Raw genomic sequence first — 55,423 nt, forward strand, 5'->3', positions numbered from 1 at the left:
CGACGCGGTGCTCGGAGGCCCAGCGCCGGTACACCTCGATCTCGGCGGCCGTGTCCTCGACGATCAGCAGTTGCAGCGAGATCGAGCGGGCGGACAGGCCCGATTGCAGACCGGAGAGCAGCTGCGCGAAGAACGGCTCGACGCCCAGCGTGCGGGCTGGCCGGGCGATCACGAGGCCGATCGAGTCCGCCTTGGAACCACCGAGCGCCCGCGCGGCACTGTGCGGCCGCCAGTGCATCTGGTCGGCGATCTCGAGGATCCGCGCACGCGTCGCCTCGCTCACGCCAGGCCGTCCGTTCAGCGCGAACGACACCGCGCCTTTGGACACTCCCGCGCGATCCGCGATGTCCGCGATCGTCGGTCTCGCCATGCTCCCGCCTCCATGTTTGCTCTTGACAGCGGATTCTACGGGGTGGATAGTCCGGGAACTAGACCGGTTTATCTGTTCAGGAGAATTCGATGTCAAAGCGTCTGACCGGAGTGGCCGCCTTGATGGCCGCCGCCCTCACCCTGTCCGGCTGTGGGCTTGGCGGCGGGGACACCGCCAACGAGAGCAAGCCGACCGTGACCGCCGGTGCCGAGGTGACGGGCGCGGTCAGCCTGCAGACCTGGGCGCTGAAGCCGAAGTTCACGCCGTACGTCGAAGGTGTGATCAAGGCCTTCGAAGCGAAGTACCCGGGCACCAAGGTGACCTGGCTGGACCAGCCGGGGGACGGGTACGACAAGAAGGTGCTGAGCCAGGCGTCCGCCGGGCAGCTGCCGGATGTCGTCAACCTGCCGCCGGACTTCGCTCTGCCGCTGGCAAAGCAGAACCTGCTGCTCGATGTCGCGTCGGCCGACGCGGACCTGACCAAGGACTACGTCGAGGGTGGCCTCGCCGCCTACCAGTACCAGGGCCAGGACGGCACGTTCGGCTACCCCTGGTACCTGAACACCGATATCGACTACTGGAACTCGGACAAGTTCGCCGCGGTCGGGCTCGACGTGAAGAACCCGCCGAAGACCTTCGACGAGTTGTTCGCCGCCGCCAAGGTGATGCACGACAAGTCGAACGGCCGCGAGTACCTGATGAGCCGCCTGCCGGGTATCGGTGACTTCACCAACGCCGGCGTCAAGATCATCGCGGACGACGGCAAGAGCTTCGTCTTCAACACCCCCGAGGCCGCCGCGCTGCTGGACAAGTACCGCGATGCCTACAAGGCGGGCTACCTGCCGAAGGACATCCTCACCCAGGAGTACCTCGGCAACTCCAAGCTCTTCACCCAGGGCAAGGTCGCCTGGACCACCGGAGGCGGTAACGCGCTCGCGGACTTCGTCAAGGACAACCCGTCGCTGAAGGGCAAGGTCGTCCCGTCGCCCGCGCTCGACACCCCGCCGCTGTACGTGCAGGGTCTTTCGGTCTCGGCCAAGACCAAGAACCAGGCCGCGGCGATCGCGCTCGCCCGGTTCGTCACCAACGCCGAGAACCAGGCCGCCTTCGCGAAGATCGTCAACATCTTCCCGTCGACCAAGGCGTCCGCGAGCGATCCGTACTTCTCCAAGAGCGACGGCACGCCGGAGAGTGACGCGAAGGTGCTCGCGTTCGAGTCCCTGGCGAAGGCGAAGGTGCTGCAACCCGCCATCATCAGTGGCGCCACCAACGACTTCATCGGCCAGCAGATCTCGCTCGCGATCTCCGGCAAGGTGACGTCGAAGCAGGCCCTCGACGCCGCTGTCGCGAAGGCGAACCAGCTGCTCAAGCAGTAGTCCGAGGGGGTGTGTCGCGCTGATAGCGAGACACACCCCTAGTCATCCGCTTCGTTTCTGGAAGTAGGCAATGCGATCCCACCGCTGGTTCTCGCCCTGGCTGCTGGTCGTCCCGGCGCTGCTCTGGTTGCTGGTGTTCAACCTGTGGCCGTCGATCAACACGGTCATCCTGTCGTTCACCAACGCCCGTCCACTCGGCGGCGGCACGTTCGTCGGCCTGGAGAACTTCCGTCTCCTGCTGCATGACGAACAACTCCGGTACGCCCTGATCAACAGCGTCGTCTACATGCTGGTTTGTCTGCCACTATTGACGATCCTGCCGCTGCTGATCGCCGTACTGGTGGAGAAGAAGCTGCCCGGCATCACGTTCTTCCGGACGGTCTTCTACACGCCGGTGGTGGCGTCAGCGGTGGTGGTCGCGTTGATCTGGACCTGGCTGCTCGACGAGCGAGGTCTGATCAACGGGCTGGCGGAGAAGCTCGGCTTCATCCAAGGGCCCTTGCCGTTCCTGAGCGACCAGTGGTTGCTGTTGTTCAGCGCGATCAGCCTGACGGTCTGGAAGGGCCTCGGGTACTACATGATCATCTACCTGGCCGCACTGGGGAACGTCGGCCGCGAGCTGCATGAGGCGGCCGCGGTCGACGGAGCCGGGGCGTTCCGGCGGTTCGTCAACATCACCATTCCGGGTGTGCGCGGAACGATGGTGCTGATCTCGATCTTGATCTCGGTATCGGCCCTGCGGGTCTTCTCCGAGTTGTTCATCCTCAGTGGCGGTAATGGCGGGCCCGGCGGCCGGGACAGCTCGGTGGTGATGCTGATCCAGCAGTACAGCCAGGGCTTCGAGGGCAACCTCGGCTATGCGTCGGCGTTGTCGATCGTGCTGTTCTTCGTCACGGTTGTCCCGATGCTGGTGCTGGCCCGACTCAACACGAAGGGGGCGGACGCATGAGCATCGTGACCGACCCGGCGCGGCCCATCGACGTACCCACTGTTGACCTCCCGCCCGAGCGCCGGCGACGTCGCTCAAAGGGCGGCTTCAACACGGTGTCGTGGCAGGAGATGGTGCTGCGGTATGTGCTGCTGGTGTTCGTGCTGATCATCACGATCGGGCCGTTCCTGTGGCAGTTGTCGACCTCGCTGAAGGGTTCCGGCGAGGACATCTATACGCGGATTCCGAGGCTGTTGCCGTCACAGCCGACGTTCGACCACTACAAGGCGGTGGCGGACACGATCCCGGTGTGGGACTACGCCCGTAACTCGCTGTTCGTCGCCGTACTCGTTGTCGGGGGCAACATCATCGGCGCGTCCCTGGCCGGCTTCGCGCTGGCCCGGCTGCAGTACCGCGGTCGCAAGCTGGTGCTCGGGTTGTTCCTCGCCACCCTGGTCCTGCCGGGGGAGGTCACGATCATCTCGCAGTACGTCACGGTGCGGGAGTTCGGTCTGGCGAACACGCTCTTCGGCGTGGCGCTGCCCGGCATGATCGGCACGCTGAACGTGCTGCTGATGTACAACGCGTTCCGGGTGGTGCCGTTGGAGATCGACCAGGCCGCCATCGTGGACGGCGCGAACGTGTGGCAACGCTTTGTCCATATCGGTCTGCCCAGTGTCCGCGGCACCCTCAGCGTGATCGCGATCTTCGCCTTCATCGGCGCCTGGGACGACTTCCTCTGGCCGCTGATCGTGCTCACCGATCCCGACAAGTACACCCTCACCGTCGGATTGCAGTACTTGAGTGGCACGTTCAGCAACAACCCCCGGCTGATCGCCGCGGGCACGATGATCGCGTTCATCCCGATCGTGATCGTCTTCGCCACTCTGCAGCGCTTCTTCTTCAAGGGCGTGGAGGAGGGCGCCGTCAAGGGATAGCTGCTGCTTGTTTCGACCATCCACCCGCCCGAATTTCGGTTGGTTCGAAGTCAAAGGAGTACCAATGTTCCGTGAGGCAATCACCGCGCTGGCCGTTACGGCCCTCGCCGGTGCCGCGTTGACCGCCCCCGCTGCCGCCGTTGGTGTTACTTCGGTTGCCGACAGCAAGCGTGTGGTCATGTACTACCAAACGCAGTACCTGAACAACGTTTACGTGTCGCCGAAGCCGATGACCGATAACAACACCGGCATCACCGACGTCCTGGTCGGCGCGATCCACTTGAACAGCGATGGCACCACGCACCTGAACGACCACCCGCCGGGCGACTCGCGCTACAACCAGATGTGGACCGACTTGGCCGCCATGCAGGCCAAGGGCGTGAACGTCTCGGCGATGGTCGGAGGCGCCGCGCAAGGAACGTTCCAGCGGCTGCAGAACGAGTTCGAGACGTATTACCCGCGGCTGAAGAACGTCATCACGACGTACGGCTTGGATGGTGTCGACCTCGACGTCGAGGAGACCATGTCGCAGGCCGCGATCAACCGGCTGATCGACCAGCTCACCACGGACTTCGGCACCGGCTTCATCATCACGCTGGCGCCGGTCGCGACGGCCCTGTCCGGCGGCGGCAACCTCTCGGGCTTCAACTACGAGACGCTCGAGCGTGAGCGTGGCTCGAAGATCGACTGGTACAACGCGCAGTTCTACTGCGGCTGGGGCTCGATGGCCAACACCACCGGCTACGACAACATCATCAACCGCGGCCTCTTCACGCCGAACAAGGTCGTCGCGGGTGTCATCACGAACTCCGCGAACTGCGGCGGCTACGTGCCCTTGGCAACCCTGAAGACCACCCTCGCGTCACTGGTCACGAAATACCCGAACTTCGGTGGCGTAGACGGCTGGGAGTACTTCAACTCAGACCCAGGCGGTACGGCGGCGCCGTGGCGCTGGGCCTCGGAAATGACCTCCGCGATGTCCGGCGGCGGCACCGGCCCGGTCAACCTGGCGTTGGGTAAGCCGGCCACCGGCTCCACTGCGTGCACCTCTTCGGAAGGCCCTGCCAAGGCCGTCAACGGAAGCGTCACCGGCGGCAACTCCGACAAATTCTGCTCCCTGGCCTCGTCGAAGTTCCTCCGGGTAGACCTGGGCTCCGCCACGGCCCTCCGCTCCATCGAGATCTCCCACGCGGGCGCCGGCGGCGAATCCACCACATACAACACCCGCGCCTTCACCATCCAAACGTCGAACGACGCCACCACCTGGACCACCGCGGCCACCATCACCACCAACACGTCCTCGGTAACCACCCACCCCGTCTCGCTCACCACTCGCTACCTCCGCCTAACCATCACCACCCCCACCCAAAACGGCGACCCAGCAACCCGCATCTACGAACTAAAAGCCTTCGCCTAAGGGTTCCCCCGACCAGGGGTGCCGCCCAATCCGGTGGGCGGCACCCCGCCTGGCGGCGAGTTCAGTCGAGGTCGTCGTCGGGCCAGAGAGTGGCCTGGCCAGGAGCCTGCTCAGGGGGAGGCGCCGTCGTCGGCTCCGGGAGGTCGATCAGCTCGAGACTGGTGACGGCGTACAGCCAGTAACGGTTACCTTCCTTCTCCTGTCGCCCAGAGATCCTTAGCCCGCGGCCGTTGGTGATAGCGCTCGCGGCGATCTCAAACTGCTCCGCTGTCAGACGCACTTTCAGCGTTGGCGCCACGCTGCCTCGCCTAACTTGCAGACTGATGAGGCCCGCCTCGCCGGGCTTCGGCTTCGCGAGTAATCCCGGCCAGCCGATGACCTGGACGAACTCTGCCGGTGTCGTTTGAGCCAGGTGGTCGCTGGCGCGCCGCAATACGTCGGCAACGCTCCCGTCGAATTCGAATTCCACCGATGAATCCATGGATCGTGTGTCGCGGAGGTCAGCGGGGGTGATGGACCATTCGACCTTGACTTCGGCGCCGTCACTGTTCTTGACCATTTGGCGCAGCGAGTCGGTCAGTTCACGAGAAATGCCGTGCCTGACTCCGTCCTCGAAAGCAGCCAGTGAGCTGGACGAGTTGTAGTGCTCGATCGCCTCACTAGTCGCCGCCAGCCCGGAGGTCATCGACTCGACGATTTCGCGACCGGTGTACCCGGTGAGGCTATTCGTGTTGTCCTTGCCGATCCGGTCTGGAAACTCCTGACTGTTAGGCGTGAAAGCGGTGACGACGTAACTGCCGATCTGGGTCTGGCCCATCAGTACGGCCCGAAGGAAACGGTTCGCGAAGAGGCCGTTGCTCTGGCCGAAATAGGCCTTCCTCGTCATCCGCGATTTCGCCCCGGCTACCAGGAGACCTCGGGCGGACGCGTAAAGCTCCTCCCCGGTGAGCCACGGGATAGCGCCGTTGATCGTTGCAACGTCCTTCTTGAAACGGACCTCGTCGCCGGGAGCGGCCGCGAGTCGATTGAGAACCGGCGTGACAGCTGCGGGCGATGAGACCTCCAGGTCAGACAGCTGTGTCAGCGCATCGTGCATCAACTCGGCGTAGTCGCTGTTCCGACGATTAAGTGGAATCAGTAGCCGCCGAGTTGAACCGTCGAGAATCTGTTCTGCCGCTGGTGCCGCATATCGGGTGTATTCGCCGAGGCGACCACCAACTTGCTGCCAGCCCGCACCTTCAAGGAGTGCTGCCAGCAGCTCGGGGTCCACATTCTCCGTGTTGTGCGGGCGGATGCCCGATGGCCGAGTCATCTGGGCACCTCGCCACGACCGACCGTCGCCATGATCGAGCAGAGCCCCGCCACGTCGAAGACGTTGGCCGTCGGGATGCGCACATTTGATCTGCCTTGTCCGCTGGGCGTGGTGCCGGCGAGGTTCGCCCAATAGGCGCAGTGCCGAAGGGTCATGAAATCGGAACTCACTCCGACCCAATCGTCGATCTCTCGCGGCAGGATCATCGCCACCAGGATTCGCGGCAAAGTCACCGGTTGCTGGGCGAGCTTGGCGATGTGCTCGTTCTCGAGGGTGATGCTCCAGAAGTCTCCGGATGGCGATGGTGCGACCTGATGTGTGCTTTTCAGCTGAACCTTGATGGTCGATTCGGTATCGGCGGTGTGTTCTTCAGAGATGTGCCCGACGGTCCAGTCGGCGATGCCGCGGTCGGGCGCCACGGAGCCGAGTGTGCAGCCGGCGGCGGCCGCGACGGCGTGGAGGTATGCCACTTGCAGCACCTCCATCGACTGGGTCTTCGGCACGTCACCCCGCAGCGGCCTCGCCACAGCGCTCTGTCCACCACTGGTTGTCATAGCTGCCCCCTGACGGCCGGTAGTCATAAGCTACCGGCGCGTCACGGAGCGTGCTCGCCCTCTCGGCATGCCGAGGCTATGCCACGCCGCCGACCTTTTCCGATGCTGACCCAGCCACTGATCGGGCGAGTGTTCTCCGAAACTCCGCGGACCAACTCTTACCCGCCAGGCGCAGCTCGCTGCTCGGCCCGAGTACGCCCGCTCAGGCCGTGGGGACGGGAATCGTGATGTGATTCCGGGATGGAACTGCGGGGACTCCGAGACCAGGTTGCCGGGAGCCAGATCGAGCGGGTAGCCCGTCGTCCGCATGAGGTCCGGGTTCATTTGTTGCGCGCGACCGAACCTTCGGTGTGGCTGCGGTTCGCGCCGGCCGAAGCCGTCTCCGTCGAGCGGCCGGTGCCGGAGGCGACCATCACCGACGTCACCGCCGACGAGGTCGATGGCCGAGTGCGGGTTCGCCTCTGGGCAGCGGACCAGGTCGCTCTCGAAGCGATGGTTGACAAGTGGAGCTGGCATCCCTACGACGCCGACGACGGGATCTGGCAGCTCGCCGAGGACGAGAAGGCCGCGGTGCGCCGGGCCGTCGAGGTCGTAGTGGCCCGTGACGTGGACGCGCTGGCCGCATTGCTACCGCCGGACCGGTCCGAGCACGCGGAGGACTTCTGGATGTGGGTGGACGATTACGGCGACGGCGTCCCGGCTCGCCTCCTCATGCCACCGCCGCCGTTCGACGATTGGGAGGCGTGGGTCATCCGGACGCCGACGCACACCTGGGTCGCCGTCGAGTTCCTGAACGCCGACGATCCCACCGAAACCACCGACCTGACCCTGGAACTGAACCTCACCCGCAAACCCAGCGGCGCCGTACACGTAGAGGCCCACGACCTACACGTCATGTGAGGAATCAGGCGACCGCGGCAGCTATGCAACCGGGCGTCACTACGCTGACACGGTGATGATGCGATTCGGCCCACCAGACGAAGCCTCAGAGGCCCGGTGGGAGCGGCTGGCCGAGTGGCCGTTGACCATCCTGGCGGTGCTGTTCCTCGTTGCCTATGCCTGGCCGATCCTGGTCCCGGATCTCTCACCTGGGCTCGTCGCACTTTGCCAAACGGTCACTTGGGTCGCGTGGTCCTTGTTCGCGTTCGACTACATCGCTCGGCTTCTGCTGTCAGCGTCGAGGCTCAGGTTCGTAGCCACGAACCTGGTTGACCTGGCGGTGATCGCGCTGCCGGTGCTTAGACCGCTCCGGCTGCTTCGGCTGCTGACACTGCTTAACGTGATGAACAGGTACGCCGGAAGCAGTCTGCGTGGACGAGTCGCCGTGTACGTGGCCGGCTCGTCGGTCTTGCTGGTCTTCATTGCGGCATTGGCCGTGCTCGATGCGGAGCGGGGAAGAGACGGCGCGACGATCCAGAACTTCGGGGATGCGCTCTGGTGGGCCTTAACGACGGTGACCACGGTGGGATATGGCGACCGCTATCCGGTGACCGCTGCTGGGAGAGTGATCGCGGCTGGGCTGATGCTGGCCGGGATCGCCCTCCTCGGTGTGGTGACCGCCTCCCTCGCATCCTGGCTGGTACAGCGGGTCGCCGAGGTCGAGGAAGAGGGCCACGCCATCACTAGGGCAGACCTGGCGGCACTCAGCGCCGAGGTTGCGTCCCTTCGTGCGGAGTTGATCGCCGCACGGCAGGCCCAATCGGCCGCTCAGAGCGCCGAGCGGCCGGAGGACGTCGAAAGGGGTTAGCGCTTGGGGGAGGGGAGGACGGGGCCGGTGTATTTTTCGCCGGGGCCCGCGCCAGGCTCGTCGGGGATGGACGAGGCTTCGCGGAAGGCTAGTTGGAGGGATTTGAGGCCGTCGCGGAGGGGGGCGGCGTGGTGGTGGCCTAGGGATTGGACCGAGGCGTCTAGGAGGCCGGCGAGGGCGTGGATAAGGGAGCGGGCCTCGTCGAGGTCCTTGTGGTCGGGAAGGTCTTCGGCCAGGCCCAGGTTGACGGCGGCGGCGCTCATCAGGTGGAGGGCGGCGGTGGAGATGATCTCCACGCTCGGCACCTCGGCGATATCCCGCGAGATCGTCGACAGCGGATCCGCCCCACTCGCCTGTGACGCGTCGGCGACGACGTCCGCCGGAGCTTCGGTGGTCGGCTCGGTTTCGGGGTGGGCGGCTGTTGGTTCCATGGGCGTCAGCGTAGCTTTAGCGGGTGCGGCTGCCGCCGATGTGGTGATCGCGGCGACCCCCTGTTACTCTTGGCGGGCGACCGACCAGGTCGAGCGGCGACTCCTGTGTATGGAACAAAGGGAGCCTGCCGGTTGTTCTGGTCACAAGCGGAGGGCCACCTCCCACCCGCATCGACAGACCGATCGTGAGATCAACCAGTCGTCGGGTCCCGGTCACACCGGCTCCCCAGCCTGGCTGGAGGGGGCGGCGATAGACGTTCACGCTCACAGGGTGTGATGTCGTCGATCTGGGAACTTGGGCCTTCGTGTGGTTGCACGGAGGCCTTTTTGTATGTCCTCCGCCGGGATCTTCCCGGTGGAGTTACCGGCCGCCTGTGCGGCCTAGAGGTGGCTAGAACACACGGACAACCCAGGAGGACCCATCACCACTGAACTGCGCGTCAATGAGCGCATTCGCGTTCCCGAGGTGCGGCTGGTCGGACCGAACGGTGAGCAGGTAGGCATCGTTCGGATCGAGGACGCCCTTCGGCTGGCACAGGAAGCCGATCTCGATCTGGTCGAGGTCGCGGCTACGGCCCGTCCGCCGGTCTGCAAGCTGATGGATTTCGGCAAGTACAAGTACGAGACCGCGCAGAAGGCTCGTGAGTCCCGCCGGAACCAGACCAACACGGTCATCAAAGAGATGAAGCTTCGGCCGAAGATCGACCCGCACGACTACGAGACCAAAAAGGGTCACGTCGTTCGGTTCCTGCGTGCCGGTGACAAGGTCAAGATCACCATCATGTTCCGCGGTCGCGAGCAGTCCAGGCCCGAGCTCGGGTTCCGGTTGCTGCAGCGTCTCGCCGAAGACGTGAGCGAGCTCGGTTTCGTCGAGTCCTCGCCGCGCCAGGACGGCCGGAACATGATCATGGTTCTCGGCCCGCACAAGAAGAAGTCGGAAGCACGCGTCGACGTCGAGGCCGAGAAGGCCAAGAAGCTCGCCGAGCGTGAGGCCGAGCTGGAAGCCGAGCGGCTGGAGCGTGCCGAGCAGGTCCAGCAGCACGAGGCCGAGGTGGCCGCAGGCCACACCAAGAAGCCCAAGGGCCCGGCCGACAACCTCGATCCGGAGTGACCGGCTCCGGCCGCGAGGCCGGAGCATCACCCGCAACGAGTTCAACGAGAAAACGGAGAAACGGCCACCATGCCGAAGATGAAGACCCACTCGGGGATGAAGAAGCGCGTCAAGGTCACGGGGAAGGGCAAGCTTCGCCGGGAGCAGACCAACCGTCGCCACCTGCTCGAGCACAAGTCGAGCCGCCGCACCCGTCGTCTTGACGGTGAGGTCGACGTGGCGAAGTCCCACATCAAGAAGGTCAAGAAGCTCCTCGGCATCTGACCGAGCCTTCCTCCCACGCACATCCCCGCCGGTGGGCCACCTTCCTCCGGCGCAGAAATACAAGGAGTAACACCTCATGGCACGCGTGAAGCGGGCAGTCAACGCCCACAAGAAGCGCCGCGTCGTACTCGAGCAGGCCAGCGGTTACCGCGGCCAGCGCTCGCGCCTGTACCGCAAGGCCAAGGAGCAGGTCACCCACTCGCTGGTCTACGCGTACCGTGACCGCCGGGCGCGCAAGGGCGACTTCCGTCGGCTCTGGATCCAGCGCATCAACGCCGCGTCGCGTGCGCAGGGTCTGACCTACAACCGCCTCATCCAGGGTCTCCGCCTGGCCGAGGTCGAGGTCGACCGCAAGATCCTCGCCGACCTGGCCGTCAACGACGCGCCGGCGTTCGCGAAGCTTGTCGAGCTGGCCAAGGCGGCCCTGCCCAAGGCCGACGACGTCAAGACCGACGCTGCCTGAGCAACGCTCCGGCATCAGTAGCAGTTCAACGCAAGTGGCGAGCCCGGTCCTGCTGACCGCACAATCCGCGCGGATCAAGCAGGCCCGGAGGCTCGCCACTCGTGCGTTCCGGCGCAAGAGCGGCCGCTTCCTGGTCGAAGGCCCACAGGCCGTCCGGGAGGCGCTCGAGCAGGCCGACCTCGTCATCGAGGTGTACGCCGAACCCGGCGTGGCTGAGCGCCATCGCGACCTGCGCGACCTCGCCCGCAACCGGGGTGTCAGCTGGTACGACGTCGACCGGGCCGGCGCCGAAGCCCTCAGCGAGACCGTTACCTCTCAGGGCGTCGTCGCCATCTGCGGCCTCATCGACGTACCGCTGGACCAAGCGGTGACCGCCGAGGCGAAGTTGATCTCCGTCGGCGTGCAAGTCCGTGACCCGGGCAACGCCGGCACCTTGATCCGTTGTTCCGACGCGGCCGGTGCCGACGCGGTCGTGTTGTCGGCGGAGTCGGTCGATCCGCACAACCCGAAGGCCGTTCGCGCCAGCGTGGGCAGCATCTTCCACCTGCCGATCAGCGTCGAGGTGGATATCGAGGCGGCCGCGCGGGCCTGGCGGGCGCAGGGCATCCAGGTGCTCGCCGCCGACGGGTATGGCGATACCGATCTCGACGACTGCATCAACGACGGCACGCTGGCCAAACCGACGGCCTGGCTGTTCGGCAACGAGGCGCACGGCCTGCCCGACGGCATCAACGCGATCGCGGATCACTCGGTCAAGGTGCCGATCTACGGCCGTGCCGAGAGCCTCAACCTGGCCACAGCGGCCGCGGTCTGCCTCTACGCGTCGGCCCGCGCGCAGCGTCGTACGGCAACTTCTTAGACTTGCCCCAGTTCCAGCCAAATTTTGATGGAAGGCCTGTGCATGTCCGGTCCCAACACGAACTATGACCCGGTCGAGGTCACGCCGCTGCATGCGGGCGAGATCGAGCGGACTACGGACGAGGCGCTGCAGGCGTTTACCGCGGCGGCGGATCTCGCCGCCTTGCAGGAGGCGAAGCTCGCGCACATGAGCGACCGGTCGCCGATCGCGCTGGCCAATCGCGAGATCGGTTCACTGCCGCCGCAGGCCCGCAAGGAGGCCGGCCAGCGGATCGGTACCGCCCGCAAGGCGATCAACGAGGCCTTCGCGGCCCGCCAGCTGGTGCTCGAGGCCGAGCACGAGGAGCGGATGCTCGCCACCGAGCGGGTCGACGTCACCCTGCCCTGGCACACCCCGCAGCTCGGCGCGCGGCACCCGTTGTCGCTGATCTCCGAGCAGGTCGCGGACGTCTTCACCGCACTCGGCTGGGATGTCGCCGAGGGACCCGAGGTCGAGGCCGAGTGGCTGAACTTCGACGCCCTCAACTTCCAGCCGGACCACCCGGCGCGGCAGATGCAGGACACGTTCTTCGTCGAGCCGGCCGGTTCCGGCACGCTGCTGCGGACGCACACGTCGCCCGTGCAGGCGCGGTCGATGCTGACCCGCAAGCCGCCGATCTACGTGATCTGCCCGGGCCGGGTCTTCCGGACCGACGAGCTGGACGCGACCCACACGCCCGTCTTCCACCAGGTCGAGGGCCTGGTCGTGGACGAGGGCATCACGCTCGCGCACCTCAAGGGCACGCTGGACCACTTCGTCACCGCGATGTTCGGCGAGGGGCTCGAGGCGCGCATCCGGCCGAACTACTTCCCCTTCACCGAGCCGTCGGCCGAGGTCGACCTGAAGTGCTTCGTCTGCCGTGGCGAGTCTGTCGGCAACCCGGACCGCCCATGTCGTACGTGTGGCAGCGAGGGATGGATCGAGTGGGGCGGCTGCGGTGTGGTCAACCCGCGCGTCCTGCAGGCCTGCGGGATCGACACCGAGCGCTACTCCGGTTTCGCGTTCGGGATGGGTCTGGAGCGGACGTTGATGTTCCGCAACGGCGTGGAGGACATGCGGGACATGGTCGAGGGTGACGTGCGGTTCAGCCGCCAGTTCGGGATGGAGATCTGATGCGGGTCCCACTGTCATGGCTTCGCGAGTACGTCGAGTTGCCGGCGGGCGTCAGCGGCCGGGAGGTCGGCGAGAAGCTGGTTCGGGCCGGCCTTGAGGTCGAGACCGTCGATGAGGGCGGCGCGGGTCTGACCGGTCCGCTCGTCGTCGGCCGGGTGCTCACGTTCGAGCCCGAGCCGCAGAAGAACGGCAAGACCATCCGCTGGTGCTCCCTGGACATCGGCGCGGATGAGCCGCAATGGGTCGTTTGCGGCGCGAGCAACTTCGAGGTCGATGACCTGGTCGTCGTCGTACTCCCGGGCGCGGTGCTGCCTGGCGGCTTCGCCATCTCGGCACGCAAGACGTACGGATACGTTTCGAACGGGATGATCTGCTCGACCGCCGAACTCGGTCTCGGCGATGACGGCAAGGGCGGCATCCTCGTCCTCGGCGCCGACGAGGCGAAGCCGGGCGACGACGCGATCGAGCTGCTCCAGCTCCGCGAGGACGTGCTCGACATCGCCGTCACGCCCGACCGCGGGTACTGCCTGTCCATCCGTGGCGTCGCCCGCGAGGCGGCCACGGCGTACGGCGTGCCGCTCAAAGACCCGGCCGCGCTCGAGCTGACCGGTGCCGGCAAGGGCGGTTACCCGGTCAAGGTCGAGGACGCTGCCGCCAACCCGGTTTTCGTCACTCGCACGGTGACCGGGATCGACCCGAGCGCGCCGTCGCCGCGTTGGCTGCAGCAGCGGCTCGCGCTGTCCGGTATGCGCTCGATCTCGATCGGCGTGGACATCACCAACTACGTGATGCTCGAGCTGGGGCAGCCCATCCACGGGTACGACAAGGCGCGCCTGGCCGGCGACATCGTCGTACGGCGGGCGACCGCAGGCGAGAAGCTGGTCACGCTGGACGACCAGACGCGCGAGCTCGACCCCGAGGACCTGCTGATCACCGACGACTCCGGCCCGATCGGTATCGCCGGCGTGATGGGTGGCGCGACCACCGAGATCTCCGCGTCGACCACCGACGTCGTGATCGAGGCGGCGCACTTCGACGCGATCACGATCGCCCGCTCAAGCCGCCGTCACAAGCTGTCGTCCGAGGCGTCGCGCCGGTTCGAGCGTGGCGTTGACCCGGCCCTTCCGCGGTACGCCGCACAGCGCGTCGCGGATCTGCTGGCCGAGCTTGCGGGTGGCACGATCACGCCGGACGAGACGGTCGTGGGCGAGCCCGCGACCGCCGAGCCGGTGACGATCCCAGTCGCGCACGCGGCCACCGTGGCGGGCGCTCCGATCTCCGACGCGGATACGGTCGCCTGGCTCGAGGCCGTCGGCTGCAAGGTCGAGACCGCTGGTTCGGACCTGACGATCACCGCGCCGAGCTGGCGGCCGGATCTGCGGGACCCCAACGACTTCGCCGAAGAGGTCATCCGGCTCTACGGGTACGACAACGTGCCGTCGGTCCTGCCGCCCGCTCCGGGTGGCCAGGGTCTGACCGGGTCCCAGCGCCGGCGCCGCCGGATCGCGACGGCCCTCGTCGGCGCGGGTTTGACCGAGGTCGTGGCCTACCCGTTCGTGGGCGAGGCTGATTTCGACGCACTCGGCCTGCCCGGCGACGACGAGCGCCGTACGACGGTCCGCCTGGCCAACCCGTTGTCCGACGAAGAGCCGTCCATGCAGACGACCCTGCTGCCGGGGCTGCTCCGTACGGCGGAGCGCAACGTCGGCCGCGGTACGACGGACCTCGCGCTGTTCCAGACCAGCCTGGTCTTCCTGCCGAAGGCCTCCGAGGGCGGCGTGAGCGTGGCGCCGTTGCCTTCGGTGGCGCAGCGGCCGACCGACGAGGAGCTGCTCGCGCTCGACGCGGCGCTCCCGCACCAGCCGTTGCACCTCGGCGCCGTACTGACCGGTGCCCGCGTGGCCGCCGGCTGGTGGGGCAAGGCCCAGCCGGTCAGCTGGACCGACGCCGTGCAGGTCGCTCGTACGGTCGCACTGGCCGTCGGAGTCGAGCCGGTGCTGCGGAACGTCGAGCGCGCGCCGTGGCACCCGGGCCGGTGTGCCGAGGTGTCCGTTGGCGACACGATCGTCGGTTATGCCGGTGAGTTGCACCCGACGGTCTGCAAGGCGTTCGGCCTGCCCGCGCGATCGGCAGCCGTAGAGCTGAACCTGGACGCCCTGATCGAGGCCGCGCCGGTCTCGGTGACGGCAGAGCCCTTCTCGTCGTACCCGGTGGCCAAGGAGGACGTGGCGCTGATCGTGCCCGCCGAGGTGGCATCGGCCGACGTCGAGGCGGCGCTGGTCGAAGGCGCGGGCGATCTACTCGAGTCGATTCGGCTCTTCGACGTCTATACGGGTGAGCAGATCAGCGAGGGCAAGAAGTCGCTGGCCTTCGCGTTGCGCTTCCGGGCGCCCGATCGGACTCTCACCGAGACCGAGGTGGCCGAGGCCAGGCAAGCGGCGGTGCAGGTCACGGTCAGCCGGTTCGGTGCCGTTCAGCGCGTCGGCTGATCCGGCCCGATCGTGACGAGTCCCAGGGTCGCGGTCGCCGCGCCGAACGTGGCGGCGGCCGAGGCCGGGGTCCGGCTCGCGTCCGAGGGCGGTAACGCGGTCGACGCTGCCCTCGCGGCGACGCTGGTCATGATGGTCAACGAGATCGGCGTGGTCTCACCGGCCGCGGGCGGATTCGTCACGGTGCAACCACCCGGCGGCGATCCCGTCACCATCGACGGCTGGGTCGAGATGCCCGGCCGAGGTCTGCCGCCGGAGCGGTTCGGCCGGGGCGTCTGGGATATCGAGACCGAGTACGGCGGTGGTACCACGACCACGGTCGGCCACGGGTCCGTCGCGACGCCGGGCGCTCTCAAGGCGCTCGACCTCGCCCACCAGCGGTACGGGCGTGCGCCTTGGCACGAGGTCGTCCGGCCTGCCGTCGAGATCGCCCACTCCGGCTTCCCGTTGGGCCCGACCTCGGCGTACTACCTGGGCTATACGCACGACATCATCTTCGGCTGGCACGAGCCGAGCCACGCCGTCGTACATGACAAGACGGGCGCCGTCCTCACCACCGGGTCCACGGTGGTCATCCCGCACCTCGCCGAGTCGTTGCAGCTCATCGCGGACATCGGCGCATCCGCGTTGTACACGGGCGAGCTGGCCGAGCTCATCGCCGACGACATGGCCGAGCGGGAGGGCATCCTCACCCGCGAGGACCTCGCGGCGTACCAGGCGGTGGTCCGGCCGGCGTTGACCGTCGAGCAGAACGGCTGGCGCCTCGCGACGAACCCGCCCCCGGCCGTTGGTGGTGTGGCCGTCGCGGCGATGCTGGCCCTGCTGGACGGCGTACCGGCGGCGGGTGGTTGGACGGCCGCCGAGTTGCGCCGCCTGGTCGACGTACAGCATGCGGTGCTCGGGCAGCGCCTGGCCGAACTCGATGCCGAGGACGAGCGTCTGCTGGCTGGGCGCAACGTTCTCGAGTTGGCCCGGGCGGGCGATCTGCGCGCGCTTGGATCACCCAGTACGGCGACGGTCTCGGTGGTCGACGATTCGGGTGACGCGTGCGCGGTGACGGTGTCGTCCGGGTATGGGTCGGGCGCGATGACGCCAGGTACGGGCATTTGGCTGAACAACGCGCTCGGGGAGCAGGAGTTGCTCGCGGGTGGCGTCCACAGTCTGCCGCCGGGGACGCGGCTGACCTCGAACATGGCGCCGACCGTGGCCCGCCGCTCTCACGATGGCGCGGTGCTGGCCATTGGTTCGCCTGGTTCGGACCGGATCCCGACGGCGTTGGCGCAGACGTACGCGCTTTTCGCGCATGGCAGGATGCCGCTGCGCGAGGCGGTCGAATACCCGCGCCTGCACGTCCGCGTCCGCTCCGACATCACCGTCGACCACGAGGAAGACCTGACCCTCCCGGCGCTCGACCTCCCCACCCGCGCAATGCCCCCACACTCGATGTACTTCGGCGGAGTAGCCGCCGCCCTCTGGGAACCAACCACCGGCCTAACCGTCGCCGGCGACCCCCGCCGCACCGGCGCCACCGCCATCTCCTCCGGCTAGTGATCCCATCGGGCTCGTACGTCGCCCTCGCACTCGTCGCCGCGACCGTTCTCGCCTGGCTCCTCGCCCGGATCCTGCTGCTGACACGGCAGGGCCGGACCGAGCAGGCGACTCGACTCGCCCGGACAGGCACGGTCGTCTGGGCCATCGGTCTCTTGATCGCGACGCTGCGTGGCAGCCCGCCCATGGGCCTGGACGAGCGGCCCGTCTTCGTGTTCGTGCCGTTCTCCAGCCACAACACGGTCCTCGACTACGAGATCGCGCTGAACTGCCTCTTGTTCACGCCCTCGCTCTGCTGCTGCCGTGGGCGGCGAGGTGGACTGCCGCGCGCACGATCACCGCATCGACCGCCCTGGCCTTCGGCGCTTCGGTCTTCATCGAGCTGATCCAGGCATTCACCCCACTAGGCATCGCCGCCGACATCACCGACGTCCTCCTCAACACAGCAGGCTGCCTAGCCGCGAGCCTCCCCGCCGCCCTCCTGCACCGGTTCACGCTGCCGCGTCGACCGGTGGCCGAAGCCGAAATCTCACCGGGCGGGAGTCCACTTGACGCAGGTGGCGGTCCCGTCGGCTCGGTAACGGTCCCCGTCGTCGAGCCGCCATTCGGCGGCGACGGAATTGATCGACAATTCCTTTGACGACTTCAACGAGATCATGATTTTCCATTATTTTAGCGGCCGGCCGCGCGACGATGTCGATGCTCGCTGTGCGCCAACATCGCCTTCGCCCCGGGTTCAATGGCTTCGCCTTTTCGCCATTGCTGTGGCCGCGTGCCCCTGTTGGAAAACACTGCTGTTGTCAGCCGAACTGCTCAACCGTGCTTTGAAACGGCATCGGTCTCAAGCTGCCACATTTCATAGTTCCCGCATTCTGCCGTGATCTCAGCCGTCGCCTGAGCCGCGGTGAAAAAGTCGTCGGCGATCGGCGAGGTGCGCGATGCCGCCATCGCGAGGTATACCTGGTCGGGCGCCAAATCCGGGATGGGCACGTAGCTGATGTCCGGACGTGAGTAGAACACGGTCTCCGAACGCCCCACGAACGAGATACCACGGCCGGCCGCGACGTGCTCGAGCTTCTCCTCAACCCCGCGCACCCGGAGCCCGGAGTCGGGGAGCGGACGCCTGGTGGGTTGCGTGCTCGCGTCGGCATGCCAGACCAGCGGCTCACCGGCCAGGTCGGCCTCGGTGACCTCCTCCTTGCCGGCCAACCGGTGACCGGCGGGCAGCACCACCATGAGCGGCTCGGTGTAGAGCGGAGTCAGGCGCAGGCCGGTCTCGTCGATGGGCAGCCGCACATAGCCGACGTCGACGCGGCCGTCGAGCAGCATCAGGGCCTGGTCGTCCCATTCCATCCGCTGCACGTCCACGACCACGTCCGGATGCCGGGCCTCGAACGCCCGCGTCGCCGGGATGACCGGGATGCCGGCCCGAAAGCCGACCACCAGCCGCCGGCTGCCGCGGGCGGCCACGGACACCCGGCGCCGGACCGCGTGCGCGGAGGCGAGCAGCGGTCCGGCGTCGTTCAGCAGTTGTCGGCCCGCGTCGGTCAGCGCTACGCCGTGGCTATCCCTGGTGAACAGCGAGGCGCCGAGATCCTGTTCCAGCGCGCGGATCTGCCGACTGAGCACCGGCTGCGCGATGTGCAGCTCATCGGCGGCGCGGCCGAAGTGCAGCCTTTCGGCGACGGCGACGAAGTAGCGCAACTTGCGCAGGTCCAGATCCATGGAGCCTCCCGGTCCGGCGATACCCCCAAGGTATCACCACGGCTGAAAAGGGTCTTGGACATTCACTCAAGCCAATGGCATCGTTCATGGGGCCGAGTGAATTCGATATAAGAATTCGGCATCGGTATTTGATGGCAGGGCCCAGAACCAGAATGAGCACGTCAGTAATTGAGCCCGTCCATCGCGTCATTCGACGGCGTTGACGACGAGTCTGGTCTAGATAAGAACCAACTGTTTCGGATACCCATCAATTCAACGGAGTGATCGTGGGAAAGCTCGATGGCAAGGTAGCGGTCATCACCGGCGGATCCACCGGCATGGCACTGGCCGGCGCCAAACTGTTCGTCGAGGAAGGAGCGCACGTCTTCATCCAGGCCCGGCGGCAGGAAGCACTGGACGACGCCGTCAAGCTGATCGGCCGCAACGTCACCGCCGTCCAGGGTGATGCGGCCGAACTGGACGACCTGGACCGCTTGTACGACACCGTCAAGCGGGAAAAGGGCTCGATCGACGTGCTGTGGGCCAGCGCCGGGATGGGCGAACCCGCCGTCCTCGGCGAGATCACCGAGGAACAGTTCGACCGCGCCTTCTCGCTCAACGCGCGCGGCACCCTGTTCACCGTGCAGAAGGCACTGCCGCTGATCAACGACAACGGCTCGATCTTCATGACCGGATCCAACGCCTCCCTCGGTGCCTTCCCCGGCTGGAGCCTCTACGCGGGAAGCAAAGCCGTCCAGCAGGCCTGGGCCCGCGTCTGGCTCAACGAACTGCGCGACCGCAAGATCCGGGTCAACGTCCTGACCCCCGGCCAGGTCGCCACCGCCAAACAGGAAGAACTGTTCGACGAGGCAACCAAGGCCGCATTCGAGTCCCTCATCCCCCGCGGAAAGATGGGCCGCCCCGAAGAAATCGCCACCGTCGCCCTGTTCCTCGCGTCCGACGACTCCAGCTACGTCAACGGCCTGGAACTGGTCACCGACGGCGGCACCACCGCCATCTGAACCACACACCAGGAATGCCGCTGGCCCAGAAACGTCGCGGCCGACGCCCTGCGCCTGACCCGGCACGAACAAGACAGAGCGATACCTCGAGAACAGGAAGAGAGCACACCCCATGAGCAGCATCACCCTCATCGGTACGGGGAATATGGCCCGTACCATCGGCACGCTCGCGGTGGCGGGCGGCAACACCGTCGAGGTCATGGGACGCGATCAGTCCAAGGCCGATGACCTGGCCAAGGCTCTGGGCGGCGGCGCGACGACGGGCAAGTGGGGCGCCGTCCCGGCCGGGGACATCGTCATCACGGCCCTGTTGTACGACGGTGTCGTTCCGGTCGTCGCCGAGTACGGAGACGCCCTTGCGGGCAAGGTCATCGTCGACATCAGCAACCCCTTCAACGCCACGTTCGACGGATTGGCCCACAGCGAGGAGACCTCGATCTCGCAGGAAGTCGCCAAGGTGGCCCCGGCCAGCGCCAGCGTGGTGAAGGCATTCAACACCATCTTCCGCAATGTCCTGGAGAAGGGCCGGCCCAACGTCTTCATCGCTGGCGACAATGCGCAGGCCAAGGCGGGCGTGGCGGCATTCATCGAGAGCCTCGGGCTGCGCCCGCTGGACGTCGGCGGCCTGAAAATGGCGCACTGGCTGGAAGGAGTGGGCGTGGTCACCGTGGGCCTCGCCGGCAACGGGGTTGGCCACTGGGACTTCGCCCTCGGCGTCAACGAATTCAGACTAGAGAAAGAGAGTGCTCACCCATGAGCAGCATCAGTTTCATCGGCCTGGGGGCCATGGCCCGCGCCATAGCCACTCGCGCGGTCGCGGGCGGCAACTCCGTCGAGATCATCGGCCGCGACGCAGCCAAGGCCAAGGACCTGGCTGCCGCGCTCGGCGGCGGGGCCACGGCTGGCACATTCGGCACCGTCCCTGCTGGCGACGTCGTCGTCCTCGCCCTGCCCTACGCCAGCGCCGTGCCGGTCGTCGCCCAGTACGGGGATGCACTGGCCGGCAAGGTCATCATCGACATCACCAACACCTTCAACGCCGACGCCACCGGGCTTGTCATCCCTGACGGCACTTCCGGTGCGCAGGAGATCGCCAAGGCCGCCCCAGCGAGCGCCCAGGTCGTGAAGGCGTTCAACACCGTCTTCGGCCACGTCCTGGCCCAGGGGCGTCCGTTGGACGTGTTCTTCGCCGGAGATGACGCGCGGGCCAAGTCCAGCGTGTCGGCGTTCATCGAGAGCCTCGGACTGCGTCCCCTCAATGTCGGCGGCCTGGAGATGGCCCGCTGGCTGGAAGGGGTCGGGCCGCTGCTGATGGGCCTGGCCCGCCACGGCGCGGGGAGCTTCGACATCGCCCTCAGCGTCGACCTCCCCGACTGAGTGCACTCGCACCGCCACTTCTTCCGCGACATCACTCGCAAGGAGCAGTAACTTGCACGTTTTCGTCACTGGCGGGACCGGCCATTCCGGTTCGTACATCGTCCCCGAGCTCGTCGCCGCCGGGCACGAGGTCACCGGCCTGGCCCGGTCGGACACGGCCGCGGCGGCGCTGTCCGCGCTCGGCGCGAAGGTGCGCCGCGGCGACCTCCAGGACCTCGACGGCCTCAAGGAGGCGGCCGCGGACTCCGACGGCGTCATCCACGTCGCGCACAGGCAAGACCTGCTTCCGTCCGGCGGGATCGACGCCGTGACCGCCGCAGAAATCCCGGTCATGCTCGCGTACGGCGAGGCACTCGCGGGAACCGGAAAGCCGCTGGTCGCGGCGGGGAGCATAGGCTCGCCCGGGAAAGGGGGGATCCTGGGCCGGCCGGCCACCGAGGAAGACCCGGCCCTTCCCGTCGGCGATGAGCACACGGGCACCCTGCGGGTTCGCAATGTCGTGGAAACCGCCGTCATCGGCCTCGCCGAGCGGGGAGTGCGGTCTTCGGTCGTGCGGATCGCCAACATCGCGCACAGCATGACCGATCGTGCTGGCTTCCTCCCCACGCTGATCGCACTCGCGAAGGAGAAGGGCTTCGCCGGCTACCCCGGAGACGGCGCGAACCTGTGGAACGCCGTGCACGCCCGCGATGTCGCTTCCTTGTTCCGCCTGGCGCTGGAGAAGGGCCCGGCTGGCAAGTATTGGCACGCGGTTGGGGACGGTGGCATCCCGCTCCGCGAGATCGCCGAGGCCATTGGCAGCCGCCTGGGCTTGCCCGCCGTGAGCGTACCCCTGGACGAACTGATGCTGCCGGGACACTTCGGGTTCCTCGCGAACATAGTCACGCAGAACTACCCGGCGTCCAACCTCATCACCCGCCGGACCCTCGGCTGGGAACCCGCTCAGCCCAGCCTGCTCGCCGATCTGGACAACGGCCATTACTTCCCCGCCAGCTGACGGCAGGTCCCGGCACGGGGCGCCAGTGCGCAGCTTCCACAGGATCCCGTTGATCACCTGCCGGTGATCCCGCCAGCGCCTCCCGTCGCTGCGGCGACCGGTGGTCCTCGCTGTTTGGCTGGTCAGCTTTTGAGGACTTCGCGGGCGGAGAGTTCGTCTACGGGCCAGACGTAGATGGTCCAGCCGTCGTGGGTTCGGGCGGCGGTGGCGCGGATTTGCTGGGCGGTGAGGCGTTCGACGAGTTTGCGCGCATCGGCGTACGACGTGGTGGTGTGGACATCGATGAGCAGTCCGAAGGTGTCGCGCGGTGCGGGGGTCTGGTCGACGCGGCGGACCAGGGAACTGGTGCCGGGGGAGAAGGCCCAGCGCAGCACGAGGACCAGACCGGCGATGATCACCAGCGCGAAGATGGGGAAGAGGAAGTAGCCGCTCGCGGACACCACCTCATTGTCGCTGAGAAGTTATCGGTAAAAAAAGTTTGTCCTGAGCTCTTGGCAACCTTCCGGGGGGCAATGGAGTCTTTACGGACACAAGGACGCTGCAGTGCGATCTACTCGGGGGTCGCAGGAAGAGCGGAGGGCAATGGCATGAACTTCATCGACCACAAGCCCAATCAGGAAGAGAACGAAGAAAACGTTGTGCGGCTGGCCGGCCTGCTGGATGTCCGGTCCGTCGGAGATGTCAGACAAGAGTTGAACGAGCTGATCGATTCCTCCGATGGTGACGTGATCGTCGACCTGGCCGCGCTGGACGCACTCGATGCGACCGGTCTCGGACTGCTCGTCGCCACCCATCGCCGGACCGAACGCATGGGCCGACATCTGGTCCTGCGCCATCCACTGCCACCCGTGGTGCGGATCCTGGCGGTGACCAGGCTCTCCCGCATCCTGCACGTCGAGCGAACGGTGCTGCCGCTCAGCGCGTGAGCGGCTTGCCAGTGACATAAGCCGCTTGTGACCTAAGCCGCTGGTGACACCGGTCACGAGCAGCGGACTCACGAGCGCACACGGTCCTACTCTCGGGTACATGAGCGAGTCGCCGAAGAGGGACCGGCCGTGGGTGATGCGGACGTATGCGGGGCATTCGTCCGCCGCCGAGTCGAACACGCTGTTCCGCCGCAACCTGGCCAAGGGCCAGACCGGGCTCTCGGTCGCGTTCGACCTGCCCACCCAGACCGGGTACGACGCGGACCACCCGTTGGCCAAGGGTGAGGTCGGCAAGGTCGGTGTGCCGGTCGCCCACCTGGGTGACGTGCGCGCGCTGTTCGACCAGATCCCGCTGGCGCAGATGAACACGTCGATGACGATCAACGCCACCGCGATGTGGCTGCTCGCGCTCTACCAGGTCGCCGCCCAGGAGCAGGGCGCGCTGCCGGACGAGCTGACGGGTACGACGCAGAACGACATCGTCAAGGAGTACCTGTCCCGCGGCACGTACGCCTTCCCGCCCGACGCGTCCCTCCGGCTGAGCACGGACCTCATCGCGTACACCGTCTCGAACGTGCCCAAGTGGAACCCGATCAACATCTGCAGCTACCACCTGCAGGAGGCCGGCGCCACGCCCGTCCAGGAACTCGCCTTCGCGATGTCGACGGCTATTGCCGTACTCGACCGCGTGCGGGATGGCCGCCAGGTCCCGCCGGAGCGGTTCGGGGATGTGGTTCAGCGGATTTCGTTCTTCGTGAACGCGGGGGTGCGGTTCATCGAGGAGACGTGCAAGATGCGGGCGTTCGTCCGGTTGTGGGATGACGTCTGTCTTAACCGGTACGGCGTGACTGACGCGAAGGCTCGGCGTTTGCGGTACGGCGTACAGGTGAACTCGCTGGGGCTTACCGAGGCGCAGCCTGAGAACAACGTGCAGCGGATCGTGTTGGAGATGCTTGGCGTCACGTTGTCGAAGAATGCGCGGGCGCGTGCGGTGCAGTTGCCGGCGTGGAATGAGGCGCTCGGGCTGCCGCGGCCGTGGGATCAGCAGTGGTCGTTGCGGATGCAGCAGGTGCTGGCGTTTGAGTCGGATTTGCTGGAGTACGAGGATATTTTCGACGGGTCGCATGTGATTGAGGCGAAGGTCGATGAGTTGGTCGCGGGGGCGCAGGAGGAGATCGATCGGGTGCAGGCGATGGGTGGTGCTGTCGCTGCGGTCGAGTCGGGGTATTTGAAGCATGCCTTGGTCGCGTCGCATGCGGATCGGCGTCGGCGGATCGAGTCTGGTGAGCAGGTTGTTGTGGGTGTTAATGCCTACGAGAACACTGAGCCGTCGCCGTTGACCGAGGATCTGGATGCGGCGATTCAGACGGTTGATCCGGCTGCTGAGAGCGCTGCGTTGGCGTCGTTGGAGACGTGGCGGTCGACTCGTGATGTTGAGGCGGTTGAGGGTGCGCTGCGCGGGCTACGGGAAGTTGCTAAGGGCAACGATAATCTGATGCCTGCGACGTTGGCTTGTGTTCGTGCGGGGGTGACTACGGGGGAGTGGTCTGGGGTTTTGCGGGAGGTGTTCGGGGAGTATCGGGCGCCTACTGGAGTGTCTGGTTCGGTTGGTGTGACGGGTGGTGGCGAGGCTATTGCTGCAGTACGGGCGAAGGTGGCGGCGACTTCCGATGAGCTTGGTGGGCGTCTTCGGTTCTTGGTCGGTAAGCCTGGTCTTGACGGTCACTCGAATGGTGCCGAGCAGGTCGCTGTCCGTGCTCGGGATGTCGGTTTTGAGGTCATCTACCAGGGCATCCGGCTGACACCGGAGCAGATCGTCTCTGCTGCCGTGGCTGAGGACGTCCACTGCGTCGGCTTGTCTATCTTGTCGGGCTCGCACATGGAGCTGGTGCCGCAGGTCGTCGACGGCCTCCGCAAGGCGGGCCTCGAGGACATCCCGGTAGTCGTAGGCGGCATCGTCCCCGACGCCGACGCCCGCACGCTCCTCGGCGCGGGCGTAGCCGCCGTCTACACCCCCAAGGACTACGACATGACCAGCATGATGTCCAACATGGTCGACGTAATCCGCAAAGCCAACCACCTCCCCTAACCACGCCGCCGACCCTCCACCGCTGCGGCGACCAACCCTCCACCGCGGCGACCAGCCGTCCACGGCTACGGCGAGCAACCGCCCACCACTGCGGCGAGCAACCCTCCACCTGACCAATCGTCGCCATCGCCTGCCCGGTATGACCGAAGCCGAGATGTCCCGTACGGCGCTTCGCGGGACCGGGTGATGCGGGGCGGACGTAGGCGACGATTGGTCAGGATTTGCCCGCGGACCGCAGGCGATCGACCTGACCCGCCGCTCGAAGCGGTCAAATCCAGACCAATCGACGCAGCGGTGGACGGTTGCTCGCCGCGGTGGTGGGCGGCTGGCCGACGCGACGTGGACGGTGGTCGCCGCAGTGGTGGGTGGGGTGGCGGGCGTGGGCGGTGGTTGGGTGGGTGAGGATGGGGGGATGACGACGTATCGGGCTCGGTTTGATGGTGGGGTGGGGTTCACTAATGGGGGTGGGCTTCAGGTTCAGGGGTTTTTTGTGGATGTGCCTTCGGCGGAGGTGACGAGCCAAGAGGTGGGGGAGTTGTTTCTGGCGTCCCTTGGGTTGTTGATGGCGGGGGAGGTGACCATCGAGAATCTGGAGATCGTTGAGGCGCCGCATAAGGGGACACGCGGCGGGCCCAGAGCAACGGAAAACCAAGGGACCTATGTCGAGTTGAGTCATGTGATTCGGGAAGGCATGATCACGCTGCCGAATTTGCCGGCGCCGAAGTTCGGGAAGCACCTGACGCGGGAGGACTCGCGCGGGATCTACGCTCCGGGGACGGAGTTCGAGATCGGGAAGTTCGAGATGGTGACGAATACCGGCACCTATATGGACAGCCCGTATCACCGCTTTCCCGACGGCCATGACCTCACCGGATTCCAGCTCGACCGGACGGTGGATCTACCCGCCGTCGTGGTACGGCTCGACGACAGCGCGAAGCTCGGAATCGACGCCGCAGCCCTCGCGCCGTACGACGTCAACGGCAAGGCGGTATTGCTGCAGACTGGCGATGATCAGCGATTCGACACACCCGCCTATATCGAGGACGCGCACTTCCTCACCCGCGACGGCGCCGACTGGCTGATCCGGAACGGCGCGGTCCTTGTCGGTATCGACGCGGCCAACATCGACGACATGACCGACGGTACGAGGCCGGCCCATACCCTCTTGCTCGGTGCGGGCATCGCCATCGTCGAGCACCTCACCAACCTCGGCGCGGTACCGGTGAACGGTGCCACCTTCACCGCAGCGGCACCGCTCGTCGCCGGCCTCGGCACCTTCCCAGTCCGCGCCTACGCGAAGACCTAACCGACGCCCGTACGCAAGGACCCAACCGACGCCCGTACGCAAGGACCCAACCGGCGGCCATACACGAGGACGTAAGGCCGCCGGTCCGCTAAAGGGAACCCCGCTAAAGGGATGCGAGCAACGCTCGGAAGGCCTTTGTCATTTCCGTGTGTAGCGAAGCGCCGAAGGAAATTCGCTGCGCGCCCAAGGCAACCAACTCGCTCACCCCGGGGCCGCCCGGCGATGCGTGCGCGTTTAGCGGGCCGCCGATTCCCTTTGCCAGCAAGGGGATGACGTCCAGCGGTGCCATGATCGGGTAGACGCAGTCGGCACCGGCGCGCCGGTAAAGGCGTCCGCGCGCGATCGCGTCCTCGACATCGTTGCTTCCGGCAATGAATATGTCGACACGTGCATTGATCACCAGATCGGCACCGGCCGCCGCGCGGACGTCGGCGAGGTACGACGCCTGCTCTTCGGGCTCCACCAGCAAACCCGTCGCCGGACGCGAGTCCTCCAAATTGCACCCGACCACCCCGGCCTCCAGCAGCCGCTCAGTCAGCTCACTGGCCGATAAGCCATAGCCGCGCTCAACATCCGCCGTCACCGGCAGGTCAGCAACCCGCGCAACGGAAGCAATAGCCGCAATAGCTGCGAACATCTCCGCAACAGGCGCCTGCTCACCATCGTCGTACCCGATCACCCGCGCGACCGCCGCACTACTAGTGGCGATCGCCGGATAACCAGCCTCAGCGACAACCCGCGCGCTGACCGGATCCCAGACGTTCGGCAGCACAAGCGGCCCGGGCTCGTGATGCAACGCCCGGAACCGCTCGGCAGAGTTACTCATCAGCTGGGGTTGTAGTGGCCAGGCGCGAGCCGGTTCGAGACGCCGATCCGGTTCCACGCGTTGATCATCGTGATCAGTGCGATCAGCTGCGCGAGCTCCTCTTCGTCAAAGGCCTTCGCCGCCACGTCGTACACCTCGTCCGAAACATGCCCGACGCTGAGCACGGTCATCGCCTCGGTCAGTTCCAGCGCGGCCTGCTCCTGCTCGCTGTAGTACGACCGGGCCTCGCGCCAGACCGGCAGCAGGTTCACCTTCTGCGGCTGCTCGCCCGCGTGGGCCGCGTCGAGCGTATGCATGTCCACGCAATACGCGCAGCCGTTGATCTGCGACGCGCGGATCCGGACGAGATCCGCGAGGCGCTCGTCGAGGCCGGTGGCGGATACCGCGTCGAGCGCGATCAGTGCTTGGTAGAACTCGGGGGTTAGTTTGGCGGTCTTGACTCTGCGATTCGTCGATGTGGTCACGACAACAACGTTAGGCGCCAAGTAGCCCAGGTGTATGGTCCACTTTCATGGAAAGTACGCGGGCCAATTCGGTCGGAGCCGACCTCCATCTGGACCTCACCGGCAGTCGCGGCCGCAGCGACCTGGTCGAGGCCTTGCACGACTCGATCCGCTCCGGCCGCCTGCTACCGGGCACGCGTCTGCCGTCGTCGCGCTCGCTCGCGAAGGACCTCGGCGTGGCCCGCAACACCGTCGCCGACGCGTACGGCCAACTCGTCGCCGAGGGCTGGCTGGTCGCGCGACAGGGCTCGGGCACCGAAGTGGCCCGCCGCGAGGCGCCGATTACCCGCACGCAGCAGATAAAGCCGGCGCCACCCACATACCGGTACGACCTGACGCCTGGCAGTCCCGACGTCTCGACTTTCCCGAGGTCCGAGTGGCTCGCGGCCGCCCGGAAGGCGTTGACCGCGGCACCGCACGAGGCCTTCGGCTACGGCGATCCGCGCGGGCGGATCGAGTTGCGCCGCGCGCTCGCCGACTACCTGGCCCGCGCCCGCGGCGTACGGGCTGATCCCGAGCGCATCGTCATCGTCTCCGGCTACGTGCAGGCGCTTTCGCTCTTGAGCGAGGTGCTGTACGCCGAAGGCGCGCGGACGCTGTCGGTCGAGGAGTTCGGGTACGACCTCCACTGGGACATCGCCCGTTCCCGCGGCCTCGACGTCGTACCCCTCGCGGTGGACGACCAAGGCGCGCGGACGGACCAACTCCAAGGCCAGGCGGCGTTGTTGACCCCGGCACACCAGATGCCCATCGGCGTACCACTCGCGCCTGATCGTCGTACGCAGGCGATCGAGTGGGCCCGCACGTACAACGGCTTGCTGATCGAGGACGACTACGACGGCGAGTTCCGGTACGACCGCCAGCCGGTCGGCGCATTGCAGGCCCTCGACCCCGAACGCGTGGCCTACACCGGTACGGCGAGCAAGAGCCTCGCGCCGGGTCTGCGCCTCGCGTGGATGGTCGTACCGCAAGCCCTGCTCGAGCCCTTGCTCGCGGCCAAACGCACGGCAGACCTCCAGACCGCGACGCTGGACCAGTTGACGTTGGCCGAGTTCATCACGTCGGGCCACTACGACCGGCATGTACGCCGATGCCGCCTGCATTACCGGCGCCGGCGCGATCGCCTGGTCGAGCTCCTCGCGGTCCGCGCGCCGGGTGTCACCGTGGCGGGTATTTCGGCCGGACTGCACGTCCTCCTCGACGTACCGGGTGATGCCCAGGACATGGTCGACCGGGCCGCCCGCCAAGGCCTGGGCATCGCCACCCTCGACCGCTACAGGTTCCACCCCGGCAAGGGCGAGAGGCAGGCGTTGATCGTGGGCTACGGCACGCCACCCGACCACTCCTACAGCGGCGCGCTAGACCTGCTGTGCCAAGTGTTAGCGGTCTAACCACCGAGCCACTGGACCGAGCGTCAACAACCCAGTGCCAGCGACCAGTTCGTTAGCCGCAGGCGCCAGTTGCGCACGGGCCCGCGCCAGCATCGACTCGTTGCCCAGAGCAACAGATGCCTCCGCGACCAGGCCCCACATCGCCTCGAACAGCAGGTCGTGCCGCGGATCCGGCACGCCCTCCAGCGCCACGGCAGCCTCACCGCGACGGCCCTCGGCCAGCAAGACCAACGGCCTGACCCACGGCTCGTACGGCCCGTAGTCATCCCCTGTCACAAAGGGCAACCCGCGCCAAACCCGCAGGCACAACACCGCGAGCGGCAACAACCCACCCTCCAACCCGGGCATACCGGCGCCGTCGAGCCCCTTCGCCGCCTCGCGATAAGCCTTCTCGCACTCATCAACAGTAGCGCCACCAGCCGCAAGCCGAAGGGCTCGATACCACCGAGTGAACACGCCCACCAACGGCAACTCGTGCCGCCCAGCCAGGTCGTCCGCAGCAGCTGCGGCAGCGTCGGCGGTAGCGAAATCCCCAAGCGCGCAACAAGCCTGAATCCGGATGAGATGCCCGAGCACCTCGGACGTGACCAACCCGTGCTTACGCGACAGCGCGACCAACTCCACGCCCAGCTCGTCCCGGCGAGGCGCCAACCCCGCCCGGTCGAAGCTCTGCATGAAGAGCCCGTTCAGCGCGAACGCCAGCAACCCCGGATCATCCAGCCCACGCGCAATTTCCACCGCCTGCTGCCCGGCCGGCGTCGACGTACCCCGGATTTCAACGGCAATCGTGGCCAGCAACCGAGCCCGAGCCGCCTCGTGACCCTCGACCGGGAGCAGCGTCAACGTACGCTCGCACGCCGCGACTATCCGAGCAGCGTGGTCCTCATCATCCGAGCGGGTCCAGATCGCCGGTACGTCGTACGCGCCGATCACCCGGGCCGTCAGCTCCGGATCACCGAGCTCCTCCGCCGCCGCGATGGCCGCGATCCGATGCTCCCGCGCCGCCTGCAAACCACCGCCACCCGTCACCGCCAGATTGCGCAACAAGCCGACCGTCGACTCCAGCCGGGCCCGCGCACCAGCCGCCACAGTCCGGTCGTACGCCGCGGCCGCGTCCGCCCACACCTGATCCGCCGACCCGCGCCGTACATCGAGATGCGAAGCCTGGTTGAGGATGTCGCCCTCCAACGCACGCAACGCCGGACCCGGATCCACGCCAAGCTGCTCGACCAACAGCCTCCGCGCCCGACGCAGTACGGCAAGCGCATCGCCTTGGCGCCCGCCCTGATACAGCGCGAGCGCGAGCAATCGCCAGGCGTCCTCGCGCCACGGGTGCTCCGTCACGTGCGCGTCCAAATCGGCCACCACCGCGGCGGCAGAACCCACCGACAACCGGGCCTCGGCGTACCGCTCGACCGCCTGCAACCGCAGCTCCGCCAACCGCGACCGCTCCGCGTGCGCCCACGGCTCATCCACGAACTCCGCATAAGCAGGCCCACGCCACAACCCCAGCGCCTCCCTCAACCCGGCCTCCGTCGGACGAGCTAGCGCCTGCTCGAACCGCCAGGCATCAACCGCGTCCGGCTCGACCCGCAACGCATACCCCGGCCCCTCGGTCACCAGCAGTCGCGGCGGCGTACGGGCAGCCCGATCGGGCTCGAGAGCCCGCCGCAGCGAGGCCACGAACGTCCGCACCGCGCTCACCGCGCCAGCGGGAGGATCCAGCCAGAGGTCATCAATGAGCAACCCGACCGGTACGACGCGACCGCGGGCCACGATCAGGCGAGCCAGTACGGCGCGGTGGCGCGGGCCTTTCAGCGCAAGCGCGCTCCCCGCGTCGTCCCAGGCCATCACCGGCCCGAGCACTCCGAAACGAACCCGCACCCTCGAACCGTATCGCTCATCGAATGCTCATCCGCACACGGCAGGCTCCAGAGATACCGAATCAAAAGGAAGGACCAGATGAACATCCCCGGTTTCGAGTACCGCCGTGTTGCCGTCGCGGACGGTGTCGAGCTCAATGTCGCGATCGGCGGCTCGGGCAGCCCGATCGTGCTGCTGCACGGGTTTCCGCAGACGCACTTGATGTGGCGCGACGTCGCCGCGGCGCTCGCGACCGACCAGCACACCGTGATCGTCCCCGATCTACGCGGGTACGGCGACAGCGACAAGCCGGTCGAGACCGACGGCAGCGTCTACTCCAAGCGCACCATGGCCGCCGACATCGTCACGCTCGCTAAGGCCTTGGGCCACGAGCAGTTCGCGCTGGCTGGACACGATCGTGGCGCGCTCGTCGCGTTCCGCGCGGGCCTTGACCACCCCGACGTGATCACCCGGCTCACCATTCTCGACGTACTGCCGACGCTGGACATGTGGGACGTTTTGCACGGGACAACCGCCGCGGTCGGGTTCCACCTGTACCTGATGGCCCAGCCGCCGGGCCTTCCCGAGCAGCTGATCGGCGCTGCGCCGGACGCGTTCTTCGGACACTTCCTGGACAGCTGGACGAGCGAGCCGCTGCCGGCCGAGATCCGTGCCGCCTACCTCGAGGCCAGCCGGAACGCCGTACCCTCGATCGTCGCGGACTGCCGCGCGTCGGCGGGGATCGACGTGGAGCACGACAAACTGGATCTTGCCGCGGGCAACAAACTGCGCATGCCGGTGACGGTGTTGCAGCAGGATTGGGGCGCGGCGCTCGGGTTCGACGCCGCCGGGTTATGGGGTGCGTGGGCTCCCGACCTGTGTCACCACACTGTTGCCTACGGCCACTTCATGGCCGAAGAAGCGCCCGCGGAGATCGCGAAATACCTTAGTTGACTAGGGCAAGCACTTCGTCGGCACAACCCCAGGAGAGCGTGACGCCCGCGCCGCCGTGGCCGTAACAATGGATGATCTGCTGGTCGTCGGTTCGCACGCTTTCGCAGCGGACCGACGGCCGCGCCGGGCGGAGGCCGACCCGATGGCGCAGCACCTTGGCCTTACGCAAGGCCGGGACCAGCTCGCACGCCCGTTCCAGCATGGCCTTCGCGCTGGTCTCGTCCGGGGCCATGGTCCAGTCGCCCGGCTCCGACGTACCGCCGATGACGACATCCTGCGACCGCGGTACGACGTAGCAGAGCTCCGACGCCGAACGGTCCGCGATCAGCCATTCGCTCAACCCGGGCTGCGTCACCGTGAGGACCTGCCCGCGCACCGGCGTCACGGTTTGATCGTTCGCGGTGAGTCGCGCGCCGAGGCCCGCGCAGTTCACCACGATCTCGGCGTGTGTCGGCAGACCCGGCAGCGCGGCCCGGGTGATCGTGCCGCCGGCGGCCGCGAGGCGCTTGCTCAGGTAGGCCAGGTAGAGCGGCATCTCGACCACCGGCGTGGTGAACGACCAGCCGTCTTGGAAGCCCTCGGGCAAACTCCCGACGCGCTGCAGGTCAGGCAGGTCGGCCGCCCACTCGGGATCAGGCCGCGACTCGACCAGCAGCTCGCGCCCGTGCCGGAGTCGCACCGACGGCTCGGTCTCGGCCAGCTGCACGAACTGCTCATACGACGCGCGGCCCCACTTGGCCACCTGGTCCGCCGGGGCGGCCAGGTACGGGTACCAGACGGCGGCAGCGACGGCCGACGTGGTCTCGAGCGGCAGATCGCGGGCCAGCACCGCCACGTCGCGCCCGCCCTCGGCCAGCCGCACAGCCACCGTCAACCCGATGACGCCCGCGCCCACCACGATGATCCGCATGGCGTCATTCTCACTCGTGAGTGCCCTGCGCCGGAAGTTCTTCGGCGCTTGCGGCGCCCAGGCACGCACCTCGCGGCACTGGAGAATCATCCACGATGCTCCGCATCGAGGACGCTTCTCCAGCACCGCGATGCACGCACCTGAACACCGCAACCACTCGAACAACTTCCGGCGCAGGGCACTGACGTCGAACGCGCACTCTCAGGCGATAGAAACGCGTACTCGCAGGCGATATACGCGAGTGATCTGAGTGGCGCTGCCGTTGTCGTCGGAGATCAGCGTCAGCTCGCGCCAGCCGAACAGCTCACGCTTGCCGAGGGCAAGGCCTTCCACGTTGTCGAGCAGGGGATTCGGCTGCGGCTGCTTCGCGGTCGCGCCCATCGGCGGGCAATCCGCGAGGTCGAACAGCAACTCCTTGCGCAAGAACACCCGCTCCGGCGCCTGCGCCAGCGACGCGATCCCGGACACGTCCGGCGCCTGCCGAGTCGAAACCGCGAACACGCGAACTGTATTACCCACGCCCGCGACGAACCCACGCTCCATCGCGATCAACCGCCCAGGCCCCGCGACGGCCAGTTCGACCAGACCAAGAGCCGGATCCGGCCGATAGGCGTACTGCCCGCTCACCCGCTCCCCGTCGTACCGCACGATCCGTTGCAGACCACGATCCGCCGCATCCCGCCCGTCAACGCTGAGCGGCCCCTCCATCCCGGCGTACAAGGTGCGCCCGTCGGACGCGAGCGCCTCGAACGTCTGATTCCGCGCCGCCTCACCCGCGGGCGCCACCCGGAACCGCGAGGGCACCGGCAACGACCCGATCTCGCGCCCATCGGAAAGCCGGAACCGCCGAATCGACGGCTCGGTCTCGGACGACGCCAAGATGGTCCGGCCGCCGCGCTCCGCGACCAGGCCCTCGCCATCGAAATCGGTCCGTTGTACGGCGTACCGTCCGGGCGGCGAAGGATCGTCACTCCGTCAACGCCATCCGGCCCGAGGTGGAAGACCCGCGCGGGCGTCGTACCGATGTTGTCGACGAGTACGAGCGACCGGTCCTGCCCGGTCCGGGCGATCGCGGACAGACCCGACACCGGCAGTCCGTCGTACGTCGTCTTGTCGAGGTCATCCGAGAACCCGAGCAATCGGGCACTTCCCGAACACCGGCCGCCTAGAGCCGGCGATGCCTCGGCGGGCACGGTCAAACCCGCCGAGGCGATCGCGAAACTCACCACACCAATCACCAGTCTGCGCATGATCGCCATCAAAGGCGGTCTGCCCAAACGGGAGGTGAACGGCTACTCGACGGTGACGGACTTCGCCAGGTTGCGGGGCTTGTCGACGTCGTGCCCGAGGGCGACCGAGGCGTGGTAGGCCAGCAGCTGCAGGGGAATCGTCAGCAGGATCGGGTCGAGCTCGACCTCGTTCTTCGGCACCCGGATGATCGCGGCAGCACCGTCCGGCACCTCGACACCCGGGTGGGTGACGACGTACAGCGGGCCAGAGCGGGCGGCGATCTCGTGCAGGGCACCGATATTGCGGTCGAGCAGCTCGTCATCGGGCACGATCGCCACGGTCGGCACGTCCGGCGAGATCAGCGCGAGCGGGCCGTGCTTCAGCTCGGACGCCTGGTACGCCTCGGCGTGCCGGTACGAGATCTCCTTCAGCTTCTGCGCGCCCTCGCGAGCGACTGGGTAACCCCGGGTCCGCCCGATGAAGAACAGGCTCTCCGCCTTCGACAACCGGCCCGCGATCTCGGCGAGCTCGGCCTCCTGCGCGACGATGGACTCGATCTGCGCGGGCAGCTTCTTCAGGCCGTCGATCAGGCGGCGGCCGTCGGCGGGCGAGACATCCCGGATCCGGCCGAGGTGGATGCCCAGCATCGCGAAGGCGACGGCCATATTGGTGAGCGCCTTGGTCGACGCGACCGAGACCTCGGGACCGGCGTGCAGGTAGACCCCACCGTCGACCTCGCGGGCGATGCTCGAACCGACGGCGTTGACCAGGCCGATCACCCGGCCGCCCTTGCGCTTGAGCTCCTGGACCGCCACCAGGGTGTCCAGGGTCTCGCCCGACTGGCTGACCGCGACGTACAGCGTGTCCCGCTCGACGACGGGATTGCGGTAGCGGAACTCCGAGGCGGGCTCGGCGTCCGCGGGGATGCGGGCGACCTCTTCGATGAACTGGGCGCCGAGCTGACCCGCGTAGTACGCCGAACCGCAGCCGAGGATCTTGACCCGGCGGATCTCGCGCGCCTCGCGGGCGTCCATGTTCAGACCGCCGAGGTGCACGGTGTGGAAACGCTCGTCCAGCCGGCCGCGCAGCACCCGCTGCACCGACTCGGGCTGTTCGTGAATCTCCTTCACCATGAAGTGCTCGTGCTCACCACGCTGGTAGTCCTCGTCCGACCACTCGACCGTCTCGGCGGACTTCGTGGTGGCGCGGGAGTCGCTGGTGAAGGTGCGGTAGCCGTCGGCGCGAACGGTGGCCAGTTCGCCATCGTCCAGGTGCACGACCTGGCGGGTGTAGCGGACCAGCGCGGAGGCGTCGCTGGCGACGTGCATCTCGCCATCGCCGATACCGAGGATGATCGGGCTGCCGTTACGGGCGACGACGATCCGGTCCGGGTGGGCCAGGTCGATCACCGCGATGCCGTACGTGCCGTCGATCCGGGTCAGCGCCTTCAGCACCTTCTCCTCGAGCGTGTCGCCCTCGGCCTGCTCGATCAGGTGGGACAGCACCTCGGTATCGGTGTCGGACCGCAGCTTCACGCCCGCGTCTTCCAGCGAGGCGCGCAGGAAGGCCGCGTTGTCGATGATGCCGTTGTGCACGACCGCGATCGTCTCGTCGGCGCTGGCGTGCGGATGCGCGTTGTCCTTGGTCGGACCGCCGTGCGTGGCCCAGCGGGTGTGACCGATGCCGATCTTGCCGCCGAAGCGCTTGGGCAGTGACGCCTCCAGCTCACGGACCCGGCCGGCGTCCTTGTGGATCTTGATCTCACTGGTCCCCACCACCGCGATCCCCGCCGAGTCGTATCCCCGGTACTCCAGCCGGGCGAGCCCGTCGACCAGGATCGGCGCTGCCGGCTTCGTGCCGACGTACCCCACGATTCCGCACACAGTGAATTCCCTTCGGTTGGCTGGTTCTCAGCCGTAGACGATGCGCCGCAACTGCCGGGCGGACAGTTCGGGGGAGCGGACCGGCCAGTGCCGGAGTTCCGCGGCGACCCGGTCGAAGATCTCGTCGTTCCGCATGCCGTACACCTGTAACTCGGCGTGGCGGCGGCGAACGTAGTCCTCGGTGGTCTCGGTGAAGTAGGCCAGCACGTCGGCGACCACTCTGCGCGCGTCGTCCGGTGTCAGTCCCGTCGTACGGCTGACCTGCTCGACAAGTTCGTCGGCGGGAACCAATACGTCTTCACTCACAGGCCCACCTTGCAGTGATTTGAGATCAAATGGCAACAACTTGCCCGATATCGGGCAGGGTTTGCTATCGGTCTTGACTCTTGATATGGCGCTCAGCCGGGCGTACGACTGTCAGTACGGGTAGACCCTCGGGGATGTGTCAGCCGGCCGGCCTGGCTTCTGGCGTGCCGTCAACCGAGGAGGTCCCTGCCGTGAAGCGTCCTGTCGTCGTAGCTGCGCTCGCCGTCACCACACTGCTCGCAGCCACCGGATTCAGTGCCAACGCCCAACCGTCCCAGAGCAAGGGCCAGAGCCCCGCCGGCTCGTTCGCCCTGGCCGGTGCCGAGGCCCGCGCCTTCGCCGTACCAAAGGATGTCGTGAAGGTCTGGTCGGCCAAGCTGGCCAATGGCACCACGCAGACCCGCTACCAGCAGATCGCCGCCGGGGCGAAGGTGCTGGGCGGTCAGCTGACCGTGCTGTCCGACCGGGCCGGACGGAACACCGCCGTGATCGGCGCGTACTTCCCGGGCCTGAAGGCGAAGAACAGCCTGGCCGTCTCGGCCGCCACCGCCCGCGGCACCGCGGCGAAGCGGATCGGCGGCGCCGGCAAGTGGTCGACCGCGCTGCGCATCGACCCGCGCGACGGACGCCTGTTCCACGAGGTCCGCAACCAGCGGTTCGACCAGCGGTGGGTGCACTGGGTCGACGCGGGCTCGGGCGCGGTGAAGAAGCAGTACGACGCCGTGGCGCATGGCGACGGTACGGGCGTCAAGGGCGACACCAAGAGCCTGGATACCCGCCGGATCGGCGGCACGTTCTTCCTCCGGTCGCGCGACCTGCGCCAGGAGACGTACGACGCCCAGAACAAGTCGTCGCTGCCCGGCACGATCATGACCGACGCGGACGACCACTGGAACTTCAACCTGCCCACCCTCAGGACGCCGAGCCAGGCGCCCGGTGTCGACGCGCACTACTACGCGAACGTCGTGGACGACTTCTACGCCAACGTGTTCGGACGCGACAGCCTGGACGACAACGGCATGCAGATGATCTCGACGGTGCACGTCCTGAACCGGTACTGCAACGCTTTCTGGAACGGCGAGCAGATGGCCTACGGTGACGGCGACGGTAAGACCTGCCTCCCGTTGTCCGGTGGCCTCGACGTGGTCGGGCACGAGCTCACCCACGGTGTCACGGAGTTCACCTCGAACCTGATCTACCAGGACGAGTCGGGAGCGCTGAACGAGGCGTTCAGCGACATGATGGGCAACACGATCGAGTTCTACGCCGAAACCCGCGGGCTCGACCCGACGGTGGAACCGGACTGGCTGATCGGTGAGGACGTCATCCTCACGCCTGACGCCGCGCCGGGGTTCCGGAACATGGGCGACCCGCAGGAGGACGCCGATCCGGACCACTACAGCGAGTTCATCGTCACGACCGCGGACAACGGCGGCGTGCACTCCAACAGCGGCATCCCGAACCACGCCTACTACCTGGCCGTCAACGGCGGCAAGAACGCCGGCTGCGACGCGGTGGGGTCGAGCGGGCATCAGCACACCGCGGACTGTGGTGTCACCGTGCCCGGCCTCGGCGTGGATCGTGCGGCGCAGGTCTTCTACGCCGGCTTCACCAGCCTGACCGAGTTCGCGAACATGTGCGACGCACGCAACGGCACGGTCGCGGTCGCCGGGGCGGACGCCGCGAGCATCAGCGCCGCCTGGGAAGCGGTCGGCGTCAAGACCGGTTGTACGCCGGGTGTGCCGCCGCCACCGCCGTGCATCAGTGACCCGGACGCACAGATTCCGTTCGAGTCGCCGCACCCGTACGGCAACAACGGCGACTGCACCTGGACGTACAACAACGGCACGGCGGGCTTCGCGTTCCACTTCAGCCTGCTCGACACGGAGAAGGACTTCGACTACGTGATCGTGTCCGACGGGAACGGCAACGAGCTGGCCCGCTATACCGGGTTGTTCCGGCGAGGCGCGACCTCACCGTGCATCCCGACCAGCACGGGCTCCGTCCGCCTGCTGACCGACTCGTCGGTGGTGGCACAAGGCTTCATCGTGGATGCGGTGACGCCCTGCTGACCGGCCTTGCTGAGGGTCAGAACAACCGGAGTACGTCGGATTCCATGCCGCGCAGTACGTCGTAGTCGACCGTGACGCATTCGAGCCCACGGTCGACTGCGAGGAACTGGGCCTGCGGCTTGATGAGCTGCGCCGCGAAGATCCCGCGCACGGGTGCGAGCAGGGGATCGCGGTTCAGCAACTCGACGTACCGCGTGAGCTGCTCGACGCCGTCGATCTCCCCGCGCCGCTTGATCTCGACGGCTACGTGCTTGCCGTCGGCGTCGCGGCAGAGGAGGTCGACCGGCCCGATCGCCGTCGGGTACTCCCGGCGGACCAGCGTGAACCCCTCGCCGAACGTGGTGACGTGCTCCGCGAGCAACTCCTGCAGGTGCGCCTCGACGCCGTCCTTGATCAGGCCCGGGTCCAGCCCCAGCTCGTACGACGAGTCGCTCAGCACCTCCTCGAAGGTGATGCGCAACTCCTCGCCGGCCTTGTTCACCACCTTCCACTGGCCCTCCTCCTCGGAGAGCGTGCAAGGCGGCGACATCCAGTTCAGCGGCTTGTACGAACCGCCGTCGGCGTGGATCAGGACAGACCCGTCCGCCTTCACCATCAGCAGCCGCGGCGCCATCGGAAGATGGGCGGTCAGCCGGCCGGAGTAATCCACAGAACAACGAGCTATCACCAAGCGCACGACGAAGACCGTAGTGCACTCCCTCCCCACAACCGATAGCGCCGTGCCGTACTACGCGCTCGCGTCCGTCGTACGGCGGGCCTGGCCGTCGCCGTAGGGCGACCCTGGCGTCAGTCGTACGACGGGCCTGGCGTCGGGTCGTACGGCGGTGAGAGGGTTCCGGGATGAGCCTGCACTGCCCTACGACGCTGCTCCTGCTCAGGCCGGGTACAACTCCTCCAGCCGGGCGCAAGATCGCTCGCGTCTACTCGGCCGACATCGACGCTGAACTGGTTGCGGACCTCCACCGCGGCGAGACCGTCGTACTGCTCGCCGAATCCTTCCTGGACATCGCGGCTCCTGCAGAGTTCGAGCACGACGGCACCGGCTGGCAACGCGTCAACCGGCCTGAGCCAGTTCAACCGACTCAACCCGCTGAACCCGCTGAACCCGTTCCGCACCGGGCAGGCGTCCTCTTGCTCTCAGACCAGGGTGTCGCCGCCATAGAGCGAATCCGCGACGGCCAGCACTACCACGTACTCCCAGGCGGCCGTGTCGACCCAGGCGAGACCTCCGCCGAGGCCGCCGTACGGGAAGCCCGTGAGGAACTAGGCCTAGAGGTACGACTAGTAGGCCGTATCGCCGACGTAGTCGCCAGAGACGGCCTGCAGCACTACTACGCCGCCGAGGTCGTCTCAGGCGTCTTCGGCACCGGCACCGGCGAAGAGATGAACCACCCACCAGACTCCGCCGAAGGCACCTACCGAGCCGTCTGGCTCCCTACAGACGCCCTAGTAGCCGCCAACCTCAAACCCCCAGCCATGGCCGAAGCCCTCCAAGCCGCCGGCAACCTCCACGCCGCTGTAGTGACCACCTGGCTGACCAGCCCACTCCACGTAGACGAGACGATCTAGCGGTGGCCAGCACCCCGCTGCTCTTCCTCGACGTGGATGGCCCGTTGATTCCCTTCGGGGCGGCGTACCCGGTGGCAGCTGATGGAGACTCGAATCCGTTGTTGGCGAGACTGAATTCAGGCCATGGACCGCGCTTGGTAGCGCTGCACTGCGAGCTGGTGTGGGCGACCACCTGGATGGACGAGGCCAACGACTCAGTCGCTCCGCGCCTGGGGCTGCCGAAGTTGCCGGTCGCGACCTGGCTGGAACCCAGCAAAGAGGACGAGTGGCTCGGGTTGCACTGGAAGACCCGCGGGCTGGTGGCCTGGGCGGCAGGGCGACCGTTTGCCTGGGTTGACGACGAGATCACCAGCGGCGACCGCGAATGGGTGGCGGCGAACCATGGTGGCGAGGCGCTGCTGCATCGGGTCGACGCACGTATCGGCCTCACCGACGGCGACTTCGACGTACTCGACGAATGGTTGCGAACGCGTTAGGGCGGGCTCCGTTGCCCTGCCGGGCAGGTGTTGCCATGCGGACGGGGCGCGGTACTAGCGTGGGTGGATGGGTATCGAGGAGAACAAGGCTGTTGTCGAGCGGTTCGATCGGTTGATGGGGTCGGACGATCTGGATGAGCTCGATGAGTTGTGTACGCCGGACATGGTGAACCACACTCTCGCTCCCGGACGACCGGCTGGTCTCGCGGGAACCCGCGAGTTCCTGGAGACCATGGGCCGGCATCAAATCGTCAACCTCGTTTGGAAGACGTTGACCGTCGTGGCCGAAGGCGATTTCGTCGTGCAGTTCGGGGAGCGCGCCGGGGAATGGAAAGGCGGCGAGTTCCTCGGCTTCGAGGCGGAGGCCGGAGCCTACTCGCAGGGGTTCGCGATCATGTACCGCCTGGTCGATGGCCGCATAGCCGAGCGCTGGGCCATCCGCGACGACCTGGCCGTCCTCCGCCAACTGGGCGCGCTCACCCCGTAGGTCGCGCCACGGTCAGTTGGCAGTGGCCGTTTTCGCAGGTGCGGTGGAGGCGGCCGCGGGAGAGGGTTTGGATGAGGCCGATGGTCCAGCACATGGGGCAGCCTCGGAGGGCGAGTACGCCGATTGGCAGGAGTAGGAGGCTGAGAGGGCCGACGGCCGGGATGAGGGCGAAGGCGGCGATCAGGGAGCCGAAGCCCACCACGCCACGGATGATGTGCCGGGTTAGCGACGTACTTGCGAAGTCAGTCATTGTCCCCTCCAGGACGCAGTGTTTGTTGGACTGTTGTGCGGGCCCGGTGTAGGCGTGACTTCATGGCGGCCGTGCTGAGGCCTAGTGCGTCGGCGACCATGCGGCCGCTGTAGCCCTGGATGTCCCGCATGATCAGTACGCGCCGCTGGTCCTCGGGGAGAGCGGCGATCGCAGCCGCGACTGTGCTCGCCTCCAGGCGTTGCAGCACCTCTTCTTCGGCGGAAGGCCCAGCGGAAGGCACAGCGGTGTCCTCCCGCAGGGGCGCGTCAGCTCGTGTCAGGCGGCGGGCGCGGCGGAGGCATTCGTTGCGGACGATGCGGAACATCCACGATGCCAGGGCGCCGGAAGCCCGTAGCGTCCCGATCTTTCGGTACAGGATGATCAGGGCTTCTTGGGCGGCGTCCTCCGCGTCCTCCGGCGTGGCGCAGAGGGAGCGGGCGAATCGCCGTACGTTCGGATGTGAGCCCGACACCAGCGCGGTGAGCGAATCGACGTCACCACGCTGCGCGCCCGCGATCAACTGCTCACCCGGCCACGTCGAGCCGGGCCGGGTTGGGTCAGCCACGGGTGCGGGCCCGTTTGCGCAGGACGGCGTAGCTGCAGGTGCACACCAGTACGACTCCGACGGCGATAGCGATACCAACGATCATGACAGCCTCCATATCCAGTCCCGACGTCTGTCGGAATACGTATAAGAGGCACCGCCCGCCCAAAAGGATTCAGGCCCCCGGAAAACCGTCGCGGAGTGTGAGGTGGCACTCAGGGGTGATGTGGCTCATGGGCGGACCAGTGGTGGGACTGGCACACTGCGAGGCATGGCTCGTGAGATCAGGACCGTGGGTGTTGTTGGGCTGGGCACGATGGGCGCCGGTATCGCGGAGGTTTTCGCGCGTAACGGGGTGACCGTGGTCGGCGTCGAGCGCGACGAGGCCGCGGTGGCGCGTGGGCGGGGGCATATCGAGCACTCGACCGACCGCGCGGTGAAGCGCGGCAAGCTGGCGGTGGAAGAGCAGCAGGCGCTGTTCGACCGGGTCACGTTCGCCACCTCGATGGAGGCGCTGGCCGACTGCGACCTGGTTATCGAGGCCGTCGTCGAGCAGCTCGAGCTCAAGCGCGAGATCTTCGCCGCGCTGGACAAGGTCGTTCGCGAGGACGCGATTCTCGCCACCAACACGTCGAGCCTGTCGGTCACCGAGATCTCCGTCGCCACGCAGCGCCCGCGCCGCGTCGTCGGTATGCATTTCTTCAACCCGGCTCCGGTGCAGGAGTTCGTCGAGGTCATCAAGACGGTCGTGACCGAGCCCGACGTGGTCGAGGCAGTGTCCGAGCTGGCCCGCCGCCTCGGCAAGAGCCCGGTGGTCGCGGCCGACCGCGCCGGCTTCATCGCGAACGCCCTGCTCTTCGGTTACCTGAACCACGCCGTCTCCATGGTCGAGTCGCACTACGCCACCCGCGAGGACGTGGACGCGGCGATGCGCCTCGGCTGCGGCTACCCGATGGGCCCGCTGGCGCTGCTGGACCTGATCGGCCTCGACACGGCGTACGAGATCCTCGACACGATGTACAAGCAGGGCCGCAACCGCCTGCACGCGCCTTCGCCGATCATCAAGCAGATGGTCACCGCGGGCCTGCTCGGCCGGAAGACCGGTCGCGGTTTCTACACCTACGAGTCCGCTGACTCGCCCGTGGTGATCGACGACGAGCTCACGCCGATCGTCAACGGCGACCAGGTCAAGACGCGCGACGTCAAGCAGGTCGCGGTGATCGGCTCCGGCACGATGGCCGTCGGCATCATCGAGGTCTGCGCCAAAGCCGGGTACGACGTGCTCTACGTGGCCCGCGGTACCGAGAAGGTGGCCAAGGTCCGTTCCGGCCTGGAGCGCTCGCTCGAGAAGGGTGTACAGCGCGGCAAGCTCAACGCCGAGGAGCGCGACGCCGCCCTCGGCCGTATCACCGGTACGTCGAAGCTGGACGACCTCGCGACCGCGGACCTGGTGATCGAGGCCGTGGTGGAGGAGCTCAGCGTCAAGCAGGCGCTGTTCGAGACGTTCGACGAGATCTGCAAGCCGGGCGCGGTGCTCGCGACCACCACGTCGAGCCTGCCGGTGATCGATCTCGCGATGGCGACCAAGCGCCCCGCGGACGTGGTCGGTCTGCACTTCTTCAACCCGGCACCGGTAATGAAGCTGGTCGAGGTGGTCAGCACGGTCAGTACGGCGCCCGAGGTCGCCGACACCGCGGCCGCCTTCGCCGTTGCCCTGGGCAAGCACCCGGTGCGCTGCGGCGACCGCGCGGGGTTCATCGTGAACGCGCTGCTCTTCCCGTACCTGAACGACGCGGTCCGGATGCTCGAGGCGCACTACGCCGGCGTCGACGACATCGACACCGCGATGAAGCTCGGCTGCCGCCTGCCGATGGGCCCGTTCGAACTGCTCGACGTGGTCGGTCTGGACGTCTCCCTGGCGATCCAGCGCACGTTGTACCTTGAATTCCGTGAGCCGGGCTTCGCGCCCGCGCCGCTGCTGGAACACCTGGTTACGGCGGGTTACCTGGGCCGCAAGACCGGCCGGGGCTTCCGCGACTACAGCTGAGAGGACGCACGGGGATGCACCAGCGCTCGGTATTCGCTGGTGCCGTCCTGAACGTCGTCTACCTGCTCGTCCCACCGATCACCTCGCGGTGCTGTTGCTGTACTTCGTCTGGCCGCGCGAGGCCTCCCGTGGCGTCACCGCGGCCGCCTTCGCGCGCGGCTGGCGCCCGGTCACACCGAATGAGGCGACCTTCCCCGCGACGCCCTTGCCGTTGGAGGTCGGGCGGCCCTGGGTCATCCGGACGATCGCGATCTCGAGAGCGAAGAGTTCAACCGGGCTTTCGCGCTAAGGGCCGACGACCCGCGCTATCTGACCGACCTGCTGCACCCGCGCACGATGCAGACCCTGCTCGACGCCCGTCCGCTCGGCCTGATCGTGGTCGGCGATGCCCTGGTGACGTACGACGAACGCGGGCTGACCGCCGATTCGCTCACCCGGTTGATCCCGGCGACGGCGGCGATCGCGGCGGGCGTCACGCCGTACGTCATCGAGCACTGGGGATTCCGGACCGGTCCACCCGGCCCGCTGCGTTTCACCGGTCGCCGCTGGAACCAGTCGCAGTGGGCCTGGGTCTTTCGCCTGATCGGCGGCTCCGCGACCATCCTCGGCGTCACGTTGGCCGCGTGTCTGGTCGCGGCAATAGCAGAGGGACTGACGCTTGCCCGTTCGGGCGCAAACCTGTGGACAGCGGTCGGCGTACTCGCGATCGTTGCCCTAGTGTCCTGGGTTGGAAGTTCGTGCACATCTCCGGCGTCCAGGCACGCACCTCGCGGCACTTGAGAATCATCCACGATGCTCCGCATCGAGGACGCTTCTCAAGCACCGCGATGCACGCACCTGAACACCGGAGCTGAAGCACGAACTTCCAACCCAGGACACTAAGCTGCCAGTTCTTCGCACGTCCCCGAAAGGTCGAGTCGTGAAATTTCCCCTTGCCTTAGTCGCCGTTCTGCTCGCCGCCGTGGCCTGCGCGCCCGAGGAGGCGGGCACGTCACCGTCACCGTCGGCGCCTTCGGATTGCGCGAAGGACAAGCTCGCGCTGAAGACGGCCGGGACTTTCACGATCGGCACCGACAAACCGGCGTACGAGCCGTGGTTCAGCAAGGACGACCCGGCGAATGGCAAGGGGTACGAGTCGGCCGTGGCGTATGCGGTCGCCAAGAAGCTCGGGTTCGAGCCGACGGACGTGAAGTGGCTGACCGTCCAGTTCAACACCGCCTTCGCGCCGGGGCCGAAGAAGTTCGACATCGACGTGAACCAGGTCTCGATCTCGGAGCAGCGTCGTAAGGCCGTCGACTTCTCCACCGGGTATTACGACGTCAGCCAGACGGTCATCACGACCAAGGGCAGCAAGATCGCCGGCGCCAAATCCATCGCGGACCTGGCCGACGCCAAACTCGGCGCCCAGGTCGGGACCACCAGCTACACCGCGGCCAAGGAAGTCATCAAGCCCAAGCAGGACCCGGCCGTGTACGACACGAACGACCTGGCCGTGCAAGCGCTGAAGAACAAGCAGATCGACGGCATCGTGGTGGACCTGCCGACCGGGTTCTACATGACCGCCGCGCAGCTGGACGACGGCCAGATCGTCGGGCAGCTCCCGGCCTCGGGTGGCGCGGCCGAGCAGTTCGGCTTCGTGCTGGAGAAGGGGTCGGGCCTGACCTCCTGTGTCTCGCAGGCCGTTGACGCGTTGCGCACCGATGGCACCCTGGCGAAGCTGCAACAGGAGTTCCTGACCGGCGGCGGTGCTCCGGAACTGAAGTGACCACCTGGCAACCGTCCGACCTGCAGCGCGAGCGCCTCGCGTACCGACAGAGCCGGGCCCGCCGTTCCACCCTGATCGCGGCGGCCAGTTCCGTCGTACTGATCGGGCTGCTCGCGTTCGGGATCGGCTCGACGCCGGGCTGGCCGCGTGTCCGCGAGACGTTCTTCAACCTCGATCGTGGTTGGGAGGCGCTGCCGGTCGTTGCCGAGGGCATCTGGCTGAACATCCGGGTGATGATCGTCTGCGCCGTGCTGATCGTCATCCTCGGTCTGACCCTGGCCATCCTGCGCACGCTGCAAGGGCCGATCTTCTTCCCGCTGCGTTTCCTAGCCGCGGCGTACACGGACGTGTTCCGCGGATTGCCCCTGCTGCTGGTGATCTTCCTACTCGGCTTCGGCGTACCGGCCCTGCAACTCAAGGGCATGCCGAACCAAGCCGTAGTGCTCGGCGGCGCCGCACTCGTCCTCACCTACTCGTCGTACGTCGCTGAGGTCTTCCGCGCGGGTATCGAGTCGATCCACCCATCCCAACGCGCGGCCGCCCGTTCGCTGGGTCTGAGCTATCCCCAGACGATGCGCTTCGTCGTCCTGCCTCAAGCGGTGCGACGAGTGCTGCCGCCCTTGCTGAACGACTTCGTATCGCTCCAGAAGGACTCGGGCCTCATCGCCGTACTGGGTGTCGTCGACGCCATCCGGGCCGCGCAACTCGAGACCGCCGAGGACTTCAACTTCACGCCGTACGTCGTGGCCGGGCTGCTGTTCGTCGCGATGACCATTCCGTTGACCCGGTTGACCGACTGGGTGGCCCGTCGGCAGGGCTGGTACGGCGGCGGAGGTGGACTGGTATGACGCTGTTGTCCGTGCGGGATGTCCGCAAATCGTTCGGGTCGAACGTGGTGCTCGAGTCGTTCAGCCTCGACGTCGAGCCGGGGGAGTGCGTCGTCCTGATCGGCGCCTCGGGTTCGGGGAAGTCGACGTTGTTGCGCTGTATCAACCTGCTCGAGACCGTCGACGACGGCGTGATCTCGCTGAACGGCAAGGACATCACCGATCCCCGGGTGAACGTCGACCAGGTGCGAGCGGGGATCGGCGTCGTCTTCCAGGCGTACAACCTGTTCCCGCATCTGAGCGTGCTCGACAACATCACGCTGGCGCCGATCCGCGTCCACGGCGTGCGTCCGGCCGAGGCCCGCGAGCGCGCCCACGCCATGCTGGAGCGCGTGGGTCTGCCCGAGAAAGCCGCAGCCAAGCCGGACGAGCTCAGCGGTGGCCAGCAGCAGCGCGTCGCGATCGCTCGCGCGTTGGTCAACTCGCCGGCGTTGATGCTGCTGGACGAGGTCACCTCGGCGCTCGACCCGGAGCTCGTCGGCGAGGTGCTCGACCTGTTGCGCGAGCTGAAGGACGAGGGCATGACCATGCTGATCTGTACGCACGAGATGGGCTTCGCGCGTCAGGTGGCCGACCGGGTCTGCTTCCTCGACGCGGGCCGCATGCTCGAGTCAGGCCCGCCGTCCCAGGTCCTCGACGCTCCGCGCGAAGCCCGCACGCGGCAGTTCCTCAGTCGGCTCTCAGTGTGATGAGAGGTACGTCAGCACTGCCATCACCCGGCGGTTGTCGTCCTCCGAGGGCGGTAGGTCGAGCTTGGCAAAGATGCTGTTGGTGTGCTTGCTGACGGCCTTCTCGGTGACGAACAAGGCGCTCGCGATCGCCGCGTTGGAACGGCCTTCCGCCATCAGGCCGAGGACCTCCGCCTCCCGCGGGGTGAGCCGCTGGATCGGCTCGTCCCGGGTGTTGCGGGCCAGCAGCTGACCGATGACGTCCGGGTCCATCGCCGTACCGCCCGCGGCCACGCGTCGTACCGAATCGACGAACTCGGCCACGTTCGAGACGCGGTCCTTGAGCAGATACCCGACGGCACCGCCGCCACCCGTGAGCAGCTCTCGCGCGTACAGCTGCTCGACGTACTGCGACAGCACGAGCACCGGCAGGCCGGGGACCTGGCGGCGGGCCTCGATCGCCGCCTTCAGGCCCTCATCGGTGAAGGTCGGGGGCAGCCGAACGTCCACGACGGCGACGTCGGGTCGGTGTTCCACGAGCGCCGGAACCAGCCGGGGACCGTTGTCGACCGCCTCCACCACGTCGAAATCGTGGGCTTTCAGCAGTCGAATCAGGCCGTCCCGGAGGAGGGCGTGATCTTCAGCGATGACGACTCGCAAGGCAACTCCATGATCACGGTGGTCGGACCGCCGGTCGGGCTGACCAGGGTCAACGTACCGTCGAACGCGGCCAGCCGCCGCTGGATTCCGTACAAACCGCCGCCGGGCCGGATCTCCGCGCCGCCGACACCGTCATCGCCGACCATGATGTGGAGCTTTTCGTTCTCGTAGGTCAGCTGCACCCAGGCCGTCGACGCGGCCGAGTACTTGACCAGATTCGCGAGGGCCTCGGCGATCGCGAAGTACGCCGCGGACTCGACCGGCGCGGGCGCCCGTCCCGGCAGGTCGATGGTGATGTCGATGTTGATCGGGCAGGCCAGCGCGAGAGCCCGCACGGCGCCGTCGAGGCCTCGGTCGGCCAGCACGGGCGGGTGGATACCCCGCACCAGGTCGCGCAGTTCCGAAAGGGCGTGGCCGGCCGACTCGCGCGCCTCGGTGAGGAGTTGCTGCGCCTGGTCGGGATCGCGGCCGACCATCGACTCGGCGAGGCCCAGCGTCATGCTGAGCGCGGCCAGTCTCGCCTGGGCGCCGTCGTGCAGGTCGCGCTCGATCCGGCGCAACTCGGCCGCCTGGGTATCCACGGTCTCCGCTCGCGAAGTGGCGAGCTGCTGGACCCGCAGGTTCAGCTCGGCGGCCTTGGTGGGCCCGAGCAACGACTTGGAGAGCTTGGCGTACCCGGTCAGCAACGGGCGACCGAAGTTGTACCAGAGGAGGAACGCGATACCCGCGACCGGCCACATGTAGAAGCCCTTGATCGCGTGGTCGAGGTGGAACAGTCCGCCCATCGGCCGGTCGAAGACGCCATCGGGCGTGACCGCCAGCAGGAACGGATAGATCAGGTAGAAGATCATCGACAGGAACAGCACGGCCGAGAGCAACGTCATCACGAAGCCGAGCGTCGCGTTCACGATCAGCCAGGCCAGGTCCCGCCAGGTGGCCGGATCGGAGGCCGCGGTGCGTAGGAAACGCAGCGGACCGGGTTTGTTCGCCTGCCGGTAGGGCCGGGGGATCCGCACCCCGAGCAGGGTGCCGATCAGGCTGCGGTGGACGTTCGCATACCAACGGGTAGCGGGGATGGCCACGAGTAACAACGGAATACCCACCGTGACGATCACCAGCGGCGTCGCGACGACCTGCAGCACGAAGAAGGCGATGCCGATCTCGGCCAGCACCGCCAGCCCGAGCGCGACGAAGGGCCGCGCGAGCAGCGGCATCACCGCAACTCGCGTGTTCAGACTCGTCGGCATTTTCGCTGTCTCCCGTATCAGTTCAAGTGTTGCAGCTTTCGGTCCAAGTGTTTCAGTGAATCCATCATCCTCGACGCCGCCGGTGCTGACAGTGGTGCCAGGTCTACCCCATAACGGCAGCCTGGATCCCGGAACAGGGGTAGTAGCACCCCTGTTTCTCGCGTCTTCGCCCGCGAGGATTAGGACGTACGCTGGCCGCGGCTGAGAGCCCAGGCCTTCAAACCGCTCCGAATCGAGGACCTGATGGCACAGCCGTCTGTCTTGACGAACGCCCCGCCCAAGACTCGCCGCAGTGACTTCTCGCCACTGTTGCGAGAGGTCAAGGAAGCGGGACTGCTCGAACGGCGCACGGCGGCGTATGTCATCGCGATCAGCATCAACGTGGTCTGTTTCGCCGCCGTCTGCGCGGGTGTGGCCATCCTCGGCAACAGCTGGTGGACCCTCTTCCTGGCCGTCCCGCTGGCGCTTTTCGCCACCCGTGCGGCCTTTTTCGGCCACGACGCGGGTCATCAGCAGATCAGCAGCTCGCGCCGCGTGCACGACGTGATCCAGCTGCTGCACGCGAACCTGTTGCTAGGGATGAGCGCCGGCTGGTGGAACGACAAGCACAACCGGCACCACGCCAACCCGAACCACACCGACAAGGACCCGGATGTCGGCGAGGGGGTCATGGTCTGGACGCTCGAACAGGCCGAGGGCCGCACCGGTTTGCACGGCTGGCTGTCGCGCAATCAGGCCTGGTTGTTCTTCCCGCTGCTGACGCTGGAGGGCCTGAACCTCAAGGTCGCCGGTGTCCTTTTCCTGTGGCAGCGCCGTAAAACCGTCGCGGCCCGTCGTGAGCTTGGTCTCATCGCCGCGAACACGATTCTCGCCACCGCCGGCCTGCTGCTGGTGATGTCACCGGGTAAGGCCGCGATCTTCATCGTGATCTTCCAGATGCTGTTCGGTCTGCACCTCGGCAGCGTCTTCGCGCCGAACCACAAGGGCATGGAAATGCCCAACCCGGAGGACACCGAGCGCTGGGGCCACCTCGAGAAGCAGGTGCTGACCTCACGCAACGTCAACGGCGGCCTGGTGGTCGACTGGATGATGGGCGGTCTGAACTACCAGATCGAGCACCACCTCTTCCCGAACATGCCGCGCGCCAACCTGCGGTACGCCGTGCCGATGGTTCGGGCGTACTGCGAGAAGGTCGGCGTTCCGTACCGCTCGACCGGTGTTGTCGACTCGTACGTCGAGGCGCTGCGCTACCTGCACGAGGTCGGCGCGGAGCTGCGCGACGAGCAGGCGCTTTCCCGCGAGGCCGCCAAGGTCGCCGCGGAGAACGCAGCTGAAGCTTCAAAGGACAAGACCTCGGTCTGAGCCTGACGCGCTTAGACGCGCGGAAGCTGGAGCGGGCGGCCCCGGGTTCGACTACGGTCGGATTCGTCTCGGGGCCGCCCGTCCTCATAGGAGTTCCGCCCATGGCTAATCTGTCCCGTCGCAGTCTGCTCGGAGCCGTCGGAGGCACCGTCGCCGCTACTGCGATCCCTACCCTTCCCGCCTGGGCCGAGGACGACGTCCGCCCTGGCGCCGTACGGGCTCCTCAGCTCGACAAGTACGACCGGCAGGTCGTACGGGAGTTGTCGCCGCAGCGGGCCCACCGACACCTGCAGGTGCTGTCCGAGACGATCGGCCCGCGCATCGGCGGTACGGCGAGTGAGAAGCGTGCGGCGGATTACCTCGAGGACCAGCTCGACCGGTTCGGCTATCAGACCCGGTTGGAGCCGTTCGCGGTAGCCGACAAGTTCACGGCACAACTGGGCGACCCGCGCGGGATGCTGCCCGACGACCTCTGCTGGCAGACGGGCGCCTCGCCGGGCGCAGCCCACGGTGTGACCGTCACCGGCCCGGCCGTGGATGTCGGCCTCGCGACGGCTCCCGTCTGGCCGGCCGACGTGACCGGTGCCGTCGTACTGGCGGACGACAACTTCGGCGCCCGGCCCGCCTTCGTTGCCGACGCCGTCGCGCGTGGTGCCGTGGCGGTCGTGCTGCTGCCCACGGACGCGGTCTTCCCGCGCCGGGCGCAGGCGTTCTCGCCGAGCGGCCTCACCGGCGTACCGATCCCGGTGATCGGTGTCGCGCAGATCCAGAAGCAGCGGTTGCGCGAGGCCCTCAAGGTCGTCACTTCGTTGCCCTTGGCAATCACCACCACGGCGCACAAGGGCCTGACCTCGCATAACGTGATCGGCGAACGTCGTGGGCGAGGTACGGACGCACCGATCGTGATGGTGTGCGCGCACTACGACTCGGTCATCGGCGCGCCCGGAGCGAACGACGACGGCTCGGGCACGGTCCTCACGCTCGAGGTCGCCCGGGTGCTGGCGTCGTTGCCGACCGAATGCACCCTGCGATTCGCGTTGTGGGGTTCGGAGGAGCAGGGGCTGATCGGCTCGCGAGCGCACGTGGCCGCGCTGTCCCCGGCGGATCGCGCTCGCCATCGGGCCGTCTTCCAGAACGACATGGTCGCGACCAGCTGGGACCCGGCCATCACGTACTGGCTGTTGTCGTTCGACGGCTTGGCCAACGCGGCCACTCTCGGCGTACGGGCGTCGGCGCAACGCCTCGGCTATGAGCCGCAGATCGTCGGCCCGGTCCAGCGTGGAGCCAGCGACCACCAGTCGTTCCAGGAGGTGGGTATCGCGGCTGCCAACTTCTCCTGGCGTGGGGAGGCATCACCAGCGCTGCTGGAACCGCCGTACCACTCGCCGGAGGACACCATCGCGAAGAACGTCAGCTTCGACCGGCTGCAGGTCTCGATGGAGCTGATCGGCACCGCCGCGTACGCCGCCGCCCGCCGTCGATAGGCCGCCTGCCCACCGTCGGTAGGCCCGTGCCCGCCGTCGGTCGGGCCGCTCGCCGTAGGTAGGCTCGGCGCTGCCATGCCAAATCGCCGCAAGCCCTCCAAGTGGACGCGTCCGGTCAACGACCGTCCGCTGATGGGTGGGCATCAGGCGCGCGAGGACAAGGCCGACGGCTCGTGGATGGTCCGCCGCTTGAGCGGTTCGGCGGCGGGCAAGGCGTACCGCTGTCCCGGCTGCGACCAGACGATCGCGCCGGCCGTCCCGCACGTCGTCGTCTGGCCGGAGAACCCCAGCCTGCTCGGCGCGCTCGGCGGCAGCCAGTCGATGGACGAGCGGCGCCACTGGCATTCGGCCTGCTGGCAACGTCGCCGATGAAGGGTTTGTGATGCAGCTCCCCACCACGACGTACGGCGAATCCGGCACCCCGGTCGTCGTACTCCACGGCCTCTTCGGCTCCAGCCGCAACTGGATGACCGCCGCCCGCCGCCTCGCCGCCGCCGGCCATCGGGTCATCGCGATGGACCTGCGCAACCACGGCACCTCTCCGCACGTTCCGACGATGAGCTATCCCGAAATGGCCGAGGACGTCGCCGAGACCATCACCACCCTCGGCCTCGGCCCGGTAGCGCTGATCGGCCACTCCATGGGCGGCAAGACCGCGATGCTCACGGCCCTCCAAACCCCGGCCCTGGTGGACCGCTTGGTAGTCGTCGACGTCTCCCCGGTCTCCTACCCACCGGCCTTCGTCGGCTACGCGCAGGCGATGCGCGACGCGGACCTGAGCGCCGTACGCCGCCGCGCCGAAGTCGAAGAGCAATTGGTCGACGCCGTCCCCCTGGCGTCCACCCGCGCCTTCCTCCTGCAAAACCTGGTCATGGACGACAACGGCGCCCACTGGCGGCCGAACCTCCCGGTCATCGAATCCGCCATCCCCGCCATCTCCTCCTGGCCCGACGTAACCGGCACCTACGAAGGCCCCACCCTCTTCGTCTACGGCGGCAAGTCCGACTACGTCCAGCCCTCCCACCACCCCACCATCCAGTCGTACTTCCCCCGCGCCACCCTCGCCGAAATCCCCGAAGCCGGCCACTGGGTCCACGCCGAACGCCTAGACGACTTCCTCACCACCGTCACCCCCTTCCTGGCCTAACCAGCAGGCGGACCCCCACGTCCACACGACGGCCGTTCATCCGCCAAAACGCCCCAAACTCGCCCCTCGCGTGGACCTGGCCGCCCGCCGTCAGCTCTACCGCCTGAGGATCTGACTGTCCGAGTCGGCCTGGTTGCGATTCCATAGCTTGCTATGTAAAACTCATAGCAAGCTATGGAATTGAGGTCGTATGACTGACGCACTATTTCGCCAGGAGTCGCTGGGCTATCAGGTGAACCATCTCGCGCGCTTGCTCGCGCAGGCTCTCGCCGCCCGCATCGCGCCGTACGGCGTTGTCCCCGGCCAGTTCGCCCAGTTGCTCGCGCTCTTTGAACAAGACGGCCTCACCCAACGCGAGCTGTGTGACCAGGTCCGGATCGAGCAGGCCACCATGGCGAAAACCCTGCAGCGCATGCAGCGCGACGGCCTGGTCCGCTGCGTACCCGACCCGGACGACAAGCGACGGATCCGGGTGTACCTGACCGATCAGGCCCGAGCGATCGAACACGACCTCACCGCCGCCGCTCGTTCGGTGAACGCCTCGGCCACCAACGGGCTCACCGCCGCCGAGACCGCCGCCTACCTGAAGCTGACGGCGCGGCTGATCCACAACCTCGAGGCCGAATGGAGTGAACGCCCATGAACGTCGCCCTCTGGATCATCGCGAGCCTCCTCGCGGTGGTGTTCCTCGCCAACGGTCTGATGAAGCTCGCCCAACCGAAAGAGAAGCTGGCCGCCTCGAGCCTGACCAGCTGGGCCGAGGACTTCTCTCCCGGCGCCATCAAGGCCATGGGCGCACTGCAACTCGCCGCCGCGATCGGCCTAACCCTGCCGGCGATCCTCAAGATCGCGCCGATCTTCGTCCCACTCGCAGCACTGGGCCTGGTCGCGATGATGACCGGCGCCGCGATCGTCCACCTCCGTCGCAACGAGCCCGCGCGGATAATCCCGAACCTCATCCTGATCGTCCTCGCCGCAATCGTCGTCTGGGGTCGCTTCGGCCCGTACACCTTCTAGTGCACGGGCCGCGGCGCCTTAGCTGGCGTCGGCTTTGCGGACCCAGACTTCGCGGATGATGAGGAGGACGGCGGCTGCGGCGGGGATGGCGAGGAGGGCGCCGACTACGCCGAGGAGGGCGCCGCCCATGAGGGCCGCGATGACGGTTACGGCGCCGGGGATGTCGACGGCTCGGCGCATGATGCGGGGTGCGACGACGTAGTTCTCGATTTGCTGGTAGATGATGCCGTAGGCCAGGCAGGCTACGCCGATCCACAGGCCGTCGGTGAAGCCGATCAGCGCGACGATCACCGTGCCGATCAGGCCGCCGACCATCGGGATGAACGCGCAGAAGACGATCACGATCGCCAGCGCCACGGCGTACTCACGAAGGCCGACGATCTCCAGGAAGATGAAGGCGGAGAAGCCCGCGATCACCGCGACCGTGAACTGGCCGCTGACGTAACCGCCGACCCGGCTGAGGATCTCGTCGCCGAGGATCGAGACGCGGGGGCGGCGGGTGGCCGGGACCAGGCTGTACGCCGCGCGCTTGACCGTCGGCAGGGATGCCAGGAAGTAGAGCGTGAGAACGAGAATGGTGAACGCGGAGAACAAGGCGTTCGCGACCACCTTGCCAACGCCGAGGATGCCGCCGAACGCCTTCTGCGCCAGCGCCGGATCCTGGATGTACTCCTGGGCCTTCTGGATGAACTGGTATTCGTTGTTGAGGTCGCGGAGCGTCTTGGACTTCGTCAGCAGATCGAGCCATTCGGGCGCGTTCTTGATCAGGCCGTTGATCTGATCGGTGACGACCGGCACGATCGCCCAGCCGACCCCGGTGACCGCCAGCACCACGAGCAGGAACACCACGCCGACCGAAGCCCCGCGCTTGAGGCCGCGGTGCATGAACCACTCGACCAGCGGGTTCAGCCCGACGGCCAGGAACATCGACACGACCAGCAGGATCAGCACCGAGCTGGCCGCACCGAGCGCGCCTACCAGTCCGATCGCGGTCAGCACGCCGAGGGCGCCGAAGAAGCCGAAGACGAACGGGTTCGAGTAGTGAATCGGTGGCCCGGGCCGCCCCATTCCCTCGGCCGGGTCCTTTTCGTCGATCAGCAACTCGCTCGCGATCGAGGTCGCCTGCTGGCCTTCGCGCCGGGCTTCCAGCGCCGCTGCGCGTGCCTCCACGGCAGCCTCGTGCGCCTCATCAGCGGCTGCCTGGACCTCGGCGCTCTCGTCCTGATCCTTCGAAGCAGAGGCCTGGTTTTTTGAGTTGTCGCCGCCGGTAGGCGTCACGTCTTAGTCCTTCGGGCTACTGGTGTCTGGCGGGGTGGCCGGCGCGCTGTCGGAGCTGACGAGCTGGGTGGTAGCCGAGTCGAGCTCAGCGGCCTGCCTGGCGATGTTAGTGGCGATATCGTTCAACCCGGCGATCTGAGCCAGAATCCCATCGCGGCGTTTCGCCAGCCGCTCGGTCTCGCGGGCGCTGATCACCTTGGTCCGGGCAGCCTCCTCG

Annotated in this window: 61 protein-coding genes and 1 pseudogene (2 of these 62 cut by a window edge); 40 read left to right on the plus strand and 22 right to left on the minus strand. The window is 67.1% G+C overall.

Annotated features, from left to right (window positions below; translation table 11 throughout):
• Positions 1 to 370: the start of a LacI family DNA-binding transcriptional regulator gene (locus tag OG394_RS38135; protein WP_328992193.1), read on the minus strand. 647 nt of this gene lie to the left of the window's left edge; only the first 370 of its 1,017 coding nucleotides appear in the window; the start codon lies at positions 368 to 370; the stop codon falls past the left edge of the window.
• Positions 371 to 459: 89 nt separating this feature from the next.
• Between OG394_RS38135 and OG394_RS38140 the strand changes: the two genes are divergently transcribed.
• From OG394_RS38140 to OG394_RS38155, 4 genes are all read left to right on the plus strand, one after another.
• Entirely contained in the window at positions 460 to 1,746 is a 1,287-nt protein-coding gene (locus OG394_RS38140; RefSeq protein ID WP_328992194.1) for an ABC transporter substrate-binding protein, read from the plus strand.
• A 70-nt stretch (positions 1,747 to 1,816) separates the two neighbouring features.
• The gene (locus OG394_RS38145; RefSeq protein ID WP_328992195.1) at positions 1,817 to 2,695 is read left to right on the plus strand and encodes a carbohydrate ABC transporter permease; all 879 of its coding nucleotides are present in this window, start codon (positions 1,817 to 1,819) and stop codon (positions 2,693 to 2,695) included.
• Positions 2,692 to 3,612, plus strand: a complete 921-nt coding sequence (locus OG394_RS38150; protein WP_328992196.1) for a carbohydrate ABC transporter permease — start codon at positions 2,692 to 2,694, stop codon at positions 3,610 to 3,612. The genes OG394_RS38145 and OG394_RS38150 overlap by 4 nt, the downstream gene beginning before the upstream one ends.
• A gap of 64 nt (positions 3,613 to 3,676) precedes the next feature.
• Positions 3,677 to 5,029 carry a discoidin domain-containing protein gene (locus OG394_RS38155; RefSeq protein WP_328992197.1) on the plus strand — a complete coding sequence of 451 codons (1,353 nt, stop codon included), beginning with the start codon at positions 3,677 to 3,679 and terminating at the stop codon, positions 5,027 to 5,029.
• Positions 5,030 to 5,090: 61 nt separating this feature from the next.
• Here the strand turns inward: OG394_RS38155 and OG394_RS38160 are convergent, their stop codons facing one another.
• Together OG394_RS38160 and OG394_RS38165 are read right to left on the minus strand one after the other, a co-directional pair.
• Entirely contained in the window at positions 5,091 to 6,341 is a 1,251-nt protein-coding gene (locus OG394_RS38160) for a hypothetical protein (protein WP_328992198.1), read from the minus strand.
• Positions 6,338 to 6,826: a DUF4365 domain-containing protein gene (locus OG394_RS38165; RefSeq protein ID WP_328992199.1), complete on the minus strand. Its 489-nt coding sequence runs from the start codon at positions 6,824 to 6,826 to the stop codon at positions 6,338 to 6,340. Before OG394_RS38165 ends, OG394_RS38160 begins: the two co-directional genes overlap by 4 nt.
• A 309-nt stretch (positions 6,827 to 7,135) precedes the next feature.
• On the opposite strand from OG394_RS38165, the gene OG394_RS38170 reads away from it, so the two are divergent.
• On the plus strand, positions 7,136 to 7,795 hold the full coding sequence (locus tag OG394_RS38170; protein ID WP_328992200.1) for a hypothetical protein: 660 nt from the start codon (positions 7,136 to 7,138) through the stop codon (positions 7,793 to 7,795).
• Positions 7,796 to 7,850: 55 nt separating this feature from the next.
• Positions 7,851 to 8,642 (plus strand): potassium channel family protein, encoded by a 792-nt coding sequence (locus tag OG394_RS38175; RefSeq protein ID WP_328996916.1) that lies wholly within the window; start codon positions 7,851 to 7,853, stop codon positions 8,640 to 8,642.
• Here OG394_RS38175 and OG394_RS38180 read toward each other — a convergent pair.
• On the minus strand, positions 8,639 to 9,073 hold the full coding sequence (locus tag OG394_RS38180; RefSeq protein WP_328992201.1) for a DUF1844 domain-containing protein: 435 nt from the start codon (positions 9,071 to 9,073) through the stop codon (positions 8,639 to 8,641). The two genes, OG394_RS38175 and OG394_RS38180, sit on opposite strands and share 4 nt — an antisense overlap.
• Positions 9,074 to 9,539: 466 nt before the next feature.
• On the opposite strand from OG394_RS38180, the gene infC reads away from it, so the two are divergent.
• The 9 genes from infC (at position 9,540) to OG394_RS40200 (ending at position 17,599) form a co-directional block, all read left to right on the plus strand.
• On the plus strand, positions 9,540 to 10,184 hold the full coding sequence (gene infC, locus OG394_RS38185) for a translation initiation factor IF-3 (RefSeq protein ID WP_442914259.1): 645 nt from the start codon (positions 9,540 to 9,542) through the stop codon (positions 10,182 to 10,184).
• A gap of 69 nt (positions 10,185 to 10,253) precedes the next feature.
• Entirely contained in the window at positions 10,254 to 10,448 is a 195-nt protein-coding gene (gene rpmI / locus OG394_RS38190) for a 50S ribosomal protein L35 (protein WP_328992202.1), read from the plus strand.
• 76 nt (positions 10,449 to 10,524) lie between these two features.
• Positions 10,525 to 10,911: a 50S ribosomal protein L20 gene (gene rplT / locus OG394_RS38195; protein ID WP_328992203.1), complete on the plus strand. Its 387-nt coding sequence runs from the start codon at positions 10,525 to 10,527 to the stop codon at positions 10,909 to 10,911.
• Positions 10,912 to 10,945: 34 nt separating this feature from the next.
• On the plus strand, positions 10,946 to 11,770 hold the full coding sequence (locus tag OG394_RS38200) for a TrmH family RNA methyltransferase (protein WP_328992204.1): 825 nt from the start codon (positions 10,946 to 10,948) through the stop codon (positions 11,768 to 11,770).
• Positions 11,771 to 11,812: 42 nt separating this feature from the next.
• Positions 11,813 to 12,922, plus strand: a complete 1,110-nt coding sequence (gene pheS, locus OG394_RS38205) for a phenylalanine--tRNA ligase subunit alpha (RefSeq protein ID WP_328992205.1) — start codon at positions 11,813 to 11,815, stop codon at positions 12,920 to 12,922.
• A complete protein-coding gene (pheT, locus tag OG394_RS38210; RefSeq protein ID WP_328992206.1) occupies positions 12,922 to 15,411 on the plus strand; it encodes a phenylalanine--tRNA ligase subunit beta in 2,490 nt (829 codons plus the stop codon). Before pheS ends, pheT begins: the two co-directional genes overlap by 1 nt.
• 12 nt (positions 15,412 to 15,423) lie before the next feature.
• Entirely contained in the window at positions 15,424 to 16,959 is a 1,536-nt protein-coding gene (locus tag OG394_RS38215; RefSeq protein ID WP_328992207.1) for a gamma-glutamyltransferase, read from the plus strand.
• On the plus strand, positions 16,959 to 17,345 hold the full coding sequence (locus OG394_RS38220) for a hypothetical protein (RefSeq protein WP_328992209.1): 387 nt from the start codon (positions 16,959 to 16,961) through the stop codon (positions 17,343 to 17,345). Before OG394_RS38215 ends, OG394_RS38220 begins: the two co-directional genes overlap by 1 nt.
• Positions 17,294 to 17,599 (plus strand): VanZ family protein, encoded by a 306-nt coding sequence (locus OG394_RS40200; protein ID WP_442914318.1) that lies wholly within the window; start codon positions 17,294 to 17,296, stop codon positions 17,597 to 17,599. The genes OG394_RS38220 and OG394_RS40200 overlap by 52 nt, the downstream gene beginning before the upstream one ends.
• Positions 17,600 to 17,772: 173 nt before the next feature.
• On the opposite strand, the gene OG394_RS38225 is transcribed toward OG394_RS40200, so the two are convergent.
• Positions 17,773 to 18,684: a LysR family transcriptional regulator gene (locus OG394_RS38225; protein ID WP_328992210.1), complete on the minus strand. Its 912-nt coding sequence runs from the start codon at positions 18,682 to 18,684 to the stop codon at positions 17,773 to 17,775.
• A 266-nt stretch (positions 18,685 to 18,950) separates the two neighbouring features.
• Here OG394_RS38225 and OG394_RS38230 point away from each other — a divergent pair, with 266 nt between their 5' ends.
• The 4 genes from OG394_RS38230 (at position 18,951) to OG394_RS38245 (ending at position 22,059) form a co-directional block, all read left to right on the plus strand.
• Positions 18,951 to 19,685 (plus strand): SDR family NAD(P)-dependent oxidoreductase, encoded by a 735-nt coding sequence (locus OG394_RS38230; protein WP_328992212.1) that lies wholly within the window; start codon positions 18,951 to 18,953, stop codon positions 19,683 to 19,685.
• 112 nt (positions 19,686 to 19,797) lie between these two features.
• A complete protein-coding gene (locus OG394_RS38235; RefSeq protein ID WP_328992213.1) occupies positions 19,798 to 20,442 on the plus strand; it encodes an NADPH-dependent F420 reductase in 645 nt (214 codons plus the stop codon).
• On the plus strand, positions 20,439 to 21,062 hold the full coding sequence (locus OG394_RS38240; protein ID WP_328992214.1) for an NADPH-dependent F420 reductase: 624 nt from the start codon (positions 20,439 to 20,441) through the stop codon (positions 21,060 to 21,062). The genes OG394_RS38235 and OG394_RS38240 overlap by 4 nt, the downstream gene beginning before the upstream one ends.
• A gap of 52 nt (positions 21,063 to 21,114) precedes the next feature.
• Positions 21,115 to 22,059, plus strand: a complete 945-nt coding sequence (locus tag OG394_RS38245; RefSeq protein WP_328992215.1) for an SDR family oxidoreductase — start codon at positions 21,115 to 21,117, stop codon at positions 22,057 to 22,059.
• Here OG394_RS38245 and OG394_RS38250 read toward each other — a convergent pair.
• Both OG394_RS38250 and OG394_RS38255 read right to left on the minus strand, forming a co-directional pair.
• Positions 22,048 to 22,143: pseudogene (locus tag OG394_RS38250) on the minus strand (transposase); the annotation flags it as partial. The gene OG394_RS38245 and the pseudogene OG394_RS38250 overlap by 12 nt on opposite strands.
• Before the next feature lie 38 nt (positions 22,144 to 22,181).
• Entirely contained in the window at positions 22,182 to 22,499 is a 318-nt protein-coding gene (locus tag OG394_RS38255; RefSeq protein ID WP_328992216.1) for a hypothetical protein, read from the minus strand.
• Positions 22,500 to 22,646: 147 nt separating this feature from the next.
• Here OG394_RS38255 and OG394_RS38260 point away from each other — a divergent pair, with 147 nt between their 5' ends.
• From OG394_RS38260 to OG394_RS38270, 3 genes are all read left to right on the plus strand, one after another.
• Positions 22,647 to 22,985 carry an STAS domain-containing protein gene (locus OG394_RS38260; protein ID WP_328992217.1) on the plus strand — a complete coding sequence of 113 codons (339 nt, stop codon included), beginning with the start codon at positions 22,647 to 22,649 and terminating at the stop codon, positions 22,983 to 22,985.
• 100 nt (positions 22,986 to 23,085) lie between these two features.
• On the plus strand, positions 23,086 to 25,074 hold the full coding sequence (locus OG394_RS38265) for a protein meaA (RefSeq protein WP_328992219.1): 1,989 nt from the start codon (positions 23,086 to 23,088) through the stop codon (positions 25,072 to 25,074).
• A 490-nt stretch (positions 25,075 to 25,564) separates the two neighbouring features.
• Positions 25,565 to 26,380, plus strand: a complete 816-nt coding sequence (locus OG394_RS38270) for a cyclase family protein (RefSeq protein WP_328992220.1) — start codon at positions 25,565 to 25,567, stop codon at positions 26,378 to 26,380.
• Positions 26,381 to 26,483: 103 nt separating this feature from the next.
• Here the strand turns inward: OG394_RS38270 and OG394_RS38275 are convergent, their stop codons facing one another.
• Positions 26,484 to 27,176, minus strand: a complete 693-nt coding sequence (locus OG394_RS38275; RefSeq protein ID WP_328992222.1) for an isocitrate lyase/PEP mutase family protein — start codon at positions 27,174 to 27,176, stop codon at positions 26,484 to 26,486.
• A 29-nt stretch (positions 27,177 to 27,205) separates the two neighbouring features.
• Positions 27,206 to 27,670, minus strand: coding sequence for a carboxymuconolactone decarboxylase family protein (locus OG394_RS38280; RefSeq protein ID WP_328992224.1), 465 nt, complete (start codon positions 27,668 to 27,670; stop codon positions 27,206 to 27,208).
• Between the two features lie 47 nt (positions 27,671 to 27,717).
• Here OG394_RS38280 and pdxR point away from each other — a divergent pair, with 47 nt between their 5' ends.
• Positions 27,718 to 29,100 (plus strand): MocR-like pyridoxine biosynthesis transcription factor PdxR, encoded by a 1,383-nt coding sequence (gene pdxR / locus OG394_RS38285; protein ID WP_328992225.1) that lies wholly within the window; start codon positions 27,718 to 27,720, stop codon positions 29,098 to 29,100.
• On the opposite strand, the gene OG394_RS38290 is transcribed toward pdxR, so the two are convergent.
• Positions 29,089 to 30,984 carry a BTAD domain-containing putative transcriptional regulator gene (locus OG394_RS38290; RefSeq protein WP_328992226.1) on the minus strand — a complete coding sequence of 632 codons (1,896 nt, stop codon included), beginning with the start codon at positions 30,982 to 30,984 and terminating at the stop codon, positions 29,089 to 29,091. The two genes, pdxR and OG394_RS38290, sit on opposite strands and share 12 nt — an antisense overlap.
• Positions 30,985 to 31,062: 78 nt before the next feature.
• Here OG394_RS38290 and OG394_RS38295 point away from each other — a divergent pair, with 78 nt between their 5' ends.
• Positions 31,063 to 31,917, plus strand: a complete 855-nt coding sequence (locus tag OG394_RS38295; protein ID WP_328992227.1) for an alpha/beta hydrolase — start codon at positions 31,063 to 31,065, stop codon at positions 31,915 to 31,917.
• On the opposite strand, the gene OG394_RS38300 is transcribed toward OG394_RS38295, so the two are convergent.
• Together OG394_RS38300 and OG394_RS38305 are read right to left on the minus strand one after the other, a co-directional pair.
• Positions 31,910 to 32,827 carry an FAD-dependent oxidoreductase gene (locus OG394_RS38300; protein WP_328992228.1) on the minus strand — a complete coding sequence of 306 codons (918 nt, stop codon included), beginning with the start codon at positions 32,825 to 32,827 and terminating at the stop codon, positions 31,910 to 31,912. The two genes, OG394_RS38295 and OG394_RS38300, sit on opposite strands and share 8 nt — an antisense overlap.
• A 201-nt stretch (positions 32,828 to 33,028) precedes the next feature.
• Positions 33,029 to 33,706 (minus strand): esterase-like activity of phytase family protein, encoded by a 678-nt coding sequence (locus OG394_RS38305; RefSeq protein WP_328992229.1) that lies wholly within the window; start codon positions 33,704 to 33,706, stop codon positions 33,029 to 33,031.
• A 144-nt stretch (positions 33,707 to 33,850) separates the two neighbouring features.
• Here OG394_RS38305 and OG394_RS38310 point away from each other — a divergent pair, with 144 nt between their 5' ends.
• The gene (locus tag OG394_RS38310; protein ID WP_328992230.1) at positions 33,851 to 34,195 is read left to right on the plus strand and encodes a hypothetical protein; all 345 of its coding nucleotides are present in this window, start codon (positions 33,851 to 33,853) and stop codon (positions 34,193 to 34,195) included.
• Here OG394_RS38310 and glmS read toward each other — a convergent pair.
• A complete protein-coding gene (glmS, locus tag OG394_RS38315; RefSeq protein ID WP_328992231.1) occupies positions 34,120 to 35,940 on the minus strand; it encodes a glutamine--fructose-6-phosphate transaminase (isomerizing) in 1,821 nt (606 codons plus the stop codon). The two genes, OG394_RS38310 and glmS, sit on opposite strands and share 76 nt — an antisense overlap.
• A 27-nt stretch (positions 35,941 to 35,967) precedes the next feature.
• Positions 35,968 to 36,246, minus strand: a complete 279-nt coding sequence (locus OG394_RS38320; protein ID WP_328992232.1) for a hypothetical protein — start codon at positions 36,244 to 36,246, stop codon at positions 35,968 to 35,970.
• Positions 36,247 to 36,437: 191 nt separating this feature from the next.
• Between OG394_RS38320 and OG394_RS38325 the strand changes: the two genes are divergently transcribed.
• A complete protein-coding gene (locus OG394_RS38325) occupies positions 36,438 to 38,318 on the plus strand; it encodes a M4 family metallopeptidase (RefSeq protein WP_328992234.1) in 1,881 nt (626 codons plus the stop codon).
• A gap of 16 nt (positions 38,319 to 38,334) precedes the next feature.
• Here OG394_RS38325 and nucS read toward each other — a convergent pair whose 3' ends face one another.
• Positions 38,335 to 38,994, minus strand: coding sequence for an endonuclease NucS (nucS, locus tag OG394_RS38330; protein WP_328992236.1), 660 nt, complete (start codon positions 38,992 to 38,994; stop codon positions 38,335 to 38,337).
• Between the two features lie 164 nt (positions 38,995 to 39,158).
• On the opposite strand from nucS, the gene OG394_RS38335 reads away from it, so the two are divergent.
• The 3 genes from OG394_RS38335 to OG394_RS38345 all read left to right on the plus strand — a co-directional run bounded on the left by OG394_RS38335 (position 39,159) and on the right by OG394_RS38345 (position 40,850).
• Positions 39,159 to 39,887: an NUDIX hydrolase gene (locus OG394_RS38335; RefSeq protein WP_328992238.1), complete on the plus strand. Its 729-nt coding sequence runs from the start codon at positions 39,159 to 39,161 to the stop codon at positions 39,885 to 39,887.
• A 2-nt stretch (positions 39,888 to 39,889) separates the two neighbouring features.
• Positions 39,890 to 40,363: an HAD domain-containing protein gene (locus OG394_RS38340; protein WP_328992239.1), complete on the plus strand. Its 474-nt coding sequence runs from the start codon at positions 39,890 to 39,892 to the stop codon at positions 40,361 to 40,363.
• Positions 40,364 to 40,430: 67 nt separating this feature from the next.
• Positions 40,431 to 40,850 (plus strand): ester cyclase, encoded by a 420-nt coding sequence (locus OG394_RS38345; protein WP_328992240.1) that lies wholly within the window; start codon positions 40,431 to 40,433, stop codon positions 40,848 to 40,850.
• Here OG394_RS38345 and OG394_RS38350 read toward each other — a convergent pair.
• Positions 40,840 to 41,100, minus strand: coding sequence for a hypothetical protein (locus tag OG394_RS38350; RefSeq protein WP_328992241.1), 261 nt, complete (start codon positions 41,098 to 41,100; stop codon positions 40,840 to 40,842). The genes OG394_RS38345 and OG394_RS38350 overlap by 11 nt on opposite strands.
• Positions 41,093 to 41,665, minus strand: coding sequence for an RNA polymerase sigma factor (locus OG394_RS38355; RefSeq protein WP_328992242.1), 573 nt, complete (start codon positions 41,663 to 41,665; stop codon positions 41,093 to 41,095). Before OG394_RS38355 ends, OG394_RS38350 begins: the two co-directional genes overlap by 8 nt.
• 250 nt (positions 41,666 to 41,915) lie before the next feature.
• Between OG394_RS38355 and OG394_RS38360 the strand changes: the two genes are divergently transcribed.
• The gene (locus OG394_RS38360; protein ID WP_328992243.1) at positions 41,916 to 43,691 is read left to right on the plus strand and encodes a 3-hydroxyacyl-CoA dehydrogenase family protein; all 1,776 of its coding nucleotides are present in this window, start codon (positions 41,916 to 41,918) and stop codon (positions 43,689 to 43,691) included.
• 78 nt (positions 43,692 to 43,769) lie between these two features.
• Here OG394_RS38360 and OG394_RS38365 read toward each other — a convergent pair whose 3' ends face one another.
• Complete coding sequence (locus tag OG394_RS38365; RefSeq protein WP_328992245.1) at positions 43,770 to 43,928, minus strand: hypothetical protein; 159 nt, start codon at positions 43,926 to 43,928, stop codon at positions 43,770 to 43,772.
• A gap of 99 nt (positions 43,929 to 44,027) precedes the next feature.
• Here OG394_RS38365 and OG394_RS38370 point away from each other — a divergent pair, with 99 nt between their 5' ends.
• From OG394_RS38370 to OG394_RS38385, 4 genes are all read left to right on the plus strand, one after another.
• Positions 44,028 to 44,471, plus strand: coding sequence for a hypothetical protein (locus OG394_RS38370; protein ID WP_328992246.1), 444 nt, complete (start codon positions 44,028 to 44,030; stop codon positions 44,469 to 44,471).
• Between the two features lie 139 nt (positions 44,472 to 44,610).
• Positions 44,611 to 45,456, plus strand: a complete 846-nt coding sequence (locus tag OG394_RS38375) for an ABC transporter substrate-binding protein (RefSeq protein WP_328992247.1) — start codon at positions 44,611 to 44,613, stop codon at positions 45,454 to 45,456.
• On the plus strand, positions 45,453 to 46,304 hold the full coding sequence (locus OG394_RS38380; RefSeq protein ID WP_328992248.1) for an amino acid ABC transporter permease: 852 nt from the start codon (positions 45,453 to 45,455) through the stop codon (positions 46,302 to 46,304). The genes OG394_RS38375 and OG394_RS38380 overlap by 4 nt, the downstream gene beginning before the upstream one ends.
• A complete protein-coding gene (locus tag OG394_RS38385) occupies positions 46,301 to 47,032 on the plus strand; it encodes an amino acid ABC transporter ATP-binding protein (protein WP_328992249.1) in 732 nt (243 codons plus the stop codon). The genes OG394_RS38380 and OG394_RS38385 overlap by 4 nt, the downstream gene beginning before the upstream one ends.
• Here OG394_RS38385 and OG394_RS38390 read toward each other — a convergent pair.
• Entirely contained in the window at positions 47,024 to 47,671 is a 648-nt protein-coding gene (locus OG394_RS38390) for a response regulator transcription factor (RefSeq protein ID WP_328992250.1), read from the minus strand. The genes OG394_RS38385 and OG394_RS38390 overlap by 9 nt on opposite strands.
• On the minus strand, positions 47,623 to 48,918 hold the full coding sequence (locus tag OG394_RS38395; protein ID WP_328992251.1) for a sensor histidine kinase: 1,296 nt from the start codon (positions 48,916 to 48,918) through the stop codon (positions 47,623 to 47,625). Before OG394_RS38395 ends, OG394_RS38390 begins: the two co-directional genes overlap by 49 nt.
• 243 nt (positions 48,919 to 49,161) lie before the next feature.
• Between OG394_RS38395 and OG394_RS38400 the strand changes: the two genes are divergently transcribed.
• The 6 genes from OG394_RS38400 (at position 49,162) to OG394_RS38425 (ending at position 53,928) form a co-directional block, all read left to right on the plus strand.
• On the plus strand, positions 49,162 to 50,280 hold the full coding sequence (locus tag OG394_RS38400) for a fatty acid desaturase family protein (RefSeq protein WP_328992252.1): 1,119 nt from the start codon (positions 49,162 to 49,164) through the stop codon (positions 50,278 to 50,280).
• A 101-nt stretch (positions 50,281 to 50,381) separates the two neighbouring features.
• Positions 50,382 to 51,764: a M28 family peptidase gene (locus OG394_RS38405; protein ID WP_328992253.1), complete on the plus strand. Its 1,383-nt coding sequence runs from the start codon at positions 50,382 to 50,384 to the stop codon at positions 51,762 to 51,764.
• 75 nt (positions 51,765 to 51,839) lie between these two features.
• Positions 51,840 to 52,136, plus strand: a complete 297-nt coding sequence (locus OG394_RS38410) for a hypothetical protein (protein ID WP_328992254.1) — start codon at positions 51,840 to 51,842, stop codon at positions 52,134 to 52,136.
• Positions 52,137 to 52,146: 10 nt separating this feature from the next.
• Positions 52,147 to 52,911: an alpha/beta fold hydrolase gene (locus tag OG394_RS38415; RefSeq protein WP_328992256.1), complete on the plus strand. Its 765-nt coding sequence runs from the start codon at positions 52,147 to 52,149 to the stop codon at positions 52,909 to 52,911.
• Between the two features lie 190 nt (positions 52,912 to 53,101).
• Positions 53,102 to 53,554 (plus strand): MarR family winged helix-turn-helix transcriptional regulator, encoded by a 453-nt coding sequence (locus OG394_RS38420; RefSeq protein ID WP_328992257.1) that lies wholly within the window; start codon positions 53,102 to 53,104, stop codon positions 53,552 to 53,554.
• The gene (locus OG394_RS38425) at positions 53,551 to 53,928 is read left to right on the plus strand and encodes a DoxX family protein (RefSeq protein ID WP_328992259.1); all 378 of its coding nucleotides are present in this window, start codon (positions 53,551 to 53,553) and stop codon (positions 53,926 to 53,928) included. The genes OG394_RS38420 and OG394_RS38425 overlap by 4 nt, the downstream gene beginning before the upstream one ends.
• Before the next feature lie 18 nt (positions 53,929 to 53,946).
• Here the strand turns inward: OG394_RS38425 and OG394_RS38430 are convergent, their stop codons facing one another.
• Entirely contained in the window at positions 53,947 to 55,206 is a 1,260-nt protein-coding gene (locus OG394_RS38430) for an AI-2E family transporter (protein WP_328992260.1), read from the minus strand.
• 3 nt (positions 55,207 to 55,209) lie between these two features.
• Positions 55,210 to 55,423, minus strand: partial view of a hypothetical protein gene (locus OG394_RS38435; RefSeq protein ID WP_328992261.1) — the 3' portion only. Its footprint extends 905 nt past the window's final position; 214 of the gene's 1,119 nt are visible here — the last part of the coding sequence; the start codon falls outside the window, past its right edge; the stop codon is at positions 55,210 to 55,212.

It is taken from the genome of Kribbella sp. NBC_01245 (assembly GCF_036226525.1).
In the GTDB taxonomy this organism is placed as follows: domain Bacteria; phylum Actinomycetota; class Actinomycetes; order Propionibacteriales; family Kribbellaceae; genus Kribbella.

What these genes read in the sequence shown, in the direction of transcription:
- OG394_RS38140 (WP_328992194.1), top strand. Translation starts at nt 460, where the DNA reads ATGTCAAAGCGTCTGACCGGAGTGGCCGCCTTGATGGCCGCCGCCCTC.
- OG394_RS38145 (WP_328992195.1), top strand. Translation starts at nt 1,817, where the DNA reads ATGCGATCCCACCGCTGGTTCTCGCCCTGGCTGCTGGTCGTCCCGGCG.
- OG394_RS38150 (WP_328992196.1), top strand. Translation starts at nt 2,692, where the DNA reads ATGAGCATCGTGACCGACCCGGCGCGGCCCATCGACGTACCCACTGTT.
- OG394_RS38155 (WP_328992197.1), top strand. Translation starts at nt 3,677, where the DNA reads ATGTTCCGTGAGGCAATCACCGCGCTGGCCGTTACGGCCCTCGCCGGT.
- OG394_RS38160 (WP_328992198.1), bottom strand. Translation starts at nt 6,341, where the DNA reads ATGACTCGGCCATCGGGCATCCGCCCGCACAACACGGAGAATGTGGAC.
- OG394_RS38165 (WP_328992199.1), bottom strand. Translation starts at nt 6,826, where the DNA reads ATGGAGGTGCTGCAAGTGGCATACCTCCACGCCGTCGCGGCCGCCGCC.
- OG394_RS38170 (WP_328992200.1), top strand. Translation starts at nt 7,136, where the DNA reads ATGGAACTGCGGGGACTCCGAGACCAGGTTGCCGGGAGCCAGATCGAG.
- OG394_RS38175 (WP_328996916.1), top strand. Translation starts at nt 7,851, where the DNA reads ATGATGCGATTCGGCCCACCAGACGAAGCCTCAGAGGCCCGGTGGGAG.
- OG394_RS38180 (WP_328992201.1), bottom strand. Translation starts at nt 9,073, where the DNA reads ATGGAACCAACAGCCGCCCACCCCGAAACCGAGCCGACCACCGAAGCT.
- rpmI (WP_328992202.1), top strand. Translation starts at nt 10,254, where the DNA reads ATGCCGAAGATGAAGACCCACTCGGGGATGAAGAAGCGCGTCAAGGTC.
- rplT (WP_328992203.1), top strand. Translation starts at nt 10,525, where the DNA reads ATGGCACGCGTGAAGCGGGCAGTCAACGCCCACAAGAAGCGCCGCGTC.
- pheS (WP_328992205.1), top strand. Translation starts at nt 11,813, where the DNA reads ATGTCCGGTCCCAACACGAACTATGACCCGGTCGAGGTCACGCCGCTG.
- pheT (WP_328992206.1), top strand. Translation starts at nt 12,922, where the DNA reads ATGCGGGTCCCACTGTCATGGCTTCGCGAGTACGTCGAGTTGCCGGCG.
- OG394_RS38225 (WP_328992210.1), bottom strand. Translation starts at nt 18,684, where the DNA reads ATGGATCTGGACCTGCGCAAGTTGCGCTACTTCGTCGCCGTCGCCGAA.
- OG394_RS38235 (WP_328992213.1), top strand. Translation starts at nt 19,798, where the DNA reads ATGAGCAGCATCACCCTCATCGGTACGGGGAATATGGCCCGTACCATC.
- OG394_RS38240 (WP_328992214.1), top strand. Translation starts at nt 20,439, where the DNA reads ATGAGCAGCATCAGTTTCATCGGCCTGGGGGCCATGGCCCGCGCCATA.
- OG394_RS38260 (WP_328992217.1), top strand. Translation starts at nt 22,647, where the DNA reads ATGAACTTCATCGACCACAAGCCCAATCAGGAAGAGAACGAAGAAAAC.
- OG394_RS38265 (WP_328992219.1), top strand. Translation starts at nt 23,086, where the DNA reads ATGAGCGAGTCGCCGAAGAGGGACCGGCCGTGGGTGATGCGGACGTAT.
- pdxR (WP_328992225.1), top strand. Translation starts at nt 27,718, where the DNA reads ATGGAAAGTACGCGGGCCAATTCGGTCGGAGCCGACCTCCATCTGGAC.
- OG394_RS38295 (WP_328992227.1), top strand. Translation starts at nt 31,063, where the DNA reads ATGAACATCCCCGGTTTCGAGTACCGCCGTGTTGCCGTCGCGGACGGT.
- OG394_RS38300 (WP_328992228.1), bottom strand. Translation starts at nt 32,827, where the DNA reads ATGCGGATCATCGTGGTGGGCGCGGGCGTCATCGGGTTGACGGTGGCT.
- OG394_RS38310 (WP_328992230.1), top strand. Translation starts at nt 33,851, where the DNA reads ATGTTGTCGACGAGTACGAGCGACCGGTCCTGCCCGGTCCGGGCGATC.
- OG394_RS38335 (WP_328992238.1), top strand. Translation starts at nt 39,159, where the DNA reads ATGAGCCTGCACTGCCCTACGACGCTGCTCCTGCTCAGGCCGGGTACA.
- OG394_RS38345 (WP_328992240.1), top strand. Translation starts at nt 40,431, where the DNA reads ATGGGTATCGAGGAGAACAAGGCTGTTGTCGAGCGGTTCGATCGGTTG.
- OG394_RS38350 (WP_328992241.1), bottom strand. Translation starts at nt 41,100, where the DNA reads ATGACTGACTTCGCAAGTACGTCGCTAACCCGGCACATCATCCGTGGC.
- OG394_RS38360 (WP_328992243.1), top strand. Translation starts at nt 41,916, where the DNA reads ATGGCTCGTGAGATCAGGACCGTGGGTGTTGTTGGGCTGGGCACGATG.
- OG394_RS38365 (WP_328992245.1), bottom strand. Translation starts at nt 43,928, where the DNA reads ATGACCCAGGGCCGCCCGACCTCCAACGGCAAGGGCGTCGCGGGGAAG.
- OG394_RS38370 (WP_328992246.1), top strand. Translation starts at nt 44,028, where the DNA reads ATGCAGACCCTGCTCGACGCCCGTCCGCTCGGCCTGATCGTGGTCGGC.
- OG394_RS38385 (WP_328992249.1), top strand. Translation starts at nt 46,301, where the DNA reads ATGACGCTGTTGTCCGTGCGGGATGTCCGCAAATCGTTCGGGTCGAAC.
- OG394_RS38395 (WP_328992251.1), bottom strand. Translation starts at nt 48,918, where the DNA reads ATGCCGACGAGTCTGAACACGCGAGTTGCGGTGATGCCGCTGCTCGCG.
- OG394_RS38400 (WP_328992252.1), top strand. Translation starts at nt 49,162, where the DNA reads ATGGCACAGCCGTCTGTCTTGACGAACGCCCCGCCCAAGACTCGCCGC.
- OG394_RS38405 (WP_328992253.1), top strand. Translation starts at nt 50,382, where the DNA reads ATGGCTAATCTGTCCCGTCGCAGTCTGCTCGGAGCCGTCGGAGGCACC.
- OG394_RS38410 (WP_328992254.1), top strand. Translation starts at nt 51,840, where the DNA reads ATGCCAAATCGCCGCAAGCCCTCCAAGTGGACGCGTCCGGTCAACGAC.
- OG394_RS38415 (WP_328992256.1), top strand. Translation starts at nt 52,147, where the DNA reads ATGCAGCTCCCCACCACGACGTACGGCGAATCCGGCACCCCGGTCGTC.
- OG394_RS38420 (WP_328992257.1), top strand. Translation starts at nt 53,102, where the DNA reads ATGACTGACGCACTATTTCGCCAGGAGTCGCTGGGCTATCAGGTGAAC.
- OG394_RS38425 (WP_328992259.1), top strand. Translation starts at nt 53,551, where the DNA reads ATGAACGTCGCCCTCTGGATCATCGCGAGCCTCCTCGCGGTGGTGTTC.